The sequence below is a fragment of the Otoolea muris genome, assembly GCF_943193115.1.
GTDB classification, from domain to species: Bacteria; Bacillota; Clostridia; order Lachnospirales; family Lachnospiraceae; genus Otoolea; species Otoolea muris.
Genome location: NZ_CALPCY010000025.1, coordinates 1 through 57,671, shown reverse-complemented (window position 1 = coordinate 57,671; position 57,671 = coordinate 1). Strand labels below are relative to the sequence as shown.

Annotated in this window: 53 protein-coding genes and 2 tRNA genes (1 of these 55 running past the window's edge); 39 read left to right on the top strand and 16 right to left on the bottom strand. The window is 55.7% G+C overall.

Annotation, left to right across the window (positions count from 1 at the left end):
• On the bottom strand, positions 1–589 hold the start of the coding sequence (locus NFS31_RS15370; RefSeq protein ID WP_251496798.1) for a methyl-accepting chemotaxis protein. Its footprint begins 992 nt before the window's first position; the window shows 589 of its 1,581 coding nt (coding positions 1–589); the start codon lies at positions 587–589; the stop codon falls past the left edge of the window.
• Between the two features lie 11 nt (positions 590–600).
• Positions 601–1,842 (bottom strand): extracellular solute-binding protein, encoded by a 1,242-nt coding sequence (locus NFS31_RS15365; protein WP_251496795.1) that lies wholly within the window; start codon positions 1,840–1,842, stop codon positions 601–603.
• A gap of 259 nt (positions 1,843–2,101) precedes the next feature.
• Here NFS31_RS15365 and NFS31_RS15360 point away from each other — a divergent pair, with 259 nt between their 5' ends.
• Together NFS31_RS15360 and NFS31_RS15355 are read left to right on the top strand one after the other, a co-directional pair.
• Positions 2,102–2,698 (top strand): hydrolase, encoded by a 597-nt coding sequence (locus tag NFS31_RS15360; protein ID WP_251496792.1) that lies wholly within the window; start codon positions 2,102–2,104, stop codon positions 2,696–2,698.
• Positions 2,699–2,702: 4 nt separating this feature from the next.
• Positions 2,703–3,722 (top strand): glycosyltransferase family 2 protein, encoded by a 1,020-nt coding sequence (locus tag NFS31_RS15355; protein WP_251496790.1) that lies wholly within the window; start codon positions 2,703–2,705, stop codon positions 3,720–3,722.
• A 371-nt stretch (positions 3,723–4,093) separates the two neighbouring features.
• On the opposite strand, the gene NFS31_RS15350 is transcribed toward NFS31_RS15355, so the two are convergent.
• From NFS31_RS15350 to NFS31_RS15340, 3 genes are all read right to left on the bottom strand, one after another.
• Positions 4,094–4,747 carry a phosphatase PAP2 family protein gene (locus NFS31_RS15350; protein WP_251496787.1) on the bottom strand — a complete coding sequence of 218 codons (654 nt, stop codon included), beginning with the start codon at positions 4,745–4,747 and terminating at the stop codon, positions 4,094–4,096.
• A gap of 582 nt (positions 4,748–5,329) precedes the next feature.
• The gene (locus tag NFS31_RS15345; protein ID WP_251496784.1) at positions 5,330–6,280 is read right to left on the bottom strand and encodes a methyl-accepting chemotaxis protein; all 951 of its coding nucleotides are present in this window, start codon (positions 6,278–6,280) and stop codon (positions 5,330–5,332) included.
• A gap of 14 nt (positions 6,281–6,294) precedes the next feature.
• Entirely contained in the window at positions 6,295–7,350 is a 1,056-nt protein-coding gene (locus NFS31_RS15340; protein ID WP_251496781.1) for an FIST signal transduction protein, read from the bottom strand.
• 310 nt (positions 7,351–7,660) lie between these two features.
• Here NFS31_RS15340 and NFS31_RS15335 point away from each other — a divergent pair, with 310 nt between their 5' ends.
• From NFS31_RS15335 to NFS31_RS15320, 4 genes are all read left to right on the top strand, one after another.
• A complete protein-coding gene (locus NFS31_RS15335; RefSeq protein WP_251496778.1) occupies positions 7,661–8,503 on the top strand; it encodes an MBL fold metallo-hydrolase in 843 nt (280 codons plus the stop codon).
• Between the two features lie 20 nt (positions 8,504–8,523).
• Complete coding sequence (locus NFS31_RS15330) at positions 8,524–9,546, top strand: transglutaminase domain-containing protein (protein ID WP_251496826.1); 1,023 nt, start codon at positions 8,524–8,526, stop codon at positions 9,544–9,546.
• A 224-nt stretch (positions 9,547–9,770) separates the two neighbouring features.
• On the top strand, positions 9,771–11,312 hold the full coding sequence (gene gpmI / locus NFS31_RS15325) for a 2,3-bisphosphoglycerate-independent phosphoglycerate mutase (protein ID WP_251496775.1): 1,542 nt from the start codon (positions 9,771–9,773) through the stop codon (positions 11,310–11,312).
• Between the two features lie 362 nt (positions 11,313–11,674).
• The gene (locus NFS31_RS15320) at positions 11,675–13,360 is read left to right on the top strand and encodes a methyl-accepting chemotaxis protein (protein ID WP_251496771.1); all 1,686 of its coding nucleotides are present in this window, start codon (positions 11,675–11,677) and stop codon (positions 13,358–13,360) included.
• Between the two features lie 138 nt (positions 13,361–13,498).
• Here the strand turns inward: NFS31_RS15320 and NFS31_RS15315 are convergent, their stop codons facing one another.
• Complete coding sequence (locus tag NFS31_RS15315) at positions 13,499–14,200, bottom strand: protein mss51 (RefSeq protein WP_251496768.1); 702 nt, start codon at positions 14,198–14,200, stop codon at positions 13,499–13,501.
• Positions 14,201–14,666: 466 nt separating this feature from the next.
• Here NFS31_RS15315 and NFS31_RS15310 point away from each other — a divergent pair, with 466 nt between their 5' ends.
• Positions 14,667–16,631, top strand: a complete 1,965-nt coding sequence (locus NFS31_RS15310; protein WP_251496766.1) for a L,D-transpeptidase family protein — start codon at positions 14,667–14,669, stop codon at positions 16,629–16,631.
• Between the two features lie 91 nt (positions 16,632–16,722).
• Here the strand turns inward: NFS31_RS15310 and NFS31_RS15305 are convergent, their stop codons facing one another.
• Entirely contained in the window at positions 16,723–17,673 is a 951-nt protein-coding gene (locus tag NFS31_RS15305; RefSeq protein WP_251496764.1) for a helix-turn-helix transcriptional regulator, read from the bottom strand.
• A 4-nt stretch (positions 17,674–17,677) separates the two neighbouring features.
• On the bottom strand, positions 17,678–18,052 hold the full coding sequence (locus NFS31_RS15300) for a hypothetical protein (protein WP_251496762.1): 375 nt from the start codon (positions 18,050–18,052) through the stop codon (positions 17,678–17,680).
• 227 nt (positions 18,053–18,279) lie between these two features.
• Here NFS31_RS15300 and rpsO point away from each other — a divergent pair, with 227 nt between their 5' ends.
• The 21 genes from rpsO (at position 18,280) to NFS31_RS15195 (ending at position 44,746) form a co-directional block, all read left to right on the top strand.
• The gene (gene rpsO, locus NFS31_RS15295; RefSeq protein WP_160227146.1) at positions 18,280–18,546 is read left to right on the top strand and encodes a 30S ribosomal protein S15; all 267 of its coding nucleotides are present in this window, start codon (positions 18,280–18,282) and stop codon (positions 18,544–18,546) included.
• Positions 18,547–18,894: 348 nt separating this feature from the next.
• Positions 18,895–21,024, top strand: coding sequence for a polyribonucleotide nucleotidyltransferase (locus tag NFS31_RS15290; protein WP_251496760.1), 2,130 nt, complete (start codon positions 18,895–18,897; stop codon positions 21,022–21,024).
• A gap of 105 nt (positions 21,025–21,129) precedes the next feature.
• Positions 21,130–21,801 carry a heme ABC exporter ATP-binding protein CcmA gene (gene ccmA, locus NFS31_RS15285; protein ID WP_251496758.1) on the top strand — a complete coding sequence of 224 codons (672 nt, stop codon included), beginning with the start codon at positions 21,130–21,132 and terminating at the stop codon, positions 21,799–21,801.
• 217 nt (positions 21,802–22,018) lie between these two features.
• Positions 22,019–23,797 carry a zinc ribbon domain-containing protein gene (locus NFS31_RS15280; RefSeq protein ID WP_251496756.1) on the top strand — a complete coding sequence of 593 codons (1,779 nt, stop codon included), beginning with the start codon at positions 22,019–22,021 and terminating at the stop codon, positions 23,795–23,797.
• 8 nt (positions 23,798–23,805) lie between these two features.
• Positions 23,806–24,990 (top strand): ABC transporter permease, encoded by a 1,185-nt coding sequence (locus tag NFS31_RS15275; protein ID WP_251496754.1) that lies wholly within the window; start codon positions 23,806–23,808, stop codon positions 24,988–24,990.
• Between the two features lie 4 nt (positions 24,991–24,994).
• Entirely contained in the window at positions 24,995–26,068 is a 1,074-nt protein-coding gene (locus tag NFS31_RS15270; RefSeq protein ID WP_251496751.1) for a hypothetical protein, read from the top strand.
• Positions 26,069–26,426: 358 nt separating this feature from the next.
• Positions 26,427–27,788, top strand: coding sequence for a magnesium transporter (gene mgtE, locus NFS31_RS15265; protein WP_251496748.1), 1,362 nt, complete (start codon positions 26,427–26,429; stop codon positions 27,786–27,788).
• A gap of 233 nt (positions 27,789–28,021) precedes the next feature.
• Positions 28,022–29,473 (top strand): glutamate--tRNA ligase, encoded by a 1,452-nt coding sequence (gene gltX, locus NFS31_RS15260; RefSeq protein WP_251496745.1) that lies wholly within the window; start codon positions 28,022–28,024, stop codon positions 29,471–29,473.
• Between the two features lie 53 nt (positions 29,474–29,526).
• Entirely contained in the window at positions 29,527–31,455 is a 1,929-nt protein-coding gene (locus NFS31_RS15255) for an ATP-dependent helicase (protein ID WP_251496742.1), read from the top strand.
• 1 nt (position 31,456) lies between these two features.
• Positions 31,457–31,999, top strand: a complete 543-nt coding sequence (locus tag NFS31_RS15250) for a cob(I)yrinic acid a,c-diamide adenosyltransferase (protein WP_251496739.1) — start codon at positions 31,457–31,459, stop codon at positions 31,997–31,999.
• A 22-nt stretch (positions 32,000–32,021) separates the two neighbouring features.
• Positions 32,022–32,642: a hypothetical protein gene (locus tag NFS31_RS15245; protein WP_251496736.1), complete on the top strand. Its 621-nt coding sequence runs from the start codon at positions 32,022–32,024 to the stop codon at positions 32,640–32,642.
• Positions 32,639–32,977: a DUF1292 domain-containing protein gene (locus tag NFS31_RS15240; RefSeq protein WP_251496733.1), complete on the top strand. Its 339-nt coding sequence runs from the start codon at positions 32,639–32,641 to the stop codon at positions 32,975–32,977. The genes NFS31_RS15245 and NFS31_RS15240 overlap by 4 nt, the downstream gene beginning before the upstream one ends.
• 588 nt (positions 32,978–33,565) lie before the next feature.
• Complete coding sequence (locus NFS31_RS15235; protein WP_251496730.1) at positions 33,566–35,146, top strand: GTPase; 1,581 nt, start codon at positions 33,566–33,568, stop codon at positions 35,144–35,146.
• Between the two features lie 28 nt (positions 35,147–35,174).
• Positions 35,175–36,065, top strand: coding sequence for a GTPase (locus NFS31_RS15230; RefSeq protein WP_251496726.1), 891 nt, complete (start codon positions 35,175–35,177; stop codon positions 36,063–36,065).
• 16 nt (positions 36,066–36,081) lie between these two features.
• Positions 36,082–36,492: a hypothetical protein gene (locus tag NFS31_RS15225; RefSeq protein WP_251496723.1), complete on the top strand. Its 411-nt coding sequence runs from the start codon at positions 36,082–36,084 to the stop codon at positions 36,490–36,492.
• A 2-nt stretch (positions 36,493–36,494) separates the two neighbouring features.
• A complete protein-coding gene (locus NFS31_RS15220) occupies positions 36,495–38,255 on the top strand; it encodes a P-loop NTPase family protein (protein ID WP_251496718.1) in 1,761 nt (586 codons plus the stop codon).
• Positions 38,256–38,290: 35 nt separating this feature from the next.
• Positions 38,291–39,418 carry a radical SAM/SPASM domain-containing protein gene (locus tag NFS31_RS15215; protein ID WP_251496715.1) on the top strand — a complete coding sequence of 376 codons (1,128 nt, stop codon included), beginning with the start codon at positions 38,291–38,293 and terminating at the stop codon, positions 39,416–39,418.
• 1 nt (position 39,419) lies between these two features.
• Entirely contained in the window at positions 39,420–41,120 is a 1,701-nt protein-coding gene (locus NFS31_RS15210) for a B12-binding domain-containing radical SAM protein (RefSeq protein WP_251496713.1), read from the top strand.
• A 164-nt stretch (positions 41,121–41,284) separates the two neighbouring features.
• Positions 41,285–42,133 (top strand): hypothetical protein, encoded by an 849-nt coding sequence (locus NFS31_RS15205; RefSeq protein WP_251496707.1) that lies wholly within the window; start codon positions 41,285–41,287, stop codon positions 42,131–42,133.
• A complete protein-coding gene (locus NFS31_RS15200; protein ID WP_251496699.1) occupies positions 42,130–43,545 on the top strand; it encodes a hypothetical protein in 1,416 nt (471 codons plus the stop codon). Before NFS31_RS15205 ends, NFS31_RS15200 begins: the two co-directional genes overlap by 4 nt.
• A gap of 97 nt (positions 43,546–43,642) precedes the next feature.
• Entirely contained in the window at positions 43,643–44,746 is a 1,104-nt protein-coding gene (locus NFS31_RS15195; protein WP_251496696.1) for a helix-turn-helix transcriptional regulator, read from the top strand.
• A 119-nt stretch (positions 44,747–44,865) separates the two neighbouring features.
• Here the strand turns inward: NFS31_RS15195 and NFS31_RS27805 are convergent, their stop codons facing one another.
• A complete protein-coding gene (locus NFS31_RS27805) occupies positions 44,866–45,018 on the bottom strand; it encodes a DUF6783 domain-containing protein (RefSeq protein ID WP_334303097.1) in 153 nt (50 codons plus the stop codon).
• Between the two features lie 36 nt (positions 45,019–45,054).
• Between NFS31_RS27805 and NFS31_RS15190 the strand changes: the two genes are divergently transcribed.
• From NFS31_RS15190 to NFS31_RS27795, 5 genes are all read left to right on the top strand, one after another.
• Positions 45,055–45,327, top strand: a complete 273-nt coding sequence (locus NFS31_RS15190; RefSeq protein ID WP_251496693.1) for an SIR2 family protein — start codon at positions 45,055–45,057, stop codon at positions 45,325–45,327.
• The gene (locus tag NFS31_RS15185) at positions 45,324–47,186 is read left to right on the top strand and encodes an ATP-binding protein (protein ID WP_251496690.1); all 1,863 of its coding nucleotides are present in this window, start codon (positions 45,324–45,326) and stop codon (positions 47,184–47,186) included. Before NFS31_RS15190 ends, NFS31_RS15185 begins: the two co-directional genes overlap by 4 nt.
• Positions 47,187–47,370: 184 nt before the next feature.
• Entirely contained in the window at positions 47,371–47,568 is a 198-nt protein-coding gene (locus NFS31_RS27800; RefSeq protein ID WP_334303096.1) for a type II toxin-antitoxin system death-on-curing family toxin, read from the top strand.
• Between the two features lie 72 nt (positions 47,569–47,640).
• Positions 47,641–47,814 (top strand): hypothetical protein, encoded by a 174-nt coding sequence (locus NFS31_RS15175; protein ID WP_251496687.1) that lies wholly within the window; start codon positions 47,641–47,643, stop codon positions 47,812–47,814.
• Complete coding sequence (locus tag NFS31_RS27795; RefSeq protein ID WP_251496684.1) at positions 47,801–48,205, top strand: type II toxin-antitoxin system RelE/ParE family toxin; 405 nt, start codon at positions 47,801–47,803, stop codon at positions 48,203–48,205. Before NFS31_RS15175 ends, NFS31_RS27795 begins: the two co-directional genes overlap by 14 nt.
• Here NFS31_RS27795 and NFS31_RS15165 read toward each other — a convergent pair.
• The 4 genes from NFS31_RS15165 to NFS31_RS15150 form a co-directional block, all read right to left on the bottom strand.
• Positions 48,121–48,495: a hypothetical protein gene (locus NFS31_RS15165; protein WP_251496835.1), complete on the bottom strand. Its 375-nt coding sequence runs from the start codon at positions 48,493–48,495 to the stop codon at positions 48,121–48,123. The two genes, NFS31_RS27795 and NFS31_RS15165, sit on opposite strands and share 85 nt — an antisense overlap.
• 153 nt (positions 48,496–48,648) lie before the next feature.
• A tRNA-Leu gene (locus NFS31_RS15160) sits at positions 48,649–48,732 on the bottom strand.
• Positions 48,733–48,878: 146 nt separating this feature from the next.
• Positions 48,879–50,297 carry an MATE family efflux transporter gene (locus NFS31_RS15155; protein WP_251496681.1) on the bottom strand — a complete coding sequence of 473 codons (1,419 nt, stop codon included), beginning with the start codon at positions 50,295–50,297 and terminating at the stop codon, positions 48,879–48,881.
• Complete coding sequence (locus tag NFS31_RS15150) at positions 50,287–50,772, bottom strand: MarR family winged helix-turn-helix transcriptional regulator (protein WP_251496679.1); 486 nt, start codon at positions 50,770–50,772, stop codon at positions 50,287–50,289. The genes NFS31_RS15155 and NFS31_RS15150 overlap by 11 nt, the downstream gene beginning before the upstream one ends.
• A gap of 691 nt (positions 50,773–51,463) precedes the next feature.
• On the opposite strand from NFS31_RS15150, the gene NFS31_RS15145 reads away from it, so the two are divergent.
• The 4 genes from NFS31_RS15145 to NFS31_RS15130 all read left to right on the top strand — a co-directional run bounded on the left by NFS31_RS15145 (position 51,464) and on the right by NFS31_RS15130 (position 53,718).
• A complete protein-coding gene (locus NFS31_RS15145) occupies positions 51,464–51,664 on the top strand; it encodes a hypothetical protein (protein ID WP_251496677.1) in 201 nt (66 codons plus the stop codon).
• A 205-nt stretch (positions 51,665–51,869) separates the two neighbouring features.
• Positions 51,870–52,907: a stage V sporulation protein AD gene (locus tag NFS31_RS15140; RefSeq protein WP_251496674.1), complete on the top strand. Its 1,038-nt coding sequence runs from the start codon at positions 51,870–51,872 to the stop codon at positions 52,905–52,907.
• A 122-nt stretch (positions 52,908–53,029) separates the two neighbouring features.
• The gene (locus NFS31_RS15135; RefSeq protein ID WP_251496823.1) at positions 53,030–53,386 is read left to right on the top strand and encodes a SpoVA/SpoVAEb family sporulation membrane protein; all 357 of its coding nucleotides are present in this window, start codon (positions 53,030–53,032) and stop codon (positions 53,384–53,386) included.
• Between the two features lie 252 nt (positions 53,387–53,638).
• Positions 53,639–53,718 (top strand) — tRNA-Leu (locus NFS31_RS15130).
• Between the two features lie 21 nt (positions 53,719–53,739).
• Here NFS31_RS15130 and NFS31_RS15125 read toward each other — a convergent pair.
• Positions 53,740–53,979 (bottom strand): acyl carrier protein, encoded by a 240-nt coding sequence (locus NFS31_RS15125; protein ID WP_251496671.1) that lies wholly within the window; start codon positions 53,977–53,979, stop codon positions 53,740–53,742.
• 444 nt (positions 53,980–54,423) lie between these two features.
• Between NFS31_RS15125 and NFS31_RS15120 the strand changes: the two genes are divergently transcribed.
• Positions 54,424–56,556 (top strand): glycogen debranching protein, encoded by a 2,133-nt coding sequence (locus tag NFS31_RS15120; protein ID WP_251496667.1) that lies wholly within the window; start codon positions 54,424–54,426, stop codon positions 56,554–56,556.
• Between the two features lie 33 nt (positions 56,557–56,589).
• On the opposite strand, the gene NFS31_RS27790 is transcribed toward NFS31_RS15120, so the two are convergent.
• On the bottom strand, positions 56,590–56,793 hold the full coding sequence (locus NFS31_RS27790; protein ID WP_416389469.1) for a DUF6783 domain-containing protein: 204 nt from the start codon (positions 56,791–56,793) through the stop codon (positions 56,590–56,592).
• On the opposite strand from NFS31_RS27790, the gene NFS31_RS27785 reads away from it, so the two are divergent.
• Complete coding sequence (locus NFS31_RS27785; RefSeq protein WP_334303095.1) at positions 56,737–56,880, top strand: DUF6783 domain-containing protein; 144 nt, start codon at positions 56,737–56,739, stop codon at positions 56,878–56,880. The genes NFS31_RS27790 and NFS31_RS27785 overlap by 57 nt on opposite strands.
• On the opposite strand, the gene NFS31_RS15115 is transcribed toward NFS31_RS27785, so the two are convergent.
• Entirely contained in the window at positions 56,844–57,566 is a 723-nt protein-coding gene (locus tag NFS31_RS15115; RefSeq protein WP_251496664.1) for a hypothetical protein, read from the bottom strand. The two genes, NFS31_RS27785 and NFS31_RS15115, sit on opposite strands and share 37 nt — an antisense overlap.
• Between the last annotated feature and the right edge of the window lie 105 nt (positions 57,567–57,671).

The following is a 57,671-nucleotide window of genomic DNA, read 5'->3' as shown; positions in this document are numbered from 1 at the left end:
GGATCCCGGTCACAATGGAGAGGGCGCTGATGATGAGGGAGGTGATGTAAACGGCCATAAGCCTCGTCCTGGCATTGGCTGCGCGGGAGGTAATGGATTCGTACAGATCGTCGATATTGCGCTCAATGGCCTCGGCAAAACGGGCGACATCCCCGTTGGCGAGCGCGTAGGCATCCTGGGTCTTGCTGTCCGCGCTGGCGCACACGAGGCGGATCAGGGAATCCTTAAAGGAGTCATAATTTTCCAGAAGCTCCTGGTAGGAGGCGGTCCGTATGACGTATGTCTCATACTCGGCCATCTGGATGTCCAGCCCGCGTTCTTCCTCCTTGATCTGCCCTACGACCTTAATCATCGTGGAGTAATCGGTGGCGACGATGTGGGACAGGGCCAGTTTGTGGATATTCATGACAGACTGGTGGATGCCTGCCAGCATGGCCTCGCCGACCATGTAGTTGTCCACGATATTGGCAGCATTTGCATTTACATTGTGAATGCTGAAAATGGACAGGATATTGGAAATCAGCGCCACAATCCCCAGGAGTACGACGGGGAGTATGAGGCGCTTCTGGATGCTGAGTTTGTGTTTCATGTCAGTCCCCCCTACCTTGCTGTGACGCCTTCGACCATCTTATCGAGCTGATTTTGCAGATCCGTGCCGTCGGGATTGCCGGCGGCCATGTTCTGCGCAAAGACTGTGACAGGCTCCCAGAAGTTTCCGCCGACCCTCTGAGGGCTCGAATATTCGGACTGCGCAAGAAGCGCGGCGATGGCCGGGGCGTCCTGGACCTCGCGGGAGGCGGCCGCGTTTTTGTTGGCCGGCCCCTGCCCGCGCAGTTCAAAGCGGAGCTTCTGGTTCTGTTCGCTGGTGATGTATTCAGCCAGCTTTGCCGCCCAGTCTCCGTGTTCGGAATAGGCGTTGACGCCGATCAGCTTGCAGCCGGAGAAGGATGCCATCTGGATCGGACGTCCGCCGCAGGTATAGGCAGGAAGTTTGGAGGCGCCCAGGGCGTCGCCCCATTCTTCCTGTAATGCGACGGCGTTCCACACGCCGCTGACGCCTGCGATGACAGAGCCGTCCTTTACGCCTTCCAGGAATTCCGTGTCGGTGCGGCTTTCAAAGCCCGGGCTCTCTGCGATATCGAGCATGGCCTGCGCTACGTCCGCGCCGCGGATCGCTCCCTCCTGGCTGTTCCATGTGCAGTAGTTCGTGATCCCGTCCGCGCTTAAGCCGACTTCCATGCCGGTATTTCCAAAAAAAGCGTACACATACCAGGCAGAGGACCAGTCCATGCAGAACGTCCGGTCCTGTGCGGCGGCGATTTCCAGAATGCGGTCAAGCGTCTGGACATCGGACTGCGTGAAATAGTCTTTATTATAATAGAGAAAATAGCCGTTATCCGCGGTCAGGGGCCAGGCGTAGAGCACGCCGTCCACGGAGGCGGCTTCCACGGCGCTGGGCAGTCCCGCGCTCTGTATGGCCTCCGGCTCCGGGACAGGCTCAAGCACTCCGGCCGCCGCCAGGGCGCTTATCTGATCGTCGGCAAAGGTAAAGACATCGGCCCCGTCCTTAGGCCCGGCGAGTAATACGTCTTTGCACTGGGATTCCCCCTGCGGCGCAAAGGTGATGCGCAGCTTAGCCTCTCCCTGGTGGGCGGCGGTAAAATCGCGGATGATCTGGCTTAAGAGCGCCTCGTCCTCCTCTGAGCCCCAGACCGTGAGCTCTACGGGCGCGCTCTCCACGGCAGCGTCCTGCAAATCAGGATCAGGGCGGCCTTTGCCGCACCCGGCGAGGGAGGCGGCGCAAAAAGCGGCTGTGAGTAATGCAATCGTGTTCTTGTTCATAGCAGTTTCGTTCCATTTCCTGTAATAGTGAATGGGCTGCCCCGCATATCCGGCATGCGGCAAAGCGCTGCAAAAAAGCGCAGCGGGCGCCGGAGCATGTTTTATATACGCCGGGACAGCCCGTATTCTATAATAACATGTTCTGAAATGGAAGTATATATATTTTTCTGTAAAAATTGGCCTTTATTTTATGGCTGGATTTTGATATAACTATATAAGGTAAAAAACCGGAGGATAGAAAACGAAAGGAAAGAGAAAAATGAAAACATCACTGAGCAGAGAACAGGCGCTGACGCTTTTGAAAACGTATAATAAGGAACCGTTCCACATCCGTCACGGCCTGACGGTGGAGGGTGTGATGCGCTGGTATGCGCGCGAGCTGGGCTACGGGGAGGAGGAGGCGTTCTGGGGAATTGTGGGCCTTCTTCATGATATTGACTTTGAGCTTTACCCGGATGAACACTGCTTAAAAGCTCCCGAGCTTTTGAGAGAGGGCGGCGCGGAGGAGGAGGTGATCCACGGCGTGATCAGCCACGGATACGGCCGCCGCGTGAAGACAGCCCCGGAGCATGAGATGGAAAAGGTGCTCTACGCCGTGGACGAGCTGACCGGGCTTATCTGGGCGGCTGCGAAGATGCGGCCCTCGAAGAGCGCAAAGGACATGGAGGCATCCAGCTTAAAGAAGAAATTTAAGGACAAAAAATTTGCGGCCGGCTGCTCCAGGGATGTTATCAAAGAGGGCGCGGACATGCTTTCCTGGGATTTGAACCGGCTGTTTGAGCAGACGATCCTGGCCATGCGCTCCTGTGAGGATGCGGTAAATGAGGCCATGGCGGCAGAAGGGGAGGGGGTATAGAGGATTGAAGCTTTTGACCTTTGCGATCCCCTGCTACAATTCCGCCGCGTATATGAGAAATTGCATTGAGTCCCTGCTCCCGGGCGGGGACGAGGTGGAAATCCTGATCGTGGACGACGGCTCCGCGAAGGATGAGACGCCGCAGATTGCCGATGAATACGAGGCGCGCTATCCCGGTATCTGCCGCGCCATCCATCAGGAAAACGGCGGCCACGGCGAGGCGGTGAACACAGGGCTTTCCCATGCCTCGGGCCTCTATTTTAAGGTCGTGGACAGCGATGACTGGGTGAACGGGGAGGCTTACGAGAGAGTCCTTGCGGCTTTGCGGGAATTTGCGGCCATGGAGAGCAGCCCGGATATGATGGTGACGAACTTTGTGTATGAGAAGCAGGGCGCCAGGCGTAAGAAGGTGATGAGCTACAAAAGCGCTATCCCCAGGGAAGAGATCACGGACTGGAGCGGGGTGAAGATGTTCATACTGGGCCAGTATATCCTGATGCATTCCGTGATTTACCGCACAGGGCTTCTGAGGGAGTGCGGGCTTAAGCTGCCGGAGCACACGTTTTATGTGGACAATATCTTTGTCTACCAGCCGCTCCCGTATGTGAAATCCATGTACTACCTGGATGTGAATTTTTACCGGTATTTCATCGGCCGCGACGATCAGTCTGTCAATGAGAAGGTGATGATCGGCCGCCTGGATCAGCAGATCCGGGTGACAAAGCTGATGCTTGGCTGCTGCGATGTGATGAAGCTTGCGGACCGGAAGCTGAAGCGCTATATGATCCGCTATCTGGAGATCATGATGACCGTCTCCTCGATTCTGGCCATCCGCTCCGGGACGGAGGAGGATCTGGGTAAAAAACGGGAGCTGTGGCAGTATTTAAAGCAGAGTAATTTCCCGCTGTATTTGCGGCTGCGGTGGGGATTCCTGGGACAGGGCGTAAACCTGCCGGGAAAGGGCGGGCGGAAGGTATCGATCGCCTGTTATAAGATTACGCAGAAGTTTTATGGGTTTAATTAAGCGTGGGGAGGGCGTGAAGGGGCCGCCAGAGGGCGCTTTTGTATCCAACGGAACCCCGCTTCCGCTCGGAGAAAAGCGCAGCGGTACTAAGCTCGAAAAGACCTCGCTAAGTACCGGCGGTTTTCTACGGGTTCCTTATGGATACAAAAGCGCCCTCTGGCTACGTTATTGGCTGGCTTAGAATTGGCGCGGAGTTTTGATATGAAATCCTGATACTTGTAGAATCTGACACTGTGTGCTTTTTCAGGAATTTTGTTCAGTTTATGAATGGAGCGCATACAGAAATAAAACAGAGAGCGCGGATGATGTCCGGATGCTCTCTGTTTTATTCCCGCGAGCAGCGAGCCAAGTGGGCATGCTTGCATGCACATTTAGCGGATGAACTCGGGCCGCGTTTTTTCTCTGCCCTGGGCGCATCCTGCATAGGCCAGCGGGTAGATGGAGGCGCTTAGGAGGGCGGAGGCCACGCCGTCTATGACGGAGTGCTGCTTTAAAAAGACAGTGGCCAGGCAGATGGAAACCATCAGGACAAAGGACGCGGTCCGTATTAAGCGGCGGGAGCGGAGCTGTTCGCTTTTCATGATGGCAATGTGTGTTCCGATGGAATTGTATACATGTACGCTGGGAAATACGTTGGTACAGGTGTCGGTCTGGTACAGGATCGATACAATTCTGGAACAGAGGTTTTTATCCGGATCCACGACGGGGCGGAAATCTGTCCCGTTGGGGAACAGGGTGCAGATCAACAGGCTCAGGGTCATCCCCGTAAAGAGAAAGATGCAGAGCCGGTAATAGTCCTCGCGGTTTGTGAAAAAGAAATACGTGATGGCGCCCGCCACGTACACGAACCACAGGAGATAAGGGATAATAAAATATTCGTTAAACGGGATCCGATCGTCGAGGGAGGAGTGGATCACATGGTAATGGCTGGTGACGGTTTGCTCCAGACGGATGAACCATGGCAGATAGATAAAGCCATAGCTTAAGATCCAGAGGTGGCCGTATTTTTTCAGGAAGCGTTTCATGGCAGGTACCTCGTCGTTAATTTCATATTTATTAACAGTTTTTTAACAGTTTTTGATTTTGAGTGATTATAGCATACCGGGGGAAGGAGTTCAAGGGGGTTTAGAAAAGGTTAAGAAAATTGAAGGAATCGTGTTACTGTTTAAATTCGTGAGAGGGCTACGTTATCGAAAGGCCGCAGATTTCTGTCTGTATATCTGCAATGGATGGATTATAAGAAAATATATTTTGAGGTCATGAGATAATGACATGTCATTAAGGTCAAAATATCTATTGATATAATTTTTGAAATAAGATTATATAAAAAAATTTAAAGATATTAAGACTTATAACATATTAATTTGTAATATTAGAAGTATTGTAATAATTTCAACATCATACTCCTGATCCTACGCTTGCCGGTAACGTAGCCAGAGGCAGCTTCTATATCCATAAAGAACCCGTAGAAAACCGCCGGCGCTTAGCGAGGTCTTTTCGAGCTTAGCGTCCGCTGCGCTTTTCTCCGGGCGGAAGCGGGGTTCTGTTGGATATAGAAGCTGCCTCTGGCGGCCCTTTTCACGAATCCTTAAATTGAAATAAGGCCATCACCCTTTCTCAGACTGCACCTCTTTCACAATCACCGGAATCTGCGACATCATATTATCAATATCTTCAAACATACAGCTCTTCGTGGTCCCAAGCTTCTTCGCATGCTCGATATGCGTTACCACCTCCTGATAGCGCTTCTGGATGCTGTGGAAGAACTGGTAAATAAGCTGCAGCGCCTGGTTGGAGTCATTGATCACGCCGGAGATCTCATCCTGTACGGAGGACGCCCCGTCCGCGGCGGCAGTGATTTTTTGGAAGGATTCGTACGTGCTGTTTACGGTGTTCAGGCTGTGCCCCAGCGCCTCCTGGGAGGACTGGATGCTGCCGCTTAGCTGGCTGGCGCCGGACTGGACGTTATGGATGCCGACATCCACTTCGCTGGTCAGATCCTTGATCTGTTCGGCCAGCTCCCGGACCTTTACGGCAACGACCGCAAAGCCCTTTCCCTCCTGGCCGGCCCTGGCGGCCTCGATGGAGGCGTTGATGGCGAGGATATTTGTCTGATCCGCAATGGAGACGATCCGGCCCATGCACTGCTGGATATCCTTAACCGCGGACTGGAGCTGCTCAAATGTGTGCTCCATTTCGCTGTAGGATTTTTCCACATCCATGGAGGTGGATTTGAGCTCCGCCACCTTATCCTGGGCCTCAGATACGGAGTCGGAGATGGCTTTCCTCACGTCCGCAAAACGGCCGGCCGCCTCGTTGATATTGGAAAAGGACTGCCCCAGATCCTGAAGGTGCGTCTGGAATTCATCCGCCTCATTTAAGACGCCGGAGAAGGAGGTTCCGACGCTGTTCAGCGCCCGCAAAGATTCCACCTCTTTTTCAATGAGTTCCCTTTTATAATCGTTCAGACTGTCAATCACGTGCAGTACCGGATAGAGGCTGTTGCCGCTGTGCTGCGTCTGTTTCGGCTTCTTTTTGCCTTTCTTTAGAAAAAACATTCATCTCCCCCTCTTTATTCAAATACCACGCAGGTCATGGACTGATTGACAAAGCGATTGTTGTAGTGCTCCCCATAGCCGACCAGGCCGGCGTGGCTGCCCAGGGCCGACATCTTCCTTAAGTATTCCTGCATATAGTTGTGTTCCGTAAACAGCTTATACCGGAACAGGCAGTTCACGGAAAACACGGCGGAACGGGTGGGGAAATCGCGGCTGATCTGGCGGATGGTTTCCTCGGTGATGGCTTTAAAATCGCCGAGCTCCAAAAGGAGCAGGACATCGGAATCATTGACCTGGCGAAAACAGGCCAGGGCGTTTCCGTTTACTTCTTTGATGGAAATAATGCAGGTATCATCCCCGTTGATCTTCCCGAACGGATTTTTAAAGGTCTGCGTCAGAATCTGCTGATCCGTGACATGCAGGATGCTCTCGTAAACCTGCTTGGCCGGCTTGCCGTTCAGCGAGCCGAGTATGTAATTGGCGCGGTCTGTGTGGGAGGCGATAAAACGGTAATCCCCCAGTGGATGATAAATGTTTTCTTTGTATGTTTTGACCCGCCCGCGGAGATTTCGCACGATCGCATAGGCAACGGCATCGTGATAGACAACGCCATTGGCGGATACCAGGCCCGCGTCGCCGGTTCCCCCGACCAGCGAGATCTTCCTGGGCCCCAGGACCGAATAAATGGTGCTCAGCACGCAGGCGTCGTTCCCGCTGCAGAGATCAATACACACCGTATCGCGCTCTGTGCCGCCGGCCTTTGCAAGGTCGCGCTCCAGGCGTTCGATATATTTAACCGGTACGGTAGAAACCTCCTCAAGGACATTGGCCGCCGCGGCGACTCCATCCAAAAACGCGACGACGCCGACTCCATTTTCCACAATCCTGTCGTCATAACTCATACCGATACAGCCGATGCTGGGAATACCGGGATAGAGCGCCTCCAGATTTTTGACATGGGCTTCAAACTGGGCATGATTGGATAAAAGCATAATAAACTGAGGCCGATCCAGCCCGCGAACTGCTTCCGCCAGATTTCCGCTCTGACTCATGCCAAAAAATTGTCTCATGCAATAGCTCCCCTTCCATATTTTTTTTATTTTTGAAATATTCCTGAAATATAGGTAATTATACGATATAAGAGGGGGGAGAGTCAACGGTTATTGTGCAAACATTGGCTAAAATTTGCAAAGGCGGCGACCGTTCAGGGTTATCAGACCGGTTATCATAGATGCAGCGCTTCACGGCGAAACGGCGCTCCCGCCCGGATAAAAGCGGAACGGCTGTGAAAAGGTTCTTGAGCTTCCCACATCTGTATGCTATCATGGAAGCCGTGAATGAACGATTTATCAAACACGCTCTAAAAAGGAGGCGCTGATTGTGAAGCTGACAATGCTTGGAACAGGGAATGCGATGGTGACGAGATGCTATAATACCTGCTTTGTCATAAGCGGGGAGGAAGGGCATTTTCTGGTGGACGGGGGCGGAGGGAATTTGCTGCTCCGCCAGTTGGAGGATGCGGCGGTTGACTGGAAAAATATACGCGATATTTTTGTCACGCACCGCCATATGGATCATGTGCTGGGAATTTTGTGGCTGCTTCGCAAGATATGCCAGTCCATGGCGGGCGGGAACATGAGCGGAGCGGTCAGAGTTTACGCGCATGAGGAGCTGATTGGCATGATCCGCGAGATGGCGCATATGCTGCTGCAGAAAAAACAGGCGGCGCACATACGGGCCGCCGGGCGCGGCGCGGCTGCGGATCCGGAGGAGGAGAAGGGGATTGTTCTGATTCCCGTCTCGGATCAGGAGGAGCGGCGCATTCTGGGCCGCCGGGTGGTGTTTTTCGATATCCATTCGGAGAAAGCAAAACAGTTTGGGTTTACCATGTATCTCGAGGGGGAGGAAAAGCTGACGTGCTGCGGGGACGAGCCGTACAATGAGAGCGAATATGCGTTTGCAAATGGCAGCAGGTGGCTGCTGCACGAGGCGTTTTGTCTCCACTCACAGGCGGAACAGTTTCATCCGTATGAAAAGCATCACTCAACCGTAAAGGACGCCTGTCAGACGGCGGGGCGGCTGCATGTGAAAAATCTGGTGCTGTACCACACAGAGGATACGCGCCTGGCAGAGCGCAAGGCGCTGTATACTAAGGAAGCGGCGGAGTATTTTAGCGGAAACATATATGTGCCGGATGACCTGGAAGAGATTGACCTTTCATGACCGGAGGAATGGGACGGAAGATGGAACCTTACTATTATAATCATATGAGCAAACAGGAGCGGGCGGCGTATTACGCCATGAAGGAGGGGCTTACATCCCTTGCCCCGTCCTTTCGCGCGCCGGGGCTAAAAGTGAGGGAGCTGTCGGACATTTTTTTTAAGCTCCGCCTGGACTGTCCGGAGATCTTTTACGGAGTGGGCTTTCGCTGCCGCTCGTATCCGGATTCCCCGTCCGTGGAGATCCTGCCGGAGTACCTGTTTGAAAAAACGAAGATCCTGACGCACAAAAAAGCCATGGAGGCCAGGCTGTCAAAGCTTGCGCGCCCCATGGCGGGAAAGGATGAGAAGGAAAAGGAGCTCTGGATCCATGATTTCATCTGCGCGAATGTGCGTTATGACAAGCTGAAAAAGCCCTATTCCCATGAGATCATCGGCCCGCTGGGGCAGGGGGTGGGAGTCTGCGAGGGGATCGCCAAAACCGTAAAGCTTTTGTGCGACGCCCTGGGGATCTGGTGCGTGATCGCCGTGTCGGACGCGAATGAGGAGAAGCGGATCAGATACCGCCATGCCTGGAATGTGGTAAAGCTTGGAGGAACCTGTTATCATCTGGACGCGACGTTTGACAACAGCCTGGGAAAGGGGGCGGCGATCCGCTATGATTATATGAATTTAGACGACCGCCGTTTTTTCCGGGATCACGAGCCCGCCATGTACCCGATCCCGGCGTGCGTCGATAAGGAGCACGACTATTACAGGGAGAGGAAGCTTTCCTTTACAAAAACGGACGAGGTGAAGAAGCGGATGCGGCAGGCGGCGAAGAAGAAGAAAATCCTGACATTCGCCTGGCGCGGGGGATATCTGACGCGGGAGCTTGTGAAGGAGTTTGCGGTCTTTTGCGAGGAGGCGGCCGGGGAGACAGGGGCGTTCGGGGCTTTGAGGATCAACCGGCCCCAGGCGGTGATTGAAGCGTCGTTTTCGGAAAACCCGTTCGGCCAGGCGGTGACGGTCCAGGAGGCGAATGAGGGGGAGGCCAGCGAGGCGTAATGGACAAAAACTGCCATTGTCAAAACATTATCAATTTTTCAAGATCCGCCATTGAAACTTATGGAAAAATCATGTAAAATAGATCTCTGACAGAAATGCTGCCTTAAAGCGGCAGGCCGGCCACAAAACGGAGCTTTCCACACCCGCTTTCGTCCCGTCGCCGGCAGGGAATCCTGTTTGCGGGATCCTTCGTTGAAAATATATTCATAATAAGGAGACAGATTATGAGCAAGAAACCAACAGTATTAATGATTCTTGACGGTTACGGGTTAAACAAAACATGCGAGCACAACGCGGTGTGCCAGGCGAGGACGCCTGTGATGGATCAGCTCATGAGTCAGTGCCCGTTTGTCCCGGGCAATGCGAGCGGTATGGCAGTGGGCCTTCCGGACGGGCAGATGGGCAATTCGGAGGTGGGGCATCTGAATATGGGCGCGGGGCGCATCGTATATCAGGAGCTGACGCGCATCACGAAATCGATCGAAGACGGCGATTTCTTTGCGGTTCCGGAATTTGTCCAGGCAGTGGAAAACTGCAAAAAGAACGACTCTGCCCTCCATCTGTTCGGCCTCGTGTCGGACGGCGGCGTGCACAGCCACAATACGCATATTTACGGCCTTTTGGAGCTGGCGAAGCGCAACGGCCTTAAAAAGGTGTTTGTACACTGTTTCCTGGACGGACGCGATACGCCTCCGGCATCGGGAAAGGATTTTGTGGCGGATCTGGAGGCCAAAATGCAGGAGCTCGGAGTGGGCCGCGTGGCGTCCGTGATGGGCCGCTACTACGCGATGGACCGCGACAAAAACTGGGATCGCGTGGAAAAAGCCTACAATGTCCTCACAAAGGGAAACGGGGAACGGGCGTCCGGCGCGACGGACGGCATACAGGCATCCTATGACAGAGAAGCGTACGATGAGTTTGTGGTTCCGTTTTCTGTGGAAGAGGACGGGAAGGCGATCGGCGTAATCCAGGATAAGGATTCCGTGATTTTCTATAACTTCCGTCCGGACCGCGCGCGGGAGATCACAAGGGCCTTCTGTGACGACGATTTCAAGGGCTTTGCGAGGGGAAAACGCCTGAGCCTGGTATATGTGTGTTTTACGGATTACGACGAGACCATTGGGAACAAGCTGGTGGCCTTTAAAAAGGAAGAGATTGCAAACACCTTCGGCGAATATCTGGCGGCGCATGGAAAGACGCAGGCGAGGATTGCCGAGACGGAGAAATATGCCCACGTCACGTTTTTCTTTAACGGAGGCGTAGAGGAGCCGAATCCGGGCGAGGATCGCATTCTGGTGCCGTCCCCCAAGGAGGTTCCCACGTATGACTTAAAGCCCGAGATGAGCGCGCCGCAGGTCTGCGATAAGCTGGTGGGCGCGATTGAGTCCGGCAAATATGATGTGATCATCATTAATTTTGCCAACCCGGATATGGTGGGCCATACGGGCGTGGAGGACGCGGCGGTAAAGGCCATTGAAACCGTGGACGCCTGCGTGGGCAGGGCTGTGGACGCGGTGAAGAAGATGGACGGCGTTCTCTTTATCTGCGCGGATCACGGAAACGCAGAGCTGATGGTTGACGAGACGACCGGAGAGCCGTGGACGGCGCACACCACGAATCAGGTCCCCTTCATTCTGGTGAACGCGGATCCGTCCTTTAAGCTTAGGGAAAACGGCTGTCTGGCCGACATCATTCCCACGCTGATTGAGCTGATGGGAATGGAGAAACCAAAGGAAATGACAGGGACTTCTCTGCTGGTGAAATAAAAGAACAGGCTTTGAAAACTACCGTGGAATCATTCATGCAGATAATGCAGGAATAATTTCACGGCAGTTTTGTAATCATGTATCCTGCCATTTCAGTCATGAAGGATTTTGTAAGACAGATTCTGCGTTTACATACAGAGAACATCGGCGCGGAAAACGTTATTCCCGCGGGCAACGAGCCAAGTGGGCATGCCTGCATGCACATTTGGCGACTGCCGCGAGGGTCAACAACCCCGTTGCTTGCAGCGGGGTTGTTGACTTGGATTATTTTTGAATTATTTATTGAAGGAAACGATTTATAGCGTTCCTGTAAAAATATGCAGAAAGCCAGCGATAAACGGAATAATAAAGAGGTAAGTGAAATGAAAGCAGCATTAAATGGAACCCGGTTTCCATATATGGAACCGTCAGGAAAATTCAAACGCATCGGCCGTAAGACAGGAAATGTCGTGGCTGCCATGCTGGCAGTTTCCATCACTGCGGTCGTGGCCATATGCGTGGTGATGTTCTATTCTCTGGTGACGAAATTATTTGAAACCCAGTGCGTGGACGGCACGAAATTACTGGCGTACGAGCTGAGAAGGATGTCCGAAGAAGAAGATAAGACGGAGGTGCTTGACCGATTAAAAGAGTATATGGAGATGGAGTTTACCATTTTTGAAGGCGATACCCGGGCGTATACGACTGTTGTGCAGAGCGACGGCGAGCGGGCTGTGGGCACAAAGCTGTCAGACGAGGTAGCGGCTGTCGTGATCGGGCAGGGACGTTCCCATGTGGGCAAAGCCGTGATCCTGGGAGAAGAGCATATCTGCTCCTATATGCCGGTGAAGGACAAGGACGGGAAGGTGACGGGCCTTCTCTTTGCCGGTGTTCCTTCGGCGGATACGATGAAGCGGTTTCTATTTGTAATCATCATGGCCGGAGTGGTGGCGCTGGCTGCCATCAGTATCTGCATTATGATCCTGACCGTCTACCTGAAAAAGCGGGTATCCGTCCCGCTGGGCGAGATTACCGGGGTGGCCAGGCACCTGGAGAAGGGCGATCTGGGGCTGGCCGCCGGGGAGGATATCCAGGTCAGCGCGCATTCCAACGATGAGATCGGCGAGCTGGGGAGGGCCTTTGAAGGGATTATTCACCGGCTTGGTTCTTATATCGGCGAGATCACCGAGATATTGGGGGCCATTGCCGAAGGTGATTTGACAAGCAGCGTCAGGCAGGAGTATGTGGGCGATTTTGAGTCCATCAAACGGTCATTGGACGGCATTGAGGACAGGCTGAACGGGACGATGCGCCAGATCGCGGAGAGCGCGGGCCAGGTGTCCGCCGGCTCGGAGCAATTGTCCGACAGCGCGCAGGGCCTGGCGAGGGGAGCTGCCGAGCAGGCCAGCACTGTGGAGGAACTGTCCGCCACGGTTACAGATATTTCAGAAGGGGCTAAAAAGACCGCCGCGGCGGCAGAACAGGCGGGCCGTTTTGTTAAGCAGGCAGGGGAGCAGATGGATATCAGCGTGGGATATGTCAAAGAGCTGAATGTGGCCATGGACCGGATCTCCGTTTCGTCGGAGGAGATTGGAAAGATCATTTCATCCATTGAAAATATTGCTTTCCAGACGAATATCCTGGCTCTGAACGCCGCGGTTGAGGCCGCGAGAGCCGGCTCCGCGGGCAAGGGCTTTGCCGTGGTGGCGGACGAGGTGCGCAACCTGGCCAATAAGTCTGAGGAGGCCGCCCGCGCCACCAAAGATCTGATCGACGATTCAGTAAACGCCGTCCGTGAGGGCAGCGCCGCTGTGGAGAAGGTGACCGCCGCCCTGGAGCAGACAAGCGGGACGAACAGCAGCATGACATCCATGATGGCTTCTGTGGTGGAGGCAGTGGAAAACCAGAATACCGCCATCCTGCAGGTCACAGAGGGCATCCATCAGATATCAATGGTGGTCCAGACGAATTCAGCGACCAGCGAGGAGTGCGCTGCCGCCAGCGAGGAGCTGTCCTCCCAGGCCAGCCTGCTCAAGCGGCTTTTGAGCGCGTTCCGCCTGAGGCCGTGATTCATTTCCGCGGGCAACGAGCCAAGTGGGCATGCTTGCATGCACATTTGGCGGCTGCCGCGAGGGTCAAATACCCCGCTGCTCTGCAGCGCTGCAAGTTTGACGCCCCGTTGCTTGCAGCGGGGTTGTTGACTTAGGTTACGCTTCATAGAGCTTTTCAAAAATCTGTTCCGACAGGTAATCTACATAATCAGGCTCCGGCAGATCCCGGCCTGTGACGAAGATGTCCTGAATCAGCTCCAGGCGTTTAAAGTCCATCTCAGGCCCTGAGAGATCAGGATTTTCTTCGGAAACCGCACGGTCCAGGCGTTGGGCGTCCCAGCCGCTTAAGAACCATGCAAGGAGTTCTTCGGTGCGTTCCTCTTCCTCCTTTGCCTCTTTTTGCGCGGAGCGCAGGGAGAGCCTTGTGCGGAGGGCAATCAGGAGAAAAACACCCCCCAGTCCGGCTGTAACGCCCTGAAATATCAGGCGCGCGCCGGGTGAGAACGGAAGCCGGATAAACCCGGCGAAGCAGGCGGCCGAGCAGGCTGCCGTGACGGCGCCGACCAGCGAAAAGGCAAAGCACGAGGAGAGGAGATCCTCGCATTTCTGGCGTTTGGTGACATAAGACCAGGACGGGCGGGGAGCCTCCTGGTCCCTGAGAGGTTCCTCAGGGGCCATTTCCATGGCCGCTTCATTCCGGGCGGTCATCGCTTCAAGCGCTTCCTGCGCCTCCTTAGCCAGCCTTTTTTCCCGGTCCGCCTCCCATGCCTCCCTGGATTCGGCGAGCGGCGCTCCGCAGTCGGTACACGTTGTGATTCCTTTGACAAATTCCATGTCGCATTTTGGACAATAGGGCATGTTTTACCTCCTTATGATTCTGAAAGTACCTTGAAAATGATTCACGCGTTCTGTTTTTCATAGCGCTGCCTGTGATTTGACTCATAAAATGCAGGATTATGCTACAGAACCATTATAGCAGAATTTTACGGAATGTAACAGTTCAGACAACCCTGAACGGCTGCTGCGGAAAGACAAAGTTACTGTTCACACCCTGCCGGGCTGTGCCCGGTAACACGCTTCGCGATGCACACAAACCGCAGAAATGCGGTTTGGCGCTGCTGCTCCCGGGTTTGACCCAAGGGGGCCCGCTGTCTGTGACTTTTGCTGCGCTGCACTCACAAAAAACACCTCGGATTGGCTGGTGCGTGAACAGTAACAAGACAAAGCCCCCTTTTCTCTCAAAATCGAAGTTGACTTTGCTATTAAAGTTCTATACAATAGACGAATGACCGGCCATAACCGGCCGGTTAAAGGAGAATAGAACATGGCAGATGAAAACAGAATGACAGAGCGGCAGGAGGGAACGGACCGGCGCCCGTCCCCGTCCGCAGACAGGGCGGCCGCTGAGGGCAGAGAGGCCGCCCGGCGGGGCGTGAGCCGCGGGAAGGCGGGGCGCAAAGGAGAAGAGCCCGGGAAGACGTCCGGGATAAAACCTGCCGCCGCGCCGTCTGACAGGAGTGGAAATAAAAAGGAGGCCGCTATGCCGGATACAGAGAAGAAAACAGGGGCAGTATCGCATAAAAAGCCGGCGGGAAAGAAGGCGGGGATCGCGGCGGCCTGCATCGCGGCGGCCGTCCTGGCCGGCGGCGGGGGCGCGTATGCATACATGGCCCAGCAGTATAAGGAGGCATTTTTCCCGAATACCAGCATCAACGGCCTGGATGCGTCGGGAAAGACCATGGATGAGGTAAAATCCATGATCGCCTCGGAGATCAACGGATATACGCTTACGATTGAGACAGGGGACGGGAAGACGGAGCAGATAACAGGGGAGGAGATCGGCCTTCATCCAGAATTTGACGACAGCCTTGACTGGATTCTTGAGACGCAGAATCCGTATGCCTGGCTGGATTACCAGTTAAATCCCGCCTCGTATTCGATTGACGCTATGGTGGTCTATGACGAGGAGGCCCTTGACGGGCGGATCGCCTCGCTTTCGTGCATGGATCCGTCGCAGATGCGGCCGGCGGTGGACGCTGCGATTTCCGAATATACCCCGGGACAGGGATACCGCATTATTCCGGAGGAGCCGGGCACGGAGATCGACGGGGCGGCGTTTAAGGAAGCGCTCGGGGAGGCCATAAAGGGCCTGAAAAGCAATCTTTCCCTTGCGGAGGCCGGAGTTTATAAGGAGGCCGCCGTCCGCCGGGACAACCCGGAGCTGTCAGAGCGCCTGGAAGCCCTGAACCGCTATGCCAATATGGCGATCAACTACCAGTTCGGTTCCCGCACGGAGACGCTGGACGGGGATCGGATCCACGAATGGCTGACCACGGACGGGGCGGGTAATCTATCGGTGAACGAGGAAATGGCGGCGGCCTATGTCGCGGAGCTGGCCGCTGAATATAATACGTCTAATAAGGCCAAAACCATCCGCACATCTTCCGGAGCGGATCTCACCGTAAAGGGAGGCACGTATGGCTGGCGGATCAACCAGGCAGAGGAGACGAAGCAGCTCATCGCGGACATCCTGGCCGGGGAGAGCCGGACGCGCGAACCGGTTTACAGCCAGACAGCCGCCAGCCGGGACGGGAATGATTATGGAAATACCTACGTGGAGATCAATTTGACGGCCCAGCACCTTTATATGTATAAGGATGGGAAGCTGCTGGTGGAATCGGATTTTGTGTCAGGAAATCTTGCCAGAGGATGGGGGACGCCGGCAGGAACCTACCCCCTGACCTATAAACAGAGGAACGCGGTGTTAAAGGGGGAAAACTACAGGACGCCTGTGGATTACTGGATGCCCTTTAACGGCGGGATCGGCATGCATGACGCCAAATGGAGAGGGGCCTTTGGCGGAAGCATCTACCGGACCAATGGTTCCCATGGCTGTATTAATCTCCCTCACAGCGTGGCCAAAACGATTTATGAGAATATACAGTCCGGGATCCCGGTGATCTGCTACAATCTGTCCGGGACAGAGAACACGAAGAGCACCGCGGCCCCGGCCGTTCCCGCGCAGCCGCAGCCGCCCGCCCCGGAGCAGCCTCCGGTGACAGAGACGCAGCCGTCAGCGCCGGCCGAGACGCCTGCGCAGCCGGCCGGCCCGGGAAGCGAGCTGCAGACGCCGGTACAGCCGGAGGCCCCGGCCGAAACGCCCGCGCCTGAAGCGCCGGCCGAAACGCCCGCGCCTCCGGAAGCGGCCCCGCCTGAGACGCCCCCGGCCGGCGGTCCCGCCGGCCCGGGCTCTGATTCAGGGAATGCCGGAGGAGGCCCGGGCGCGTAAAGCGTAAAGGGAAGAAGGCGGCTGCCAAGGCGGCAGGCGGGCAGGGAGGAGAATCCTCCCTGCCCGCCTGATTTTTAGTTCCCCGGAGCGCTCACTCATACATCGAGAGTATCTTTCTCGCCTTTTCCTTTAAAATCATCCTTGCCTCAGCGGGCTCGATAATCTCAACATACTCGCCGAAAGACAGCAGATAGAGGAACGTCCAGTTATTGAACTGGTAGCGGAAGGTCACTTCCAATGCGCCGTCCTCTAATTTGCGGATATACTTCTCCTGAAATTCATCATAGACTTTATACGCGATCTTTTCAGAAAAACGCAGTATAAACGTGTGCGCATTACATTCTTCTTTGCGGGAGGGGGCAAGCGAAAAATCCGCGGGCAGCTCGCGCTCAAACAACTGGTCCGTTATCCGCAGCTTTCGTATGCGCGACATTTTATATGTGCGGATATCCTGCCTGTGCCGGGACCAGGCAATGAGATACCAGGCGTGGGATTTAAAAATCAGTTTCAGCGGCTCGGCGGCCTGCTCTGTTACCGTCAGCTCTGAATTAAAATAAGTGAAGGTAATCACATACTTGTTGATGATAGCGCGTTCCAGGGCCGCTATATGGTTCCGCTCCTTTTCGGGGCTGCCCCAATAGGAAAAATCAATCTCCAGCCAGGAGGACTGCAGATTATGGCTGAACAATCCGGCGACCTTGTTCAATACTTTATCCGCGTCAGGGTAATTCGACGACTTCAGGATTTGCAGCGCCTGTACAATATTTTGCTGCTCTGCCTGTGTGAAATACGACTTGTCCAGCGAGAAGCCCTGCAGTAAGGAAAGTCCTCCGCCATATCCCTTCTGTGAGGTAATGGGGATGCCCGCAATCGAAAGGATATTGATATCCCTGTAAATCGTGCGGGTGGAAACACAAAGCTCTCCGGCCAGTTGCTTTGCCGTCCTGTGCTCATGGCTCAGCAGGAGGAACACGATTTGAATCAGTCTGTCTATCTGCATAGGACACCTGACGGACGGCACTTTGCGTTTTCTTCGCCGCATTGTCTCATTCGCCTGCAATATGACGGTTCCATCCAAACAGCTCCTCTCCTAAATATTTGTCATGCGGGGCGACGAGACAGCGTTCGATGGCTTTCCAGTAGCTGTCATAAAGGTTTTTCTGCGCAGCCCCATAATGTTCCTTTGTATCAAATTCCCAGTAAAGCATATATTTGACGCTTTTAACAGCGCGGGTGATCGCAAGAGGGGAAAGCCCGCCCTTAATCTGCTCCATGTTGATGCGGTACCCGCGTTTGATAAAGCGGAGCAGGGAAAGACCCTCCTGTTGTTCCAGGACGCGCCTGGCTTCGAGCATCAGGGATTCAAATTCCGCTGCCATTTGCGGCTTGACCTGATAAATACACAGTTCTGTAAATGCCATATCAGATTCCTCCTTTGCTTCATTTTAGCATTTGGAATATGACATAAGCAAGTCGCATTTCTCTGTTTTCTGAAATGTATAAGAAATATATAGAAAAACAGGTTTACACCCAAACTGTTCTATGCTATACTAAATCGGTATGGCAACGCCGGCGCCCGGTTTTTTGAGGACTCCTGACATAAACGGAGCGCGCGGTGGGGATTTTATAATAAGGAGGACAAATTATCATGATTTCAAAGGAAAAGAAAGCGGCGATTATTGCGGAATACGGCAGGAAGCCGGAGGATACCGGTTCACCGGAGGTTCAGATTGCGATTCTGACAGCCAGGATTACGGAGCTGACCGAGCATTTGAAGGCGAACCAGAAGGATCACCACTCCAGACGCGGCCTGTTAAAGATGGTTGGACAGAGACGCGGCCTTCTTGATTATTTGAAGAAGACGGATCTGGAGGGCTACCGCGCTCTGATCGAGAAGCTGGGCATCAGAAAGTAAGAAAGAAAAAGCGGGGGTTTTATTTGTCCCCGGTTGTTGGTTCCCGCGGGCGGCGGGCGATGGATAGGCTTTTTGCGTATCCGCCTGCTGCCGCGGGATATTTGAGTATCCGATTCCTGCTTGTGCAGGAGCCGTTTACTGTGGAAGAGGCCCCGAGACCGCTGCTGTGCGGGCAAATCAGGCGCGCTGCAGGGCAGTTTGCCCGCAGAGCAGTAGTTTCGGTATCTTTCCACAGGGACGTTTTGGTTTGATAAGCGCGGATGCGGCGTTAAGATGGATGCGGCGGACGGATGGCGGCCAGGGCCGCGATAAGGATGCTGTCCGCACAGGCAATGAGAGGAGATAGACGTGTATAAAAGTTTTTCAATGGAATTAGGCGGCAGGATGCTGACCGTGGATGTCGGCAGGGTGGCGGCGCAGGCGAACGGCGCTGCGTTTATGCATTATGGAGATACGACGGTGCTCTCGACGGCGACGGCATCGGATAAGCCGAGGGACGGGATTGACTTTTTCCCTCTGAGCGTGGAGTTTGAGGAAAAGCTGTATTCGGTGGGAAAGATCCCGGGCGGATTTAACCGCCGCGAGGGCAAGGCGTCTGAGAACGCGATTCTGACGGCGCGCGTGATTGACCGCCCGATGCGCCCGCTGTTTCCGAAGGATTACAGGAATGATGTGACATTAAACAATTTGGTGCTGTCCGTGGATCCGGACTGCAGCCCGGAGTACACGGCCATGCTGGGTTCTGCGATCGCGACCTGTATTTCCGATATCCCGTTTGACGGCCCCTGCGCGACGACGCAGATCGGCATGATTGACGGTGAATTTATCATTAACCCCACGAACGCGCAGAAGCAGGCGTCGGATATGGCGCTGACTGTGGCTTCCACGAGGGAAAAGGTGATTATGATCGAGGCCGGCGCCAAAGAGGTTCCGGAGCAGGTGATGATCGAGGCGATTTTCAAAGCCCATGAGGTGAATCAGGAGATCATCCGCTTTATTGACGGCATTGTGGCGGAGTGCGGCAAGGAGAAGCACACGTATGAGAGCTGCGCCGTTCCGGAGGAGCTGTTTGCGGCCATTAAGGAGATTGTGACGCCGCAGGAGATGGAAGAGGCGGTATTTACGGACGAAAAGCAGAAACGCGAGGCGAATATAAAGGCCATTACCGAGCGCCTGGAGGAGGCGTTCGCGGAGAAGGAAGAGTGGCTCCCTGTGCTTTCTGAGGCGATTTACCAGTATCAGAAGAAGACGGTCCGCAAGATGATTTTAAAGGATCACAGACGTCCCGACGGCCGCGGCATCACGGAGATCCGCCCGCTGGCTGCGGAGATCGATCTGCTCCCGAGAGTCCACGGTTCGGGCATGTTTACAAGAGGACAGACACAGATTTTAAATATCTGCACCCTCGCGCCGCTCTCCGAGGCGCAGAGGCTGGACGGGCTGGATGAGAACGAGACGTCCAAGCGCTATATGCACCACTACAATTTCCCGTCCTACTCCGTGGGCGAGACAAAGCCGTCCAGAGGGCCGGGACGCCGCGAGATCGGCCATGGCGCGCTGGCGGAGAGGGCGCTTCTTCCAGTGCTTCCGAGCGAGGAGGAGTTCCCTTACGCGATCCGCACCGTTTCCGAGACGATGGAGTCCAACGGATCGACCTCGCAGGCGAGTATCTGCGCATCCACTCTGTCCCTGATGGCGGCGGGCGTTCCGATCAAGGCCCCGGTGGCGGGTATTTCCTGCGGCCTGGTGACGGGCGATACGGACGATGATTATATTGTGCTGACCGATATCCAGGGGCTGGAGGATTTCTTCGGCGATATGGATTTCAAGGTGGGCGGCACGCATAAGGGCATTACCTCCATCCAGATGGATATCAAGATCCACGGCCTGACACGGCCGATCATCGAGGAGGCGATCGCCAAGACGAGGGAGGCAAGACTTTATATCCTGGACGAGGTGATGGCGCCGGTTATCTCTGAGCCGAGGAGGGAAGTCAGCCAGTACGCCCCGAAGATCATACAGATCTCCATTGATCCGCAGAAGATCGGCGATGTGGTTGGCAAGCAGGGCAAGGTGATCAACAAGATCATTGAGCAGACCGGCGTGAAGATCGACATTGAGGAGGACGGAAGCGTTTCCGTGTGCGGCACGGACAAGGAGATGATCGACAAGGCGATCCAGATCATCCGCAGTATTGTGACCGATATCGAGCCGGGCCAGGTTCTGACCGGAACGGTAGTCCGGATCATGAATTTCGGCGCGTTTGTGGAGCTGTCCCCGAACAAGGACGGCATGGTCCACATCTCCAAGCTGTCGGATAAGAGAGTGGCCAAGGTTGAGGACGTGGTCAATATCGGCGATCAGGTGACGGTGAAGGTCATGGAGATCGACAAGATGGGCCGCATTAATTTAAGCATGAAGCCGGCGGATCTGGCCCCCAGAGCCGGCCGGAAGCCGGAACGGGTGGATCCGGTGTAAGGATTTGAAATATTGCGTTTGACAGGAAAGCTGCCGCAGGGCCGTAGATACGGCCCGGGCGGCTTTCTTTCGTACAGCGCGGCGCGGCCGGGAAAGGGGTAAAGGATGCTGAGTGTGACAAATATCTGTAAAAGCTACAAAAAACGGGCGATTTTAAAAGGAGTTTCCTTCGAGGCGGGCCCGGGGGAGTGTGTTGGGATTGCGGGTGGGAACGGGTGCGGGAAGACGACGCTTCTGTCGATCCTTGCGGGGGTGAGGCGCGCGGATCAGGGAAGCATCCGGTTTGACGGCAGGGAGGCGGCGGGCTCGCCGCGCGTGTTTGAGCAGTTCGCGGCCTATGTGCCGCAGGAGGCGCCGCTGATCCCGGAGCTTTCGGCCAGGGATAATTACCGGCTGTGGTTTAAGGGCGATAAGCGGCGCATGGAGGAAGAGCTTACGCATGGCGTCGGAAAGGCCCTGGGCCTGGCAGATTTTTTGGGCGCCCCGGCGGGAAAGCTGTCCGGGGGGCAGAAAAAGCGCCTTTCCATTGCCTCGGCCCTTTCCGGGCGGGCCCCGGTCCTGATCCTGGATGAGCCGGGGGCGGCCCTTGATCTGGCGGCCAAGGAGGAGATCCTGCGCTATGTGAAGGCGTACATGCGCCAGGGCGGGAGCGTTATCCTGACCTCGCATGAGAAGGGGGAGCTGGAAATCTGCACGAGGCTGTTTGTCCTAAAGGACGGAAGGCTTGAGAAGGTTCCTGCGGGGATCGGGACAGGGGAGCTGATTCGCCTGTTTTGATGAAAAGTCATCATTGCTTCCAGCTTGAAATATGGTATCGAAAACATGGACTACAAATGTCTTGCGCAGGATTTGATTAAAAATGAGCCGCAATTGTTCTCCGCGAGATCTTACAAAATTCATAAATAGTCAAGGATATCCCCGCTAAATGCCTAAAATGTGTTATACTATACCTGATATAACTGCAGTCATCGCATAACAGCAGGGAGGAATCAGGATGAAGTGTCCATATTGCAGTCAGGAAATAGAGGATGGGAGCCAGGTATGCGCTCAGTGCGGCCGCGCGTTAAATACAGCGGACGGCGGGCAGGAGGCCCGGGAGGAGACTTTACAGGACGGCGCGGCAGGCGTTTCGCAGTCTGAGGGCGACGGCGCGGGAGAGGTTCCGAAAAAGGGGAAAAGGTGGGTGATCCCTGTGGCCGCCGCCGGGGCCGCCGTTGTCGTTGCGGGCGGGATTTTTGCCATGACCCGGCGGGAGGATCCGAAGGAGACGGTGATCAATGCGTTTAAAAGCATCACGGATAAGGAACAGCCAAGCCCCGCGGACGAGATGTTCGGGAGCCGGGAGATGGGGAAACTGTTCAGCGAGGGTTCCATGCAGGGAACGGTGAGCCTTACGCTGGAGAGCTGCATGGATCCCACGGTCAACAGCCTGGCCACGGGCAGCCTGGAGATCGGGATGAAGAGGGACATGGAGAACAAGAAGGCATCCGTCTCGTACGGCATCGGGTACGGAGGTATGGAGCTTGCGGATATGGAGCTGTACTTCGATGAAAAGCAGCTCGTCGCGGCCGTGCCGGTCCTCTCGTCCAGGGCGTTTACGCTCAACTACGGCGAGGATCTGGAAGGGCAGATCGCGGCCTCCCCGTATCTGGGAACGGTTCTGGAGCAATACGGCGTGGATGTCGGCGGGATCGGCCGCTACATGGAGACGTGTATGGACATGGCGGCCGGGGATGAGAAACTGTTTGACTTAAAGGAGCTGTGGGAGCGCTATAAGGAGGGCAGCAGGGCCATTGACAACTTAAAGGAGGCCATGACCGTTGAAAAGACGGAGAAAAAGGAATTTACCATCGACGGGAAACAGGCGGGCTGCAGCGGCTACCATGTGGTGATCACCAAGGAGGCCATGATCGATTTCCTGGATGTCAGCCGCGAGTTTTTCTTAAGCGACGAGACGCTGAAAAGCGATTTTATCCAGTATATGGAGCTGGCGGGGGAGCTGCAGGATAGCATGCGGGCCCTCTACGGGACCGATACAGCGCAGTCTCCGGAGACGATGCAGCAGGAGCTGTGGGACAGGGCGCAGGACGAATTTGACAAGCTTCTCGCGCAGCTTGACGAATCGCTGGGCGATGTGGCCATGAATGTCTATGTGAGAAAGGACAAAAAGATGGCCGGCTTTGATTTTGAGAGCGCGGCCGTGATCGATGGCGAGGAGGTTAAAATACGCGGCGAAGCGGCTTTTGCGGGCGGATACAATATGGGCGCGAATATGACTGCCTCCGTGGAGCTTGCGGGCGGGGACGGGGAGACGATCGCCCTCTCCTATGAAAGCGCCGGCGCGTATGAGAAAGATAAGAGCTGGGAAACGTCTGTAAAAGGAACGATTGAGGCGGCCGGGCAGAGCTTTGGCCTCTCCTGTGAGAGCGCATGCGAGGCGGCCGGGGACGCGTGGGATTATACGCTTGATCTGACGCTTCTGAGCGGGAAAATGAGCATGGGCTCGCTTTCGTCAAACGGCGTGATCGAAGCGCCCAAAAAGGGAGAATCCCTGCGGATCGCGATGGATTCCATCCGCGTGGAATCCCCGATGGCCGGCGCGGGGCCGGTTATCGAGCTGTCCGGATCCTGCGAGGCAGGGCCTCTGGCAGAGGAAGTGACGGCGCCGGAGGGAGAGCCCTTTGACGTTCTGGCAGCGACGGAGGAAGAGTACCAGGCGGTGGGGACGGAGATTTACGGAAACCTGTTTGGGCTGGCGCTCAGGCTGCAGTAGGAGGGCGGATGCGTACCTTTCTTATTTACCTTCAGATGGAATGCAAGAGGACTTTAAAAAGTATCCCATACGTTCTGACAGGAGCAATTGTGCTGGTTTTGCTGGCCGGCGCAATTGCTTTTTCGGCCGGTAAGCTTCTGTACGGCGACAGGGCCGTGGGCCGGATCAAAGTCGGCGTCGTCATGCCTGAGGATGACGCCCTGGCCGGGATGGCGATGCGCATGGTCTCCTCCCTGGACAGCGTGAAGAGCCTGTGTGATTTCACATATGTGGAAGCGGCGCAGGGCAGGAGACAGCTAAAGGACGGGGAGCTGCTGGCGCTTCTGGAGATTCCGGACGGGCTTGTAGAGGGGATCATGGACGGGAGCAATGTGCCGGTGACGGTCGTGCTGCCGGACAACGCGGGACTGGAGGCGGCGGTGTTTAAGGAGCTCACAGAGGCCGGGAGCTCGCTTCTTAAAACCGCCCAGGCCGGGATCTATGCAGCGGACGATTACCTGAACGCCTATGGGATGACGGTCTTTATCGCGCAGGCGGAACGCGATCTGAACGAGGTGTTTTTGCGCTACGCCCTCGCCCGTGAGCGGTGCTTTTCGGGGGAGGAGGCCAGCGCCGCGGGCGATGTGGGCGTGGCGGCCTATTACGGTATCTCGGCCGCTGTGGGCGTTTTGCTATTGCTCGGCATCCCCGCGGCCTGCATCGCGGGGCCGTACCGCCCGGCGACGGAGGAGATGCTTTTGCGCATCGGAATCGGCCGCGCGCAGAGAACTGCGGCGCGCACGCTCAGCCTCTGCTTATTGCTCATGCTCTTTTTCTCTGTCCCCACGGCCGTTGCCGCGTACAGGGGGCTTTTTAAGGCAGAAGCGGCCGCGCCTTTGATGGGGATTCTCCTCTGTCTTGCGGCCGCGGGCTGGATCCACCTGCACTATGAGCTGTGCCGGAATGAGACGGCGGCTATCCTGCTCCTGTTTGGTACAACGGTGGTCATGCTCTTTATGTCCGGCGGGATCATTCCGTCCGTATTTTTGCCAAAGGCCGTACAGGCAGCCGGTAAATGGATGCCTGCCGCGTATTTTGCGGACGGGATTCGGTTTATGATCACCGGGAAGGCCAACGGGAGCGCGGCAAAGCTGGTTCTGCTGGAGGCGGCCGCGTTTTTCCTGTCATCCGGACTCAGAAGGGAGCGGGATTAAAGACATGGGATGGATCGCAAAATGGTATATATATTCCTGTAAACGCCTGCTTAAAAAGCCCCTGTTTCTCCTCCTGCTCATATCGCTCCCCCTGGGGATGCGGGCGTTTCGGGGCGCGGAAAAGGAGAGCGGGGGAAGCATTGCCATAGCCCTGTATACGGGCGGGGACGCCTTTAATGAGCAGGTGGCGGACGCGCTTGGAAAGGATGCGCAGTCCTTTTCTTTTTACAGGTGCGGATCAGAGGAGGAACTGTGGAACGATGTGGCCTCGGGGCGCGCCGAATGCGGGTACTGTTTTCCGGAAGGGCTTAAGGAGAGACTGGACGCGGGGGATTATAAGCGCGCAATCCGGGCCGTCACATCACCGTCCACCGTGGCGTCCGGGATCGCCTCGGAGAGCGTGTATGCGGGCCTGTTTTCCGTGTACGGGCGGGAGCTTCTGAGGCAGTACGCCGTTTCCGGGCAGGCGTTCGCCGGGGCGAGGGAACTCTTTTTGGCGGAGCGGATCTGGGAGGAGCTGGAACCGCTCTATGACAAAAACCTGAAAAACGGGAGCACATTTGCCTTTGCGTACGAGACAGTGGCCGGGGCGGCTGTGGAAGAGGCACAGGCGCTTGCCTCGTTCCCGGTGCGCGGGATGGGCGCTGTTTTTATACTCGTCATGGGACTGGGAGCGGCGGTGACAGCCGGGGAGGATGGGGGGCGCGGCCTGTATCTGGCCATGACAGAGGCCAGGAAAACGGCCTGCCAGCTCATGCAGATCGGGGCCGCGGTCTCCTTTGCGGCTCTGTCTGTGCTCGTAAGCCTTGCAGTGTCCGGGAGCTTTCCCAGGCCGTGCGGGCCGGGAAGCCTGTTCCAGGAATGCGCCGCGCTTGCGCTCTACGGCGCGTCCGCAGCCGTGTTTTCCTGGGGGCTTCTGGCAGCGGTGAAACGGCCGCAGGCGATTGCGGGGCTGATCCCGTTTTTCATCCTCGGAAGCCTGGCCGTGTGCCCGGTGTTTGCGGACCTGTCGCGGTTTATACCGGTCATCAAGATCATACGGTGGGGGTTTCTGCCGTGGTATTATCTGCGGCTGTGAGGAAAAGAGGGGGAGTTTTGCAGAGGGAAAACAGGAACAGGCGGGAGTATTCGATTCTGGAAGCATGCTCTATGCGCAATAAAATATTAAGATGGAATTGAAAACCCCGTTGCTATTTTCCCGCTGACTCATTATAATTGAAAAAGATACCAGAAAGGAGTGAACACAATGGAAGGCCGAAGTCACAAGGCGGAATCAGACGGCAGCCACCCTGAACCGAAGGCAGAGTACGCTTCGATTTTTCGTTGTGTGCGCTGCCGGGGCATGGCATAGCGGCCGGGACGCAATTCGCCGCTATAAAAGGGCTGTTCCTTCTGTTTCCAAAATCAGAACAGGAATTTTGGAAGGAGAGAACGAAATGCTTGAAAAAGAGAATCAGTTAGAGACGCTTTTAGACCTGACCGCGGGAAAGAAATACAGGGAGCTCAAAGGACATCTGGTGGAGATGAACGAGGTGGATATCGCCTCTTTCATGGAAGAGCTGGATTCGGAGAAGACGGTAGTGATTTTCCGCATGCTTCCCAAGGAGCTGGCATCCGATGTATTTGCCTGCCTGGAGGTGGAGCAGCAGCAGCACATCATTACCAGCATCACTGACAATGAGCTGCGCAGCATCGTGGACGATCTGTTTGTGGACGACGCGGTGGACATGCTGGAGGAACTGCCGGCCACGATTGTAAAGAGGGTTTTGAAGAATTCAAGCCCGGATACAAGGCAGCTCATCAACCAGTTCTTAAAATATCCGGAAAACAGCGCCGGCAGCGTGATGACAGCGGAGTATGTGGGCCTGAAAAAGACCATGAACGTGGAGGAAGCCTTTGCCTATATCCGCAAATACGGCGTGGACAAGGAGACGATCTATACCTGCTATGTGATGGATGAAAAGCGCCAGCTCGAAGGCGTTCTGACCGTGAAGGATCTGCTCATGAACCCTTATGAGACGGTGCTCGGGGACATCATGGACACCCGCGTCATCAAAGCGTACACCACCGAGGATCAGGAAAAAGTGGTGGACACCTTTAACGAGTACAACCTTCTGAGCCTTCCCGTGGTCGATCAGGAAGACCGGCTGGTAGGGATTATCACCGTGGACGACGTCATGGACGTCATGGAGCAGGAGGCCACGGAGGACTTTGAGAAAATGGCGGCCATGCTTCCCAGCGAAAAGCCGTACCTCAAGACCAGCGTCTTCCAGCTCGCCAGAAACCGCATTCCCTGGCTGTTGATCCTGATGCTGAGCAGCATGATCACAGGCGGTATCCTGGTCAGCTACGAGACAGCCTTTGCGGCCATCCCGCTGCTCGTCTCCTTTGTCCCCATGCTGATGGACACCGGAGGCAATTCCGGAAGCCAGGCCAGCACCATGATCATCCGCGGCATGGCGGTAGGAGAGGTGGAGCCGGCGGATATCTTTAAGGTTATGTGGAAGGAAGTGCGGGTCGGATGCATGTGCGGCCTGGTCCTGGCGCTGGTCAACTACGTGCGCCTGATTCTCCAGTACCCCGGACAGGAACTGATATGCCTGACCGTGGTGCTGAGCGTATTCTGCACGGTGATCATTGCCAAGACGATCGGGTGTACGCTGCCGATCCTGGCAAAAGTGGCAAAGCTTGACCCGGCGATCATGGCGGCGCCGATGATCACGACGATTGTAGATGCGTGCAGTTTGATGATTTATTTTAATCTGGCGTGTACGCTGCTGGGTATGGCGCGGGGGTAGTCGCGGAGGGGCCGCCGGAACCAGGCAGCGAATCCGACGGAACCCCGCTCCCGCTCGGAGAAAAGCGCGGCGGAAGCGGGGTTCCGTTGGATATAATACCTGACGCTGGCGGCCCCCTGTGAACAGTACGCCCCTGCGTTCCCCCCTCACTCACACGGATAACTGCTTGTCTTTTTTACAATTTCGGTATATAATCGATACAATTATTATGAACAATCAGGAGTGATAAAGCTATGACAAAGATCAGAACAAGATATGCCCCGAGCCCGACCGGCCGGATGCATGTGGGAAATTTGAGAACGGCATTGTACGCCTATTTAATCGCCAAGCACGAGGGCGGGGACTACCTTCTGCGGATCGAGGACACGGATCAGGAGCGGTTCGTCGAGGGCGCCCTGGAGATTATCTACGATACGCTGAAGGACACGGGCTTACAGCACGACGAGGGCCCGGATCTGGGCGGGCCGGCAGGGCCGTATGTGCAGAGCGACCGCCAGAAGGCCGGTATCTATATGGAGCATGCGAAGATGCTGGTTGATAAGGGCGAGGCGTATTACTGCTTCTGCACCCAGGAGCGCTTAAATTCGTTAAAGCGGACGGTGAACGGCGAGGAGATCATGACCTATGACAAGCACTGCCTGCACCTCTCCAAAGAGGAGATCGAGGCAAATTTGAAGGCCGGCATGCCGTTTGTCATCCGCCAGAACAATCCGAAGGAGGGCACGACCACCTTCCACGACGAGCTGTACGGCGATATTTCCGTGGACAATGCGGAGCTGGACGATATGGTGCTGTTAAAGTCCGACGGCTTCCCCACGTACAATTTTGCCAATGTGGTGGATGATCACCTGCAGGGGATCACGCATGTGGTGCGGGGAAATGAATATCTGTCGTCCGCGCCGAAGTATAACCGTCTTTATGAGGCGTTTGGCTGGGAGATTCCGGCGTATATCCACTGTCCGACGATCACGAATGAGGAGCACAAGAAGCTGAGCAAGCGCAGCGGCCATTCCTCCTATCAGGATCTGATTGACCAGGGCTTTGTGTCTGAGGCGGTGGTGAACTTTGTGGCACTTCTTGGCTGGTCGCCGGAGAGCAATCAGGAGATTTTTACCCTGGACGAGCTGGTGAAGGAATTTGATTATAAGAATATCAGCAAATCCCCGGCCGTGTTTGATATGGTAAAGCTTAAGTGGATGAACGGCGAGTATATTAAGGCCATGGATTTTGATAAGTTCTACGCCATGGCGGAGCCGCATTTAAAGAAAGTGATCACAAAGGATCTGGATCTGAAAAAGATTGCGGCCATGGTGAAGACGAGGATTGAGACCTTTTTAGATATTGAGGGACACATTGATTTCTTTGAGGCGCTGCCGGAGTATGATCCGCAGATGTATGTCCATAAGAAGATGAAGAGCACAAAGGAGACGTCCCTTTCCGTGTTAAAGGATGTGCTTCCGATCCTGGAGGCGCAGGGGGATTTCTCGAACGACGCTCTCTATGGGGCCTTGTCAGCGTATGTGGCGGAGAAGAATGTGAAGACCGGTTTTGTGATGTGGCCGATCCGCACCGCGGTTTCGGGAAAGCAGATGACGCCGGCCGGCGCGACGGAGATCATGGAAGTGCTCGGCAAGGAGGAGTCGCTCGCGCGGATCCGCAGGGGGATTGCGCTTTTGGAGGCGTAAAGCGCATGCGGCGCCGGAGGGTATCACAGAGAAAGAGATGAGAAACGTAAGATATGGGATTTAGCAGGGCGCAGGAGGAGGCAATCCGCCACCGGACGGGGCCGATGATGGTCCTGGCCGGGCCGGGCTCGGGCAAGACGACGGTGATCACCCGCCGGGTGAGCTATCTGACCGGGGAATGCGGCGTGAATCCGGCGGATATCCTGGTGATCACCTTTACCAGGGCGGCCGCAGCGGAGATGCGGGAGCGGTATGAGAAGCTGGCGAACGGGACTTCCCGCACGGTGTTTGGCACATTCCATTCGGTCTTTTTCCGTATTTTGAAGTTCGCCTACCGCTACAGCGCGGAAAATATCGTCCGGGAGGAGCAGCAGGCGCAGATGATCCGCGAGCTGATCCGGGAGGCCCGGCTGGAGCCGGAGGATGAAAAGGAGATGGTCGCCGGCATTTTGAGCGAGATCAGCTCCGTGAAGGGCGAGATGCTGGATCTGCGCCATTATTATTCCCAGAACTGCCCGGACGAGGTGTTCCGGGCCATGTATGAGGGCTATGAGGAGCGCATGAGGAAGGCGGGGCTGATTGACTTTGATGACATGATGCTCATGTGCCGCGAATTGTTCCTGCAGAGGCCGGATATCCTGTCCGCCTGGCAGAAGCGGTACCGCTATATCCTGATCGACGAATTTCAGGACATCAACCGGCTGCAGTATGAGATTGTGCGCATGCTGGCAAAGCCGGAGGACAATCTTTTCATCGTGGGCGACGACGATCAGTCCATTTACCGCTTCCGCGGCGCGAAGCCGGAGATTATGCTGGGCTTTGAGGCGGATTATCCGCAGGCGAAGCGCGTGCTGCTGGACATCAATTACCGGTGTACAAAGGAGATTTCCGACGCGTCGCTGCGCTTAATCAGCCGGAACCAGAAGCGTTTTCCAAAGCAAATCCGCACGAACGGGGCCAGGGGCCATGAGGTGATCACAAGGATTTGGCCGGATCCGGGGCAGGAGACGCTGCGGATCGCGCAGGAGATCAAGGGATATCTCAGAGCCGGGTACGCTCCGTCGGATATCGCAGTCCTGTACCGGACGAATGCGGGGCCCCGGCTGCTCATCGGGCGGCTGATGGAATACAATATCCCCTTCCGCACCCGCGATGCGGTCCCCAACCTTTTTGAACACTGGATCAGCGCCAATATCCTGACGTATATCCGCATCGCCATGGGAAGCCGGAGCAGGGAGGATTTCCTGAAAATTATCAACCGCCCCAAGCGCTATATCAGCCGCGACAGCTTCCGCCAGGAGACGGTCTCCTTTGAGGAGCTGAAAGCCTGCTATGCGGACAAGGACTGGATCCTGGATCGTATTGAGAGCCTTGAGTATGATTTGAGGGCTTTAAGCCGGATGTCCCCGCTGGCGGCGGTGAACTACATACGTCAGGGGATGGATTATGACAGCTATCTGAGGGAGTACGCGGCCTTCCGCAGAATGAAGCCCGAAGAGCTTTTTGAGACAGCGGATCAGCTCCGCGAGAGCGCGGCGGCATTTGAAACTTTTGACACCTGGTTTGCGCATATTTCGGAGTACGGCAGGGAGCTGAAACGCCAGGCGTCCATGCGCCAGGCCGATGCGGACGCCGTGACGCTGGCAACCATGCACAGCGCAAAGGGGCTGGAGTTTAAGGCAGTGTATATCCTGGATGCCAATGAAGGGGTGACGCCGCACGGCAAGGCGGTCCTGGAGGATGACATCGAGGAGGAGCGGCGGCTGTTTTATGTGGCCATGACGCGGGCAAAGGAGCGCCTTCATGTGTACGCCTCGCAGGAGCGCAGCCACAAGAAGGCGGATTTATCCCGGTTTGTGGAGGAATATCTGGATAAGGGAGATGAGGCCGGCGCGGCCGGCGGCTGCGGCAGGCCGGACGGCTTTATGGGGCGTGCGGCAGGAGCGGCTGCGCAGGCCCCCGCGGGTGAGGGAGAGATGTGAGATGGGCTTTATTCATCTGTACTGCGGGGACGGAAAGGGGAAGACCACAGCGGCCGTGGGGCTGGCGGTCCGGGTCGCGGGCTGCGGCGGGCAGGCTGTGGCGGCCCGTTTTCTGAAAAACGACGCCTCCGGCGAGGTGGAGGCATTGAGACGCCTTGCGGGCGTGACGGTATTTCCCTGTGAAAGGACATTTGGGTTTACGTGGCAGATGAGCCGGGAGGAGAGGGCCGGCGCGGCCTCCTGGAGCCGGGAACTGTTCCGGGGCGCGTTTGAGGAGGCGTCGCGCCTGGCGGATGCGCGTACGGCGGATGCGCCGGTTCTCCTCGTGCTGGACGAGCTCTGCGCCGCGGTGAACGCCGGCCTTTTGGATCTGGAGGAAGTGCTGCGCGCCCTGGACGGCCGCCCGGAAGTGCTGGAGGTTGTGATAACGGGCCGGGATCCGGCGGCTGAGATCCGGGAGCGGGCGGATTATGTGACAGAGATGAGAAAGGCGCGCCACCCCTTTGACCGGGGCGTGAAGGCGCGCCGGGGGATTGAGTACTGACAGGCAGGAGAGGAGACGAAAGATGAGGGCAAGGAGGCCGGGACCGGCGCGGCGCACGCGGCCGCTTACGCAGGAGGAGCTTACGGCATGCCGTGAGGCGATTGAGCGGGACAATCCGGGTTATATGGATGAGAATACGAAGCTCACACAGCTCGTCAAGACCCTGACAGGGGTGAGGATGCTGTACGGGATTTTTAATATCTGCATGTTTAAAATGTATGATTTGAGCCTGGTTCAGCCGATCATTCTGTTTTTCAGCGCCTTTTTTTTCCTGTTCTGGTATATGTGGATGCTGCGCTCCGGAAAACTGGTGGCGGTGTTTATGATGTGCGTCCGGGGCTACAGCATTATATCAGGGGGCGCGGCCCTTTTAAACATGGCGGGATGGCTCCCGTACCCGCTGATTTTCATGCTGACAGCGGCCGGGGTGATGGAATTTGTCGAGGCTGTGTTCTGCATCTATGTCCTGTTTCACCCCTTTGCCGCCCATACGATCCGGCTGAACAAGGCATTGTTCCAGAGGCTGATGCGGGCCGTGGATCCGGTGGAGCTGAACAGGATGGCAGGTTATCAAAACCCCTATGGGGAAGACACGGATCAGGAGGGGCCCGGTCCGGGATCAGATGAAGGAGGTAGGAAATGACAGAGGAGAAAAACAGAGAGCCGATGGGAGAGGACAGCGGGGAGGAAATGACCGTTACCCTGACCCTGGATGACGGGAAAGAGCTGGAGTGCGTGGTGCTGACCATCTTCCCGGCCGGAGATAAGGAATATATCGCGCTTCTTCCCATGGAGGACGAGGAGGCGGAGGAGGGCGAGGTGTACTTATACCGCTATACCGAGGATGAGGACGGCCTGCCCAATCTGGAAAATATTGAGGACGATGAGGAATACGACATCGTGGCGGATGCATTTGACGAGCTTCTTGACGAGCAGGAATACGACGAACTGATCGGCGAGGACGAGCTGGACGACTGAGAAAGCGGCGGATCCCTGATATGCTGCAGATATAAAAAAGGATGTACGGGCCGTTTCAGCGGCGGTACATCCTTTTTTTTGAGGGGTTAATGGTTTACGTAATGTTTTATCTCATGAAAAAGGGGGATTGCCGGCAGTTTAATTTGGGGGGAACTGCCGGCAAGAGTATGAAAAACTTTGAAAAGGACTTCTTGCCTGTTCATTTATTACTATACAGGATAAATGTGACAGAAATTTGAGCGCGGAATAAATTATTTCTAAATTTCCTTAATGAATTGGGAAGTTTCTATAAGAAAATGGGCAGGGGGCGCCTGGATGGATTTCCGGTAGGGGGGGAAAGTTCGTTACAGTGACATATGCTGTCATTGGTAATGTGTATAATGAAGGTATGAGCTGCTGTTTATGGGGGGAATCATTTTGTTGAGGGAGAAATCTGGCGGCTCTCTCACGATAAACCACGGCTTGCATATATTTCTCTAAAGATAATCTAAATGAGATTGCCCGGCAAACAGCAGCGCTACAGCTCACAGGCCAGCCAAAGGCCGCGTGAAGCGTATCACAGTATTTTACGACAGGGAGGACTATGGGATGGCAGAACAGGTCATGGAAAAAAAGAAGGACATCGCCTCAAAGCTGAACAGCGTCGCCGAAGGCTTTCTTCAGCTTGCCGGGGAGGACTTCGCGGATGATTTCAGCTACTTTTCGGAAAAGATCGGGAAAAATGTGGTGGCTCTGCTCGACGTGGGCAAGCCGAAGGTGATGGTGTACGGCATTTATAACAGCGGCAAGAGCACGCTTATCAATTCTCTGTGCAGGGAAGAGGTGGCTGAGACGGCGGACCGGCCGATGACGGCTCAGATCGCGGAGTATGACAGGGGCGATTATTTTCTCGTGGATTCGCCGGGGGTGAATGCGCCGATTGAGCATGAGATCGTGACGGAGGAGTATTTGAATCAGTGCCACATCATTTTGTTTGTGATCAGCAGCCGGGGATTGTTTGAGGACAGGACGAATTATGAGAAGCTGGCGAAGCTGATGGAAAAGGGGATCCCGTTTGTGATTGTGTTAAATGACAGGGGATGTCCGATTGATAAGCGCTGGAATGAGGAGCAGAAGAAGCGGGCGCGCTTTGATCACGATCAGGAGCTTAAGGTGATCCAGTATAAGATTATTAAGAACCTGACAAAGGAGAGCGGGGATCAGCGGATTGCGGATCGGTATGAGGTGGTCACGCTGAATGCGAAAAAGGCGTGGACCGGCGTGGTGAAGGACAAGCCGCAGCTCTATGAGGCGAGCGGCGTGGAGTTTCTGGAACGGCGTATTTCCCAACTGCTCAGCAATGACGCGTCTGTGGCCGCGGTGTTCCAGCAGCCGATCCTCAACTTAAAGGAGTGCTTTAATGAGGCGGAGAAACGGATCACGCAGGAGATGAGCGGCAATGCGTCAGAGGATTTTGCGATGCGCCTGCACGTCCTGGAGAGTAAGAGGGACAATATCATGCAGGATATGAGAGTCCTGACGCGCCAGGCGGTCAGAAGCCGCGTGGAGGAGCTGGCGAATTCGTATGTAAACGGCGACGGGGATATCTTTGAGACGATCGCGAATTCCATTTTCATGGACGTGGACGACCGCTACTGTGCAAAAGTAAACGAGCTTCTGGTCTATGTGGATCAGAATTTCCGGGATTTGAATCTGTACCGGGACAGTGTGTCGAACCTGATGTTTGACTCAGAGGGGAGGACAGGCAGCGCGCTGCCGGAGGAGGACGTGACGGACGCCGGGCCGGGCATGGAGGAGACAACGCTTCCCCCGGAAAAGCCGGGATTCTTTGATTTCCTGAAATCGAGGAAGAAGCGCGAGCGGGAGCGGCAGGAGAGGCTGGAGCGGGAGGCGCAGCTTCGCAATGAGCGGGTGCAGTACGAGATCCAGGAGAAAATCCGCAGGAAGCAGGAGGCGCGGCAGTTGGCGGAGAGCGATCTGGATATCCTGTACAGGGAGTTTAATGACATCGTGAACGCCGGCATGGATGAGAAGTACGATGAGCTGATCTCGCAGATCCAGGAGATCGACTGCCTGAATAAGCAGGCGCAGGAGGACGGACGGCGGCGGATGGAGCGGATCAGGGAGCTCAGGAAAGCGCTGTCTGCCATTGAGAATTCACTGAACTGACGGAAATGCGGAAGGAATGTTTCATAAGATGAAATTATCACAGCAGGATTTGAAATCCATAGAGAAATATTGCGGGGAGGAGTACGCGAAGCGGTGCAGGGCGCTTATAGAGAGGCAGAAGAATGATAAGGTGCGGATCGTGAATACCGGCATGGTCAGCTCCGGCAAGAGCAGCCTTTATAATGCGCTGATTGACAGCGGCGGGGAGTATTTCCCGACCGGGGCGGCGAGGACGACGACCAGGGCGGATTACTTTGACTGCGGCCCCATCTCCTATGTGGACACGCCGGGGATTGACGTCAGGAGCGAGGACGACGCGCTGGCGTTTGACACCATTATGGAAGCGGACCGGATCCTGATGGTCCACAATATCCGCACCGGGCCGCTGAACCGCAGCGAGGCGGCGTGGCTTGAGCGGATCGCGCGGGGGATGGAGGATTCCGGCGGCGGGCGGCTGGTCTTTGCGCTCTCCTGGATCGATACCCGGGAAAAGGAAGCGGATTACGGCGAACTGGTCGAAAATGTGAAGAAACAGGTGTTTGAGATCGCGGGCGCGGAGATCCCGTTTTTTGAGGTGTCCGTGAAAAAATATCAGCAGGGGATCGAGAAGGATAAAGAGATCCTCGTCAGGAACAGCGGCGTGGGGGCTTTAAAGGAGTATCTGGAAGCCTCCGCGGCATCGTATCTGGAGATGAAACGCGATGTGGATCAGAGGGAGTTCGCGGCGCTGATGGGGGAAATACGCGCGATTCTCTGCGAGAAGAGGGACAGCCGGGAAAAGGAGAAAAAGGCCATCCTGAAAAAGGCCCGCGACCGGCATAAATCCAGAAAGAGCGCCTGGAACGTGGTGTATGATTATTTTTCGGCGCAGAGAAAGCGGCTTGCGGATCTGGAGAGCGAGCTTAAACAGATCGTATAACAGGAGGGAAGGTTCCATGGCGGTTATAGGAGCGGTGATTGGCGCCGGTGTTTTGGGAGCGGTGATTTACGATAATTACGGCAACTACGGCAATTACAGCGATTACGATAATTACAGCAATTACTCAGACGCGGCCGAGCGCAGCCGGAGGCGCAGGGAGGCGAAGAACCAGGAGATTGACGGGCAGAAGCTGGAGATCAACGCGTACAAAGCTAACAGCGTCAATGAATATCTGAGTTCAGAGACGCTGAAGCGCCAGAGCGGCGTTACGGTCAGCGTAAAAGAGGTAAAGGAAGACGGGGACGCGGTGATCAGCGGGGCGGTGCAGCGTGATTCGGAGCGCGGCAGCGCGGGGGTGAACGCGGAGCTCGATGAGATTGATAAGGTTTTGACAAAGATAGATAAGATTCTGAAAGAAGGGGAATGAACATGGGGATGATGGAGTGTGTCAACACGTTTGTGGATACCATGCTCGCTGAGCAGAGCAAATTTGAGGCCATGCAGAATGAGATCACGAGACGGGAGGACGAGGTTCTCGCCGTGCTGCGGCTTTTGGAGCGAAATGAGAAGGAGATCATTGACGCCATCGGCGGCGAGATCACAGAGAGCGGGGATGAGGCGATGCAGGCGATCTTTGCCATGACGTCAGAAAGCCTGTTTGAAACCATGTCCGAGGCGAACCGCCGGATCGGGGAGGCGGTCAGGGGCATGACGTTTATTCACGATTTTGAAAAGCATTTCACCGTGTCCGTGTTCGGCAAGGTGAAGGCGGGCAAGAGCTACATCGGCAATTTCGTGATGGGCCAGCCGCTGCGGAAGGCGGGCATCGCCAGCTCCTATGACCGGCTGGAGGATATGACGGTGCATGTCTATGACAGGGGAAAGGTGTATGAGCAGAAAAAGCTCAGCACCGCCGCCGAGGAGCGGGAGTGCAACGGGGAAGAATTCTATGTGGACAAAAATGAGGCGACCAGCACGATCCAGTGGGTCAATATCGGCGGCATGTGCTGGTTCGACACCCCGGGCATCGGGAGCGTGACGCTGGAGAATGAGGAGCTGGCCAAGGAGTATGTGAAGAATTCGGATCTGGTGATCTTTGCGTGCAATTCCGACGCCGCCGGGACGAGGCAGGAGTTTTCGGAGATCCGGCAGCTCCACGATATGGACAAGCCGCTTCTTCTTCTGCTCACGCAGTCGGACGCGTACGATTACGATGTGGACGACGACGGGGAGGAGATAAGCGTCCTGGGGCCGAAATCTGAGAAGGACCGGCAGGATCAGGAGAATTACATGAAGGAGACGCTGCGGGAGCAGAACATGGAGGACGTCCTCCGCTATGCGGATATCCTGACCGTTTCCGCCCTTCTGGCCTCAGAGGCGCTGGCAAACGGCGATGAAACCATGTTTGAGCAGAGCAATATGGGAAAGCTTTTGGACAAGCTGACGAGCATCACGAAAAACGAGGCCGCGGACATGAAGCGAGGCACGCCGAAGAGCCGCATCAATGAGCTGATCGACAGTATGATAACGGATTTGAGCGGCGTGGCACGGGAGATCGAGACATACTGCCTGGGCATTGAGGACAGCAAGAGGGCGCTCGCCGAGCGGAAGGACTGGATGGTGGAGCAGGTACGCGCGTCCGTCAATGTGCGGGTGCTGGAGATCGTCGGACAGGCCAAATCAGAGGTGGAGAGCGGGGGCGGAACAGTCAGTGAACAGGAGCTGTCGGACCGGGTCAACCAGGCCGTCGTCGAAACCGTGCAGAAGGTATGCCTGGAGGAGGCGCTGAGCCAGAGCGGGGCGGTTCCGCCGATTGAGATAAAGCTGACCGGGATCGGCGACATGAAGATGAAGCAGGACAAAATCCCCTATCAGTACGTAAGCGTCCGCCAGGTGGAACGCGATCCGGAAGGGCTGTTTGAAAAAATTGGCAGTAAGTGGTTCCATAAAACGTATTATACATCTGAAAAGCGTACGGAAACCCGGTATTCCACCTTTGATATCGGTGTAAATGACAATGAGGTCGCCCAGAATATCGTCCTCCAGCTCGCCGCGGTCTTCTCCGACACGGTGGATCACTATATTGAATACCTCACAAAGGGGTATTACGGGCCGGTGGAAACCCTGCAGAGAAGGACCACGGGCGAGATCCGGACGGCGATCGCAAGCCTTGAGGAGATGAGGATGTAAATGCTGACCATGGTTATAGAGGAGATGAGGATGAAATGCTGACCGTGGTTATAAAGGCGGCGAACGGCTGCAACTTAGCCTGTAGCTATTGTTCTGTGGGCGAAAAGACCGGATGCCGGCGCGCGGACGGGCCGAGGATGGAGGAGCTGCTGCTCTACGCCTGCCGGGCCGCCGCGGCGCGCGGGGAGACGGCGCTTCATGTGATTCTGCACGGCGGGGAGCCGACGCTGGTGGATGCGGGGGCCTACCGCCTGGCGATCGGCCGGGCGAGGGCAGAATTCCCCAAACTGGATATACGGCTGTCCATGCAGTCAAACGGCCTGTCCATTGGGGAGGATATGCTCGCTCTGATCCGTGAGTATGACATCCACATGGGGATATCCCTGGACGGTTCTCAGGAAATCCATGATTCGCAGCGCAAAAGCGCGGGCGGAGCGCCCACGTACCGCCGGGCAGTGGAAAACATCGGACGGCTGGAACGCGCCGGGGCGCATCCCTCCTGCCTGATGGTGCTGACCAGATCCGCCCTGGATAAGGGGTATGCGTATCTGGCATTTTTTGAGGAGCGCGGGCTTTCTTTAAAGATCAATCCCCTCCTGCCCTGCGGCGGAGCGGCCGCCCATCCGGAGCTGGCGCTGCGGCCGGGCGATTATGCGTCGTATCTCATCGGTTTATACGAATATGTGCTGGAGCGGGATATCCGCGTGTCAGTCGCGCCGATCGAGCCTATCCTTTACGCGATCGTCCACGGACAGGGGATCCGCGAGTGCTCCTTTCAGGAGGAGTGCAGCCGCCGTTTTCTGTGCCTGGACGATCTGGGGAATATCTACCCGTGCGGGAAATGCGCGGATATGGACCGCTTCCGGCTGGGAACGATATGGACAACCCCGCCCGGAGAGCTGGGGGAACACCCTGTCCTGCGCGCCCTGGCCGCCCGGCGCGGGGAGAGGCTGCCGGCGGCGTGCCGCTCCTGCCGCTTTGTGAACCTGTGCCACGGCGGCTGCAGCGCGCAGGCGGCCATGGACGGAGATGTAAGCGCAGCGCCCGCGCTGTGCGCGGATTACCGCATGCTGTTTTCCTATTTCCATGGCGAGGGGCTTAAGCGCTTAAGACAGGAGCTTAAGCGGCACAGGGAGAGGCTTCTTAAGAAGATTGGGGGATGAAATGGATTACGATTTGCTTCTCATCAATGTATCCAGGGATCAGAGCGGCCTGTCCGGGGCCTTTAAGGACAGCATCGGCCAGTATCTGATCGCGTCGTACTTGAGGCAGAGGGACTTTAAGGCGTTTGTCTGGTCCGGGGACGCGGGGGCCTGTAAGCGGATCCTGGAGCGGGAGATCGGCGGGGGACGGACCGCGATCGCCGGGTTTTACGCGGCCGCGGACAACATCCGCGTGGCCGGGCATGTGATTAAGTGGCTTAAAACCGTGTACCCCCAGTGCAAAACCATTATCGGCGGGCCGCAGGCGGCGGGGCTTGACTATGCGTTCTTTGAGAGCACGGGAAACGATTTTGCCATCCTGGGAGAGGGGGAGATACCGGTGTATTACCTCCTCCGGGCGCTGGTGGACGGGACGGCCAGGCTTGAGGAGGTCCCGTCGCTTATCATGCGCGATGACCGGGAGAGGCTGCTGATCGTGAACCGGTGTGAGAACGCGGCCGTGACGGATCTCGACAGCCTCGGCTACCCAAGGGAGGAGGACAGCCTGACCGGGCGGCTCCGCCAGGGGGAGGTGGCCGGGATCCTGACCGGGCGGGGATGCCCGTTCCGGTGCTCCTTCTGCTATGAGGGGGCCAATGCAAAGAATGTCCGCTTCCGGAGCATTCAGAGCGTCATGGAGGAGATTGACTACATCCGGGCCCGGAACAGCCGGCTTCGCTTTATCTCCGTCTATGACGATACGTTTACGCTGAGCCGCAGCCGGATTCTGGAGTTTTGCCGGGAGATCCGCAAACGGGATTTGCTGTGGTTCTGCGAGGGGCACATCGCGTTCGCGGCCGGGCAGCCGGAGCTTTTGAGGGAAATGATCGCCTCGGGCCTTTCGTGCATCCAGTTCGGCATTGAGAGCGGCTCGAAAAAGGTTCTCGACGCATACGGAAAGCACACGGATTTTGACATGATCGTCAGGGCTGTAAAGCAGTGCAAGCGGCTGGGGATCCACAGCGTGACCGGGAATTTTATCATCGGCGGCGCATTTGAGTCAGAGGAGACGATTGAGGAGAGCAAACGCCTGGCCGGGGAGCTGATCCGTGCGGCAAAGGGAATTATCGAGCTGTATGCCGTCTATTTCGCGCCGTATCCCAACACGCGGATGGCCAGGGAGCCGGAGCGCTTTGGCATGACAATTCATGAGGAAGCGCAGGAGATGCGCCTGAACACCATGCGGACGCCTGTGGCCGGCACAACGGCGCTTTCAAGAAACGCGATCTATGATATCAGGCAGGACTTTGACCGGTTCCTGAGGGAGGAGTACCAGAGGGCCGCGGCAGCGCCGCGAAAGGCCGATGTGCTGCAGGGCTTATGCCACAACGGGAAGCGGATCAGCGTGAATCCGACCTGGGAGCGGCTCTATCTCGCTATGCCGCACATCGCGGTATTTGTGGAGCATCTGGCAGAGGAGGAGCAGCGGTTTGACGAAAACGGCTATATCATCCGCACCTTTGAGGACGTGAAGATAAACGGCGGCGTCCTGGAATCCGGCGCGGGCGTGTTTGAAGGGCTTGAAAAGGACATTCTCGCGTATGCCACAGGCATTTATTCGGCTTCGGAGATGGCAAAGCGCTTCGGCGCGCCGATCGGGGCGGTTGAGGAATGCTTTTATGCGCTGAATGAACGGTGCCTGGCGTATATGGCGCAGTTCTGATATTTTCTGGCGTCTTTGGCATGCGGGACGTGTGATATTCTCTGGCGTCCTCCGGGTATCCGGCGCGTTTTGCGCTATGTTGTGCCGGGGCATACTTCAGACACGCTTCGGACGGGCGGGAGAAGGCCCGGTACAGAACATTTGTAAAAGAAAGAGGGGGAATTATGCTCAACAGTGATTACAGGGATGCGGCCGCGCGGGATCTGGAAAAGGCGGATGCGGCCTACGGGGCGGCTTTTAAAAAGGCGGCCATGGATATGGAGCGCCTGCACAATTCGAGGCTGACGGCGATTCGGACCATTCAGCACATGGAGCGGTATATTGTGGCGCTGGCAAACCGGCCGCGGGATTTTGACAGGCAGTTGGGCGAGATCCGGCTGCGGTATGTGCGCTTCCAGGATACGTGCAGGCAGTTGAGGGAGGCGGAGCAGCGCGGGCAGGAGACGGCCGTGGGCTTTGGCATGGCCGGGGCCCTGGGCGGGGCCGGCGTGGCGGCGCTGGGGCCGACGGCGGCCATGTCGGTTGCCATGACATTCGGGACCGCCTCAACGGGGACTGCGATCGCCTCCCTTTCCGGTGCGGCGGCCACGAATGCCGCCCTGGCCTGGCTGGGAGGAGGCGCGCTGGCGGCTGGCGGCGGGGGCGTGCTGGCCGGGCAGACCTTCCTTGCGCTGGCCGGGCCGGTGGGCTGGGTGATCAGCGGCGTTTCCCTGGCCGGCTGCCTGCTGGCGGTGAATCTCTCCAACCAGGAGATCGCCAGGAGGACCGAGGAGAGCGTGGCGGCCATCAAAAAGGAGATGGAGCGTATCAAGGAGATCGATGCGCAGGTTTTGTGCTGGAATAAAGAGACAAAAGCGCTGTCAAACGCGATCATGAACCGTTTAAGCCATATCCGCGCAAACCGCAAGCGGGATTACACGGCATTCACGGACGACGAGATGAACGAGCTGGTCAGCCTGTTCAATTCCACTGAGGTTTTGTCACGGAAAATCGGGGAGACGATGAAGCAATGAGCTCGTATGAACTGGCGCTTGACAGGCGCGCAAAGGAAATCGAATGGGAAAATGATACGTGTGATCAATACGACTACAGGATCGCCGCCTTCTGCGGTCTGGCGGCCGGAGTAATCGACGCGCTCTTTGTGGGCGCTCCTGGCCAGGGGGCGCTTGGCCGACTGACAGACAAGGGCGCGGACGCGCTCGTGCAGAAGATCGCGGTCATGCTCTGGAAGGGAGATAAGCGAAGCAGCGCCGGCGGAAGGCCGAGGCGCGCGCCGGATACCCTGGAGAGGGCCATTTCCTATCTTGAACAGGCGTTTCCGGTAAATTACGACGCCAGGTACGCGGCGGATTTAAGGGATACGGGCGGCGCGCTTTCCTCCATGGCGGCCAAAAACCATCACCTTTTGTCCCTGGCGCATTCCCCTGACCTCATCGGACTGATTTTTTCGATCCTCGACCAGTTTACGGGCGGCGCCTCCTTTCTTTATAAAGGCAGGGTGATCCGGCTGATCCCCGTAAAGGATGCCAGGGGAAATAAGACTGCCTATATGCAGGGAACGACGTTTTCTTCAAAGCTGTTTTGCGGTATCTGCAACTGGCTGGGACACCTGGCGTCGGATCTGTGCGGTTCCAGCTCGACGAGAAGAGAGGGAAAAACCGGCCGCGGCGCGGGGCTGCCGATCCCCTTTTACAACCTGCTCCTGCTGATGAATTTCGGCAATTTCGACGGCGCGTCCTTTGCGGAGCTGGCGGTGAAGGTCTTTGAAGAGGGTTATGACCTAAGGCACGGCGCGGCGATGGCCGTTCCCGTGATGGTTGAGGAGTGCTCGATCAAGCTTATCTGGGCCCTGAAACGCCGCTTTTATGCGGGAAAGGACTGGAGCGAATGTATCCCGTCCTCCAAACACGCGGATTTGCGGATTATGCTTCTGGTGGGAAACGCCGCCCTGTGCCTCGTGGACGCCGCCGACGCGGCCATACGCGCCGCCGTCAGCGGGGGCAGTCCCCTGACGTTTGTGCTGCACTTAAACCTGATCGCCTGGGCCAGGCTCATTACGCTGATCTTTAAAGAGCTGCGCATCCGCTACGGCGCGGGGGTGGACGGGGCGTTCGCACAGTATCTGGCCGCGGCGGGGTTAAACGACGCGTACGCGCTCCGGCAGTATTATGAGCGCATGAACCGGCTGGACGCCACACTGGAACAAAAGCTTACGGAATTTGTAAGGGAGACGGAAAAAGAGTACGAACGCTTTATAAACGGCGTGAACCAGAGCCTGAATCCGGCCTGCGGCACGCCGCGGCAGAGGCAGGAGGCGAGCGTCGCATTTGCCCGGCGCCACGGCGCGGCGCCGGAGCGGATCATGGAGACGCCGGAGCAGTTGCGGGAATGGCTGGGGGGCGCGGACAGGCAGAAGAAGCGCTGACGGGAGGCGATCCACAGGAAATTGCCCCCGGCGCCTCCCCGCGCCTGATGCTGTGAGATTCCGGGCGCACATCAGAAGAACACAGGGGGAAAGGACAGTGGCAGACGAATATTTGACGGAAAGCGGAAGCGGGGAGACGGACAAGAGCGGCGCGGCGCAGCCATGCGCCGGGAAATGGGTGAAAAGCAGCCGCACGCTTGATCTGTATGCAAGGCTGTGCGAGGGCGGCTGTATCAATAAGCGGGAGGAGGCCAGGCGCTTCGGGGTGGACGGGCGGTCGATCCAGAGGGATATCGACGACATTCGGGGCTTTCTTGCGGAACGCGCCGTTTCCGACAGCGGGGAGAAGCGGGAGATCCTCTATGACCGGAGCAAAAGAAGCTTTATCATGGCCGGCTCCGGCGACTGCCTGATGTCGGACAGCGAGGCCCTGGCTGTCTCTAAGATCCTGCTGGAGAGCCGGGCGTTTACGAAAAAAGAGCTCGGCCGCATTCTTGACAAGATGATAGCCGGGTGCGTGCCGCAGGCGAACAGGAGGCCCGCGGCAGAGCTGATATCGAATGAGATGTACCACTATGTGGAGCTGGAGCACGGATCATCGGTGCTGGATAAGTTGTGGGAGCTTGGCAAAATTATCAGACAGAATAAACTTTTGGAAATTTCATACCAGAAAATGTCTGCCGGCGGCGGGATCGTGAAACGGATCGTGCAGCCGGCTGCAATCATGTTTTCAGAGTATTATTTTTATTTAAATGCGTTTATGGTGGAACGGGAGGAGAGAGGCAGGTATAAACGGAAGTATGCGTATCCGACGGTTTACAGGATTGACCGCGTCAGGGAATACCGGGAGATAAAGGGGAAGGCGGACGCGGCATACACGGATCGCTTTGAGGAGGGGGAATTCCGCAAGCGCGTGCAGTTCATGTACCCCGGAGCGCTCATGAAGCTGCAGTTTCGGTATACCGGGAAAAGCATCGAGGCCATACTGGACCGGCTGCCGACGGCCAGGGTCGTGGAGGCGGACGGGGATGAAGATGGGGATAAGAGGGGATATGTGGTGGAGGCGGAGGTGTATGGGAACGGAATCCTGATGTGGCTTTTGAGCCAGGGAAGCGCTGTTGAGGTTCTGCGGCCGGAGTCGGTGAGGGAGGAGATGAAGCGGATTTTGACGGAGATGCTGGGGAGGTATGATGGGGGATGATGTAATGATATTAAAAATAAAGAAAATACAGATATACAGGTGTTTCAGACAGCAATGAAAGAGTATATGCATTCTGGTGGGAAAAATCTTCCGAATCTGATGGATTATGCATCAAAACTTCATGTAGAAAAAGAAGTCAGAAAATATACGGAGGTCATGCTATGATTAGAGCGTGTTTGAAAATTGCTTTCTGGTAGCTGTGCGTGCCACTTTGTGGGAGATTTGTGCCAAATGAACGCGGCGTAGTGGGCTACGTTAAGTGAATTTGGCACAAATATACCGCGAAGTGGGGCGTGCAGATGCCAGGAATGAATTTTCAAACACGCTCTAGGGAGGATTACAACGAGTTTTTTGAGAAGAGCAAATACCTCTATGCCAAGATTCTGACCCTGTTCTGCGAATGCCCGCTGATTTTTATGGGCTACAGCGTGAGCGACCGGAATATCAGGGATGTGCTCACCACCATTGTGAACGCGCTGCCGCCGTCTGAGGAGGAAAAATTCAGGGAGCATGTCTGGATCCTGGGCTGGAGCGGGGAGGCGGGGAGGAGCGCGTCTGCAAAAAGAAGATCGAACTGTTGAACGGCAGCAGCCTGGAAGCAGCCTGCTTTGACCTTTACGATTACACGGAATTTTTCCGCGCCATCCGCTCCGTGACCGAAACACGCCGCCACAGGGAATTGAAATTCAGCATATCAGAGGATGTGATTGAGCTTCTCATCCGGCCCCTGTACGGGCGGCAGGACAGCCTGAAGGCAGCGGTGCGGGAGCTTTTGCAGAACGCCCTCGACGCCTGTCGGATGAAGAAAAAGGAAAAGGAAGAGCGCGGGGAGAAGGAAAGCGGCGCGGAGATCACCGTGCGCCTGGAGAAAGGGGGGGAGGATCGGTTCCTGGAGATCCGCGACAATGGGATCGGCATGGACGCAGAGGACGTCCGATCCCATTTTCTCACAGTGGGGAAGACCAACAAAAGGAACAGGAGGCTGGGAACCGTGGGGAAATACGGGATCGGCGTCCTGTCTGTTTTTCTAGCGGGTGATTATGCAGAGGTTTACACAAAAAAGGAAGGGGAGGAGCCCCTCGCATTCAAGCTGTACATAAAGGACAGCCAGAAGCAGGTGTCCTGGATAGAGGAGGGCCGCGCGGCGGGCCGGGGGAGCGCGGGGCGCTTCGGCGATGGTTCCGGGACCGCGGTCCGTCTCCGCCTTGACGACGCGCAGAGGGCCCGGCTTGGGGAAACGAACCCCCCGGACGGCCTGCTCCCGCTTTTTGGCCTTGACGCGTACATGACAGAGGAAGGGACGCGGATCACGGTCACAGAAGCGTCCGCGGGCTTTACCGCCATCCTGCCGTCCCTGCCGCCGGAAGCGTCCTTCTACCGGGTAAACGACGAGATCCGGATCTACCGCGCCGGATGGCCGGCCGCCGGTACGGCCGGGGAGGAGGAGACGGATGCGGACAGCGCGGCCCGTGGGCCGGAAAAGGGCAAAGAGCGCATCTGCTCCCGCAAAAACACCGTATTTTTTAACGGCATGATATCCCCGGCCACATTCAACTGGGGCGGGTATACGATGCTGCAAAAGAAAGCGATCCCTTTCATCGCCCTGAACATCGCGAACCTCGACGAGCGGGAGGGCGAATTCGGCGTCGCCCTTTCCAGGGAGAGCGCGGAGTTGTCCGGATCCATCGCAGAGGGGATCGCGCGGGGGATTTATGACATGGAGACGGATAAGGCGGCAGACCTTATAAAAAGCAGGGCGGACAGCCTGCGTGAGGAAAAGGCCGGGGCGGAGGGCTTAAAGGACACGCTGCAGAGAGAATGCGCTGTATTCGGGGGCTGCGATATCCTGCTGGAAGCCATGCAGGAGGGGGAGAGGAAGGGGTGCCAGCGCCTTCTGGTAAGCGCAGACAGGAACCTTAGGCATCTGGAGCTGTGGGGAAGAGGTGGCCGGGCGGAGGAGATCTTCTGCGATCCGCAGAGACGCCCGCTCCGGCTCTGCGGGTATTCGATGAGCAAACGGGAAATCGCGGATATCATCGAAGAGGAACGTCTGATCGCGATTTCGGTTCGCTACCTGGACGATTATATCGGAAACGCCACAGGGCCGTCGAACGGGTTGCGCGCGGAAGCAGTGAGGAGGATCCTGAAAGCCGTGGGAGTCAATTATTCACAGGAGCGGGACACCAGCGAAAAGCTGTGGGATTTTATCAGGCGCAGGAGGGAGTACGTCCGGAGCCAGTATACCGGGAAAAGCGACCAGGGGCTTCTGTGGCTGAAAGAAGAGTTTAAAAATTCATACGAACATCAGTTTGACAATGAACGCCTCATCCTTTTTGATTCCTCCTGGCTGGAGAATCCGGCGGATCCGGCCTTCTGCGCGGTGCTGAAGGAGAAAATCAAAAGACAGGGCCTTGCGGATCTGATCCGCGTTCAGGGATAAAACAACGCGGTTTGGCAGGAATGCCAGTCCGCCCCCGCCGGCTTTAGCCGGCCGGGGGGGGGTACTTTATGCAAGTTTAATAAAAGCCACTGGAGGAATTAACGGTATTCGTGATGAAGGATTGCTGGATTTGGCGTTAAATAATCCGTTTCAGTCATTTGGCGGAAAATAGCTTTATCCAGGCATTCAGGCAAAGGCGGCGCGTCTTTGTTTTGGATTAGTAAAAAATCATACAATGCTAGACGGAAACAAAAGACTTGGCGCGCATGTTATGTTAGTTTTTCTTGCATTAAATGGATATGAATTGTCTTACAGCCAAAAGAAGTTGATAGAAATGATAAAAAACTTGATTCATAGATGGGACTATGGTATTCTAAATTAAGAAGTATTTATTATTGAAAAAAGGAGCATTTTTTCAATAATCATGAATTGCAAGAAGAAAGCAGGTGAGTTTATGGCATATGCATTACAAGATGAAAAAGCGAACGAAACAATCAATTACGAAAAAATGCTTAAAATGCTTGACCGGGGCATTGACGATATGGAAGCCGGAAGAGAATTGCCTTTAACAGAAGCTTTTGTTAAAATTACTGAATTAAGGAACAGGCGGAGAAATGCAGAGGTATAAAGTTACCGTAACGTGGGAAGCGGTCTATGATATAGCCGAAATTGCAGATTATATAGAAGCGCAGTTTGGGATAGCGAGGGCTGACCGCTTTCAGGAAGAGATAAAGGAGCGTTTGGATAAAATTGAAATATTAGGCGGTATTTTTGGAAAGACATATCTATGTTATCGTGGATATTCCATTTACAAGAACCCATTTCCGCCGTCTATTATTTTTTACATTATCATTGAATCAGAAAAAGAAATCCATGTCTTAAGGGTGTTGAGAGAGGAACGTGATTGGGAAAGCATTCTTACAAGGCAACGTGATTATACATACTCCGAACCTACCATAAACCAAAATTCATCCCCCTCTTTTTCAGTCCAAAAATACAATCCGCTATCAGCAGACTGAAAAGCCTTATCTTTCCAGCATTCGTGCTTCAAATCTGTTTTATCCTCAGTTGCATCAGACTGTACGGGGATTTCTGTAAATTCTTCCCGTTGCGGTGTAATATCATTATTCATTGTGTTGGCTATAGTTTCACTATCCCTTTTCAAAAGAGAGCCAAAAACTATGATACAAATTAAGATAACCGCTACAAAGCCAATCATTACTAATCCGTATTTTCTATCTTTTTTATCCGTAGCCTTATTCTTATTACCGTTTTCTGTAGGAGTTCCACAGTTCGGACAGTATTTCATATCCGTAAAATCAGTACCACAATAAGAGGGGCTTCGCCCCTCTTAACTACTCGCTTCAAAAGGACATTTAGTTATGGGTCGGATAGACCCTCTGTTGGGTCTGTCCGACCCATTAAAAAAAACCCTTGTAAACCGAAATTTACAAGGGTTTAGTGCGGGAGATGGGACTTGAACCCACACGAGCATACACCCACAAGATCCTTAGTCTTGCCTGTCTGCCAATTCCAGCACTCCCGCATTTGGTGATTTCCTCACCAACGAAAATTAGTATAGCATATAATTTTCGGAAATGCAACTACTTTTTTCCTTTTTTTGATATTTTTTTACTCGCGCCGTAACCGTTCAGATAACCTCTGAACGGTTACCTCGCGCCGCCTGAACAGTTACTGCGCCCGGCCAAAGTATTTTTTATAGGTATACAGAAACAGGATGACGGCCAGCGCCGTGGAGAGGTAGTCCGCGGCGGGCTGGGCGGCGGCGAGCATGGGGGCCGTGTCGAACAGGCGGCGAAACGTCAGCAGGATAGGGATATAGAGCAGGCCCTGCCGGCTGACGGAGAGGATCAGGGAGGGGATCGCCGCGCCGGTGGACTGGATGGCGTTGATAAGTACAAACAGCAGTCCCATGACCGGGCCGGAGTATATGTAGATGCGGGCGAATGCGATGCCGTATCCGGAGGCGTCCGGGTTGTCTAAAAAGGCGTATACCAGGGGGCCTGCGCCGAGATAGCAGACAGCGGTCATGATAAGGCTTAAGCCAAGGGCGAGGCAGAGCGAAAATTTGAGTACGTCCGTATAGCGCTTCCTGTTTCCCGCGCCGAAGCAGTAGCCTAAAAGGGGCTGGATGCCGCTGCCCAGGCCGATCAGCAGCATGACGACGATCATATTGACCTTCATGGCAACGCCGAGCCCGGCCACGGTCATATCGCCGAAGCGCGACATGATGTTGTTTGTGATGATATTCGAGGCGCTCATGAGGATGCTGTTTAAAGAGGCGGGGACGCCGATGGCGAGCACGCCCGCGGCGATTCCGTCCTTTGCCGTGTAATCCTTTGGGCGGATGGAGAGCAGCGTTTTTCCGGACAGCAGGTGGCAAAGGTAAAACAGCGCGGCGACGACATTTCCGATCACCGTGGCAATGGCCGCGCCGGCCACATTCCAGCCAAGCCCCAGGATCATGACCGGGTCTAAGATGATGTTGGCCAGATTTCCGATGATCATGCCCATCATGGCGGTCCTTGCGTTTCCCTCGGCGCGGATGATGTTGCTGAAGCTGTTGCCGATGATCAGGGAGGGGATCCCGGCGGCGACGATGTTTAAGTATTGGGAGGTATAGCCCAGCGTGTCTTCGCTGGCCCCGATGGCGCGGCAGATGGGATCCGCAAACAGCCATATGAATGCCATGGCGATGACGCCGATGGCCAGTCCGGTCCAGAAACAGAAGGAGGACGCGCGCTTTGCCTTCTGTGGATTCCCCTCTCCCAGCATGCGGGATATCAGCGACGTGCCGCCGATGCCGAACAGCATGCCGACCGCCATAAAGAGCAGGAAGGCGGGCGTGGCAATGGATACGGCGGCTACCATGTAGGCGTCCTTTGTCTGTCCGATAAAAAAGGTATCGGCCAGATTGTAGACGAGCACCATGATCATACTGACAATGGAGGGCACGATGTTGCTGATAACCGCTTTGGGGACAGGGGCGTCCCGGAAGATTCCGGTTGATTTGTCCGCGGCGCTTTCGCTGCCCTGCGCGGGGCGCGCGGCTGTCTGCTCTGTGTAATTCGATGTGTGTTTATGTTGCATGTGTATCCTCTCCTTTGCATGGTTTTACAGGCTCCCCCGCCGCGTTGTCCGGCTCGTTTTGGCGGAGGTTGCTGTATATCTTAAGGAGCGATCGCTCCAGGATTTCCAAATCGGTTGCGGGTATGCCGGCGCAGAGAAGGGATTCGTGCTCCGCGTGGATGCCGAGATGATTTTTCATGGCCGTGAACCCTTTTTGGGTGAGCAGAATCGCTTTGCGCCGGGAATCCGCCGGGGGTTCTTCGCGGCGGATCAGCTCCTTTTTTTCCAGGATCTTTAATACGTGGATGACGCTGGTGTGTTTTACGCCGAAAAAAGCGGCGATGCCGGACAGGGTGTTTTGATCGCCTTTATGGAAATAGAGGTATTCCAGGATATCGATCTGCGTGCTGGTCAGGTTGCAGTCCCGGTATTCGTAGTTCCTCCGGCGTTCCAGGAGGATGTGGATTTTTTTCAGGTAAAGGCCGATTTGGTTCATGGCAGTCCTTTCTGTGATTGGTTTGTTACAAGTGATATGTATTTTCTTGTAGCATGCTACATTATAACGTAGCATGCTACATATGTCAAGAGGGAAAATGGCGTAACGGCTCAGACAGTTCCTTACTGTTCACACACCAGCCAATGCGAGGTGTTTTTTGTGAGTGCAGCGCAGCGGAAGTCACGGAAAACCCGAGGGCAGGGAATACGGCCATTTGATTTGCCTGCAGCGAAGTGCTATACTTGTCATAACAGTTCCTTACAGTCAACTCTCCCGCTGCAGGCAACGGAGTTGTTGGCCCCCGCGGCAGTCGCCAAATGTGCATGCAGGCATGCCTGCCTGGCAACTGCCCGCGGGAACAAAGGAACAGATTTCGGAGGGATACAGAAGGTGAGAAAACCATGGTTTTCAAGGTGTTTTCGCAGTTGTGTTAATTGGAAACGCGCGTTTGTGCGGCTCTGTTTCATGTTTCCCGTATACGGGCTGGTATGCGGATGCGGGTATTCGGGGGAGGAAAGACAGCGGATGCGCGAAATTGAGCAGAGGGGAGGGGAATACGCGGCGCGGTATGTGCGGGAGAAATACGGTTTTACGCCGGAAATCCGTCAGGTGACGGCCTGCACGGAGCGCGGCGGCGCCGGGTGAGCTGCTTTCACAGGTGTATTCGGTTCGGACAAAGGAGCGGGGAGAGGTGGTGGTTTATATACCGGCAGAGCTGTTTTCCCAGCGCGGGGCAGGGGGTTCGGTGTGGATCCGTCATTTTTATGAGGGGAAATGGCGGCAGTATGAGCCGAATCTGAAGGCGACAGCGGACCGGGCCTACCGCTTTTTTACGTTTTACGGCGTCGATGGGGGAAATTTTGATTTTGCATTTTGGAAGGGCGGGCGCTGAATACGCCTGTTTATGGACAGGCAGGGGCGCGGCTGCTGACAAAATTTGCCATGCATATTGTGACAGAGACGGGACAAATTATGGGATAGATACGATAAATACAGGAGAGCCGCATCTGTAACCGTTCAGGGGATTTGAACGGCTGCAGCGTTTTTTCTGTTTGGTTAAAATGGATATATGCGGGAAATATGCATGGGAAGGAGCAATGGGAATGCAGAAGGGTAAGGCAAGCCTTTGGTATGAGACGCCGCCTGTGATCGCAGCGGCAGCTTCGATCGTGGGGGAAAAGGAGGGCGAGGGGCCTCTGGCGGGCTGTTTTGACCGGATCGAGACGGACGCCATGTTCGGGAAGAAAACGTGGGAGGAAGCCGAGAGCGAGCTGCAGCGCCAGACCGCGCTTTTGTGCCTTGAGAAGGCGAAGCGGGCGGAGACGGAGATCCGCTACCTGTTCGCAGGGGATCTGCTGGGGCAGATCGTGGCCACCTCGTTTGGCGTGCAGGAGCTGGAGATCCCCCTGTTCGGCCTGTACGGGGCCTGTTCGACCATGGGGGAGGCGATGGCGCTCGGCTCTATGACGGTCAATGCGGGCTATGCGGACCGGGTGCTTGCCATGGCGTCCAGCCATTTTGCGTCAGCAGAACGCCAGTTCCGGTTTCCGCTGGCTTATGGGAACCAGCGGCCTCTTTCCACGACATGGACCGTGACCGGCTGCGGCTGCGTGATGGTGGCCAGGGAGGGGGAGGAACATCCGCAGGCTGGGGAAAAGCCCTATGCGCGTATCAGGGGCGTTACGACCGGAAAGATTGTGGACATGGATTCCAGGGATTCGATGAATATGGGGGCTGCCATGGCCATGGCGGCGGTGGACACGATTCTGCAGAATTTCCGCGATCTGGAGGTGGTTCCCGGGTATTATGACCGGATCATCACCGGCGACCTGGGGGTGGTCGGGCAGAAGATTCTGTTTGATATTATGGAAGCCGCGGGGTATGACATCCGGGGAATCCATATGGACTGCGGGATCGAGATCTTTGACAGCGCCGCGCAGGATACCCACTCGGGCGGGAGCGGCTGCGGCTGTTCGGCTGTCACGCTGTGCGGAAGCATTCTCCCAAAGCTTCAGAGCGGGGAGTGGAAGAGGGCGCTGTTTGTGCCGACCGGCGCGCTGCTCTCCCAGATCAGCTTTAACGAGGGGCAGAATGTTCCGGGAATCGCCCATGCGGTTGTCCTGGAGCATATGTAGCATACGGGAATCGCCCATGCGGTTGTCTGGGGCATATGTAGCGCAGAGGAAACCGCCGGGCGCGCCGTCTGCGCGGTTAAGAGGACGGCGGAATAAAAAGGAGGTCAAATTATATGGAGGCAATGGATTATCTGAAGGCGTTTCTGGCAGGGGGAGCGATCTGCGGGGCGGTTCAGATTTTAATGGATAAAACAAAGATGATGCCGGGGCGCATTATGGTGCTTTTAGTGGTGGCCGGGAGCATCCTCGGCGGGATCGGCCTTTACGAGCCCTTTTCCAAATGGGCCGGGGCGGGCGCGACGGTTCCGCTTCTCGGGTTTGGAAACACGCTCTGGAAAGGCGTGAAGGAGGCGATTGACGCAGAAGGCGCGCTCGGGCTTTTTAAAGGCGGGTTTAAGGCCGGGGCGGCGGGGATCGCGGCGGCGCTCATCTTTGGCTACGCGGGGTCGCTGGTGTTTAAGCCGAAGATGAAGAGCTGAGGCGCAGCCGTTCAGAGTGATCGGAACGGCGGTAACAGTTCAGATAGGTCAGCGCGTTCACCGCACTGACCGTACGAAAACATAGTGGTTACGAGCATACGGCCCTATCGCCTCAGGCGATTCCGAATGGCCGTATGCCGTAACAGTTCAGGGTTATCTGAACTGTTACGAACGGCGGGTTATACGCAATGTTATGCGAAACAAAGGATTGACAACCGTGGGACAGTCCGATATAATAGAGCCGTTAAACCAGCGGATATGGCGGAATTGGCAGACGCGCCAGATTTAGGTTCTGGTGGGAGACCGTGCAGGTTCGATTCCTGTTATCCGCATCAAAAAACCCTTGTGTGAAATCAGGGGTTTTTTGTATTTGCGCCCTGTCCGCCTCTTCGGATCCGTTCCATGATATCCGAGATGGCGACGATGTCCGGAAATTCGGCCTCGTCAATCTCAATTCCAAACTGATCTTCGATCTGCGTTAAAAAATACACAATCGTAAAGGAATCCAGTTCCAAATCCTCAATGATGGCCGAGGACTCTGTGACGGGCCTGTCTGTATAATCCTTTAATATTTCCCTGATTTGTTCGAGCATTGTCTTTCCTCCTGATGAAATGCGGCGGCTCTTTGACGGTTTTTTGCGGGAAGGCGTTTTTCTGCTGCATAGACAGCGCCCGCCTGCTCCGTCTGCCGGCGCGGTTCGATCTATCGATTCGGTTTTCGCGTAACTGTTGAAACGCAGCGGCTACGCTCTTCTTACTGTTCACGGGGCTCATCTTCTTGTACGGCGTAGCCGTACAAGAAGCATCGGGCGTCCGCCTGATGGGGAAAACTGGCGGAAAACAGCCTTACAAGCGAGCTTGACGTCTGTTTTCCGCCAGTTTTCCCCGCCCTGTGAACTGTAACAATTATTATAGCAAATTGCAGTAAAAAAGTAATGCTTTTTTATCCATTTTCCGTTATAATATACATTGAGACAATGCCTGGCCTCATCCGGCGGGCCTTGTTATTTTCGGATGACTACAAAGGAGTGCATGCTATGCTGAATTCTACGAACAACTCAATCGGCACGTTTCATATGGTTCCTATGGATGTGATCGAGGGCTTTGAGGTCAGGCCGGGCCTTTATGAGCTGAACGGGGCGATGGCGATCCCGGTGGGGGTGAATTTCACGATCCATTCCCATGGGGCGACGTCATGCGAGCTTCTCTTATTCCACCGCATGGAGGATACGCCGTACGCGGTGCTTAAGTTTCCGGAGCGCTACCGCATCGGAAATGTATATTCCATGATTGTGTTTGGCCTTCATATTACGGATTTTGAATATGCATACCGGCTGGACGGCCCTTACAATCCGTCAAAGGGGCTTTTATTTAATAAGGACAACATTCTGCTGGACATCTATGCCAAGGCGGTCACGGGCCAGAGCGTGTGGGGCACGGAAAATAAGAAGGGAAGCTTTTATAAGGCCCGGGTGGTACAGGACAATTTTGACTGGGGCAATGAGCCGAACCCTCTGATCCCCATGGAGGATCTGGTGATTTATGAGCTGCACGTAAGGGGCTTTACGAGGCACGGCTCGTCCGGCGTTTCCTTCCCGGGGACCTTTTCGGGCGTGATGGAGAAGATCCCCTATTTAAAAGAGCTGGGCGTCAATGCCGTGGAACTGATGCCGGTCTTTGAATTTGACGAGATGAAAGACTGCCGGGAGGTGAACGGCAGGAAGGTGCTGGATTACTGGGGCTATAATACAGTCAGCTTTTTTGCGCCCAATACCAGCTACACGAGCCAGCCGGAGTATAACCGGGAGGGGAATGAGCTGAAGAACCTGATCAAGGCCCTTCATGAGAATGGGATCGAGTGCTTCCTGGATGTGGTGTTTAACCACACGGCCGAGGGGAATGAACAGGGCCCCAGCTTTTCGTTCAAAGGCTTTGACAACAATATTTACTATATGCTTACCCCGGACGGGTATTACTACAATTTCAGCGGCTGCGGCAATACCTTAAACTGCAACCACCCCATTGTGCGCCAGATGATCCTGGACTGCCTGCGCTACTGGGCTGTCTCGTACCATGTGGACGGCTTCCGCTTCGACCTGGCCAGCATCCTGGGGCGCAACCAGGACGGCGCGCCGATGAGCAACCCGCCGCTTTTGCAGGCGCTGGCCTTTGATCCGCTCCTGGGTAATGTGAAGCTGGTCGCCGAGGCGTGGGACGCGGGCGGGCTCTACCAGGTAGGAAGCTTCCCGGCCTGGAACCGCTGGACGGAGTGGAACGGCAAATACAGGGATGACATGCGCGATTACTTAAAAGGGGACTACGGCCTCTCCTCCGTGGCGGCGCAGCGGATCACAGGCTCCCGCGATCTGTATGATCCGGTCTTCCGGGGACACAATGCGTCCGTGAATTTCTTAAACTGCCACGACGGCTTTACGCTGTGGGACATGTATTCCTACAGCCGCAAGCACAATGAGGATAATGGATGGTGCAATGTGGACGGAAGCGACGACAACCGGAGCTGGAACTGCGGCGTCGAGGGGGACACGGATGACGGGGAGATCCTGGCGCTTCGCAGAAGGCTGGCCAAAAACGCCATGACGGCGCTGCTGATGAGCCGCGGCACGCCCATGTTCCTCTCCGGGGATGAGTTCTTGAACACGCAGTACGGAAATAATAACGCGTACTGCCAGGATAATGAGGTGTCGTGGCTGGACTGGGATTTCCTGAAACAGAACGGGGAGCATTTCCGCTATGTGAAGCATATGATTAAGCTGCGCAAGGAACACGATGTGGTGCGCAAATATGCCGGCTGCTGCTCCTTCGGCTTCCCGGAGATCCAGGTAATCCGGCCGGATCAGCGGACCAAGGTCCTGTGCATCGTCTATGCAGGCCGCAACCACGACGACACAGAGGATGATGTGATTGCCCTGGCGATCAATCCGTACTGGGAGGATCAGCCCTGTTTCCTGCCGGCCGCGCCGCACTGGCTGAAATGGAAGATCGAGGCGGACACGTCCTTACAGTATCTGCCCGGGGGCGCGCCGGATCCGGCGCAGCCGGCGTTTCTGGACGGCTGCCAGGTTACGATGGGGCCGCGCTCCGCGCTGGTTTTGACGGCGGTGTCGGCTTTGGAGGAGAAGCCGGTTTCTCATCTCTCAATAAGGGGATAAAAAAAGGCGGAAAAAAACAAAGGAGGATCCGGTTCAATCCGCCTCCTTTGTTTTCTTCCGCCTGTCCGCTGGTATATATCGGCTAGAGCGTGTTTGAAAATTGCTTTCTGGTAGCTGTGCGTGCCACTTTGTGGGAGATTTGTGCCAAATGAACGCGGCGTAGTGGGCTACGTTAAGTGAATTTGGCACAAATATACCGCGAAGTGGGGCGTGCAGATGCCAGGAATGAATTTTCAAACACGCTCTAGGCCGGCTTCCATGCTGTGGCTGTGCTGTGAAGCTGTGCATTACTCTAAATCAGCTAAGACGGCCAGCTCTGCGTAAAGGGATTCTCTGACAACCTGCATGGCATAGTCTGCGGCAAGCAGCCTGTCTGTCACATCCGCCCGCCCTTTCAGACAGGCGTTCCTGGCCTGAGAAAACAGATGTTCCACCTGTCCTGCCGAAGACTCGAGCAGGGAGAGCATTCTGTCGTGATTTTCCATATCGTCCTTTGGAATTTCCACATGTTCACACTCTATTGTCCGTTCCCGCAGGACAGCGATCGCAGAATCCATATCTGCCAGAAATTCCATTTTTTCTGCCCTGACAGCGTTCCTGTAAGCGGAATATTCATGGATCCGTTCCCCGTAGTGATCAACCAGATCATATATTTTTTCCAGAACAGCGTCAATCTGTCCGGTGTCCTCAATTTTATATGTTTCCGGTATCCCGACATCCTCCTGATATGCAGCGCTTCCCCTGCGGTTTGTCAGGATGCAGCAGCCGCAGACGGCGGCCTCCCTGGGGATGCGGTCTTTTCCCGGATGATCGCCAAAATCGACGTACAGCCTGGCCTGGCACATCAGACTGGCCATCTCCAAAGGCTGATAGCCGCTCAGCGGCTCCCACCTGATATCGTTCCGGCAGGCCCTTATAACAGGCTCTAAATGATGGTAGCCTTTGCTTGGATTATAGAGGCAGAGTTTTTTTCTCTCATAGGTCTTTTGATGGAATGCGGCGAATTCCATTATATCGTCATTTATGAAGTCTTTGAGCGGGGGAGACTGTCCGAAAACTCGGACAGTTATAGAATGAAAAAAGGGTAGATACATCCGGACAAAAACGGATGATTT

What these genes read in the sequence shown, in the direction of transcription:
- NFS31_RS15365 (WP_251496795.1), bottom strand. Translation starts at nt 1,842, where the DNA reads ATGAACAAGAACACGATTGCATTACTCACAGCCGCTTTTTGCGCCGCC.
- NFS31_RS15360 (WP_251496792.1), top strand. Translation starts at nt 2,102, where the DNA reads ATGAAAACATCACTGAGCAGAGAACAGGCGCTGACGCTTTTGAAAACG.
- NFS31_RS15350 (WP_251496787.1), bottom strand. Translation starts at nt 4,747, where the DNA reads ATGAAACGCTTCCTGAAAAAATACGGCCACCTCTGGATCTTAAGCTAT.
- NFS31_RS15345 (WP_251496784.1), bottom strand. Translation starts at nt 6,280, where the DNA reads ATGTTTTTTCTAAAGAAAGGCAAAAAGAAGCCGAAACAGACGCAGCAC.
- NFS31_RS15340 (WP_251496781.1), bottom strand. Translation starts at nt 7,350, where the DNA reads ATGAGACAATTTTTTGGCATGAGTCAGAGCGGAAATCTGGCGGAAGCA.
- NFS31_RS15330 (WP_251496826.1), top strand. Translation starts at nt 8,524, where the DNA reads ATGGAACCTTACTATTATAATCATATGAGCAAACAGGAGCGGGCGGCG.
- gpmI (WP_251496775.1), top strand. Translation starts at nt 9,771, where the DNA reads ATGAGCAAGAAACCAACAGTATTAATGATTCTTGACGGTTACGGGTTA.
- NFS31_RS15320 (WP_251496771.1), top strand. Translation starts at nt 11,675, where the DNA reads ATGAAAGCAGCATTAAATGGAACCCGGTTTCCATATATGGAACCGTCA.
- NFS31_RS15315 (WP_251496768.1), bottom strand. Translation starts at nt 14,200, where the DNA reads ATGCCCTATTGTCCAAAATGCGACATGGAATTTGTCAAAGGAATCACA.
- NFS31_RS15310 (WP_251496766.1), top strand. Translation starts at nt 14,667, where the DNA reads ATGGCAGATGAAAACAGAATGACAGAGCGGCAGGAGGGAACGGACCGG.
- NFS31_RS15305 (WP_251496764.1), bottom strand. Translation starts at nt 17,673, where the DNA reads ATGCGGCGAAGAAAACGCAAAGTGCCGTCCGTCAGGTGTCCTATGCAG.
- NFS31_RS15300 (WP_251496762.1), bottom strand. Translation starts at nt 18,052, where the DNA reads ATGGCATTTACAGAACTGTGTATTTATCAGGTCAAGCCGCAAATGGCA.
- rpsO (WP_160227146.1), top strand. Translation starts at nt 18,280, where the DNA reads ATGATTTCAAAGGAAAAGAAAGCGGCGATTATTGCGGAATACGGCAGG.
- ccmA (WP_251496758.1), top strand. Translation starts at nt 21,130, where the DNA reads ATGCTGAGTGTGACAAATATCTGTAAAAGCTACAAAAAACGGGCGATT.
- NFS31_RS15280 (WP_251496756.1), top strand. Translation starts at nt 22,019, where the DNA reads ATGAAGTGTCCATATTGCAGTCAGGAAATAGAGGATGGGAGCCAGGTA.
- NFS31_RS15275 (WP_251496754.1), top strand. Translation starts at nt 23,806, where the DNA reads ATGCGTACCTTTCTTATTTACCTTCAGATGGAATGCAAGAGGACTTTA.
- NFS31_RS15270 (WP_251496751.1), top strand. Translation starts at nt 24,995, where the DNA reads ATGGGATGGATCGCAAAATGGTATATATATTCCTGTAAACGCCTGCTT.
- mgtE (WP_251496748.1), top strand. Translation starts at nt 26,427, where the DNA reads ATGCTTGAAAAAGAGAATCAGTTAGAGACGCTTTTAGACCTGACCGCG.
- gltX (WP_251496745.1), top strand. Translation starts at nt 28,022, where the DNA reads ATGACAAAGATCAGAACAAGATATGCCCCGAGCCCGACCGGCCGGATG.
- NFS31_RS15255 (WP_251496742.1), top strand. Translation starts at nt 29,527, where the DNA reads ATGGGATTTAGCAGGGCGCAGGAGGAGGCAATCCGCCACCGGACGGGG.
- NFS31_RS15250 (WP_251496739.1), top strand. Translation starts at nt 31,457, where the DNA reads ATGGGCTTTATTCATCTGTACTGCGGGGACGGAAAGGGGAAGACCACA.
- NFS31_RS15245 (WP_251496736.1), top strand. Translation starts at nt 32,022, where the DNA reads ATGAGGGCAAGGAGGCCGGGACCGGCGCGGCGCACGCGGCCGCTTACG.
- NFS31_RS15240 (WP_251496733.1), top strand. Translation starts at nt 32,639, where the DNA reads ATGACAGAGGAGAAAAACAGAGAGCCGATGGGAGAGGACAGCGGGGAG.
- NFS31_RS15235 (WP_251496730.1), top strand. Translation starts at nt 33,566, where the DNA reads ATGGCAGAACAGGTCATGGAAAAAAAGAAGGACATCGCCTCAAAGCTG.
- NFS31_RS15230 (WP_251496726.1), top strand. Translation starts at nt 35,175, where the DNA reads ATGAAATTATCACAGCAGGATTTGAAATCCATAGAGAAATATTGCGGG.
- NFS31_RS15225 (WP_251496723.1), top strand. Translation starts at nt 36,082, where the DNA reads ATGGCGGTTATAGGAGCGGTGATTGGCGCCGGTGTTTTGGGAGCGGTG.
- NFS31_RS15220 (WP_251496718.1), top strand. Translation starts at nt 36,495, where the DNA reads ATGGGGATGATGGAGTGTGTCAACACGTTTGTGGATACCATGCTCGCT.
- NFS31_RS15215 (WP_251496715.1), top strand. Translation starts at nt 38,291, where the DNA reads ATGCTGACCGTGGTTATAAAGGCGGCGAACGGCTGCAACTTAGCCTGT.
- NFS31_RS15210 (WP_251496713.1), top strand. Translation starts at nt 39,420, where the DNA reads ATGGATTACGATTTGCTTCTCATCAATGTATCCAGGGATCAGAGCGGC.
- NFS31_RS15205 (WP_251496707.1), top strand. Translation starts at nt 41,285, where the DNA reads ATGCTCAACAGTGATTACAGGGATGCGGCCGCGCGGGATCTGGAAAAG.
- NFS31_RS15200 (WP_251496699.1), top strand. Translation starts at nt 42,130, where the DNA reads ATGAGCTCGTATGAACTGGCGCTTGACAGGCGCGCAAAGGAAATCGAA.
- NFS31_RS15190 (WP_251496693.1), top strand. Translation starts at nt 45,055, where the DNA reads ATGAATTTTCAAACACGCTCTAGGGAGGATTACAACGAGTTTTTTGAG.
- NFS31_RS15175 (WP_251496687.1), top strand. Translation starts at nt 47,641, where the DNA reads ATGGCATATGCATTACAAGATGAAAAAGCGAACGAAACAATCAATTAC.
- NFS31_RS27795 (WP_251496684.1), top strand. Translation starts at nt 47,801, where the DNA reads ATGCAGAGGTATAAAGTTACCGTAACGTGGGAAGCGGTCTATGATATA.
- NFS31_RS15165 (WP_251496835.1), bottom strand. Translation starts at nt 48,495, where the DNA reads ATGAAATACTGTCCGAACTGTGGAACTCCTACAGAAAACGGTAATAAG.
- NFS31_RS15155 (WP_251496681.1), bottom strand. Translation starts at nt 50,297, where the DNA reads ATGCAACATAAACACACATCGAATTACACAGAGCAGACAGCCGCGCGC.
- NFS31_RS15150 (WP_251496679.1), bottom strand. Translation starts at nt 50,772, where the DNA reads ATGAACCAAATCGGCCTTTACCTGAAAAAAATCCACATCCTCCTGGAA.
- NFS31_RS15140 (WP_251496674.1), top strand. Translation starts at nt 51,870, where the DNA reads ATGGGAATGCAGAAGGGTAAGGCAAGCCTTTGGTATGAGACGCCGCCT.
- NFS31_RS15135 (WP_251496823.1), top strand. Translation starts at nt 53,030, where the DNA reads ATGGATTATCTGAAGGCGTTTCTGGCAGGGGGAGCGATCTGCGGGGCG.
- NFS31_RS15125 (WP_251496671.1), bottom strand. Translation starts at nt 53,979, where the DNA reads ATGCTCGAACAAATCAGGGAAATATTAAAGGATTATACAGACAGGCCC.
- NFS31_RS15120 (WP_251496667.1), top strand. Translation starts at nt 54,424, where the DNA reads ATGCTGAATTCTACGAACAACTCAATCGGCACGTTTCATATGGTTCCT.
- NFS31_RS15115 (WP_251496664.1), bottom strand. Translation starts at nt 57,566, where the DNA reads ATGGAATTCGCCGCATTCCATCAAAAGACCTATGAGAGAAAAAAACTC.